This window comes from Streptomyces scopuliridis (genome assembly GCF_042790125.1).
GTDB classification, from domain to species: Bacteria; Actinomycetota; Actinomycetes; order Streptomycetales; family Streptomycetaceae; genus Streptomyces; species Streptomyces scopuliridis_A.
On sequence record NZ_JBHTZS010000028.1, the window covers coordinates 1 to 57671 of the forward strand.

A 57671-nucleotide genomic window follows, 5' to 3' on the forward strand; every position below is an offset into this window, starting at 1 on the left:
GGTACTGCAGGGGGGACCCTGTGGGAGAGTAGGACGCCGCCGAACAATCTTTGTGGGAATGCCCCGCACCTCTGGTGCGGGGCATTTCTGCGTTCATCTCCAAGTCCCCTTCCGTGTCCCCCGCGTTCCCCTCGGGATGGCGTTGTGCACCTCTGATCATCGTGTATGCTTTATCTCGTTGCTGCGCCCCAATAGCTCAGTCGGTAGAGCGTCTCCATGGTAAGGAGAAGGTCTACGGTTCGATTCCGTATTGGGGCTCAAGTAAAAGAAAGGCCCCCGCCACTCGGCGGGGGCCTTTCGCGTATATGCCGTCAGTGGGTGTGGGGCTCCGGGACGCGCATCGCGAGGATGGCCATGTCGTCGGAGGCCGGCTCGGCGGCGAAGCGCTCCACCGCGCGCAGTACGCGGGAGGCGACCGCGCCGGCCGTCAGGCCCGTACAGGTCGTCAGGACGTCTGTCAGGCCGTCGTCGCCCAGCATGCGTGCGCCCTCCCTGCGCTCTGTGACGCCGTCGGTGACGCACAGGAGGACGTCTCCGGGGTCCAGGGTCACCGTCTGCTCGTACAGCTCCAGGTCCTCCATGACGCCCAGCAGCGGCTGCGGTTCGGCGGCCGGCTCGACCGTGCCGTCCTGGCGCAGGCGCAAGGGGAGCGGATGGCCGGCGCACACCACTTTGAGGACCGCGCCGCCGTCCTCCTGGGGCCACAACTCGCCGTACAGCAGCGTGAGGAAGCGGCTGCGGGCACCCTCGTCGAGGATCGCCGCGTTCAGCCGCTCAAGGACCGCGGGGCCGCCGAAGCCCTCACGTGCCAGCAGGCGCAGGGCGTGCCGGGCCAGGCCGGTGACGGCCGCGGCTTCCGGGCCCGTACCGCAGACGTCACCGATGGCGAAGCCGTAGGCGCCGTCCCGGATGGGGAACAGATCGTAGAAGTCGCCGCCCACCTCGTTGCCTTCGCCTGCCGCGCGGTAGATGACCTCCACCTCGACCCCGGGGACCTGGGGCAGGCCCGGCGGCAGCAGGCTGCGCTGGAGGGCCTGGCTGATGGCCGTACGCTCCGAGTAGAGACGGGCGTTGTCGAGGGCGAGCGCCGCCCGGCGGGAGAGGTCTTCGGCGAGTTCCAGGATCTCCTGGCGGAAGTGGTCGTCCGAGGGCTTGCCGAGGGTCAGCATGCCGATGACGCGGTTACGGGCGACCAGCGGCAGCACGACGGTCTCGCCGCCGACCGCCGCCGCTGTCGCGAGTGTCGTGCCGATGCCGGACGAAACCGGGCTCGAACTCCGTCCCAACTCCCGCATGGAGGTGCGCAGGGCGGCCTGATGCGCCGCGTCCGCGGGGGCGGTCCAGATGCGGGCGCCGGGCGTGGGGACCGGATCCGGTGGGTCGATCTTGGAGAGCAGGGCCTTGAGCCCGTCGATGCGGTCCTCGTCCTCGTGCAGCACATAGGAGAGGTAAGGGTCCGACGACTGGTCGGCGATCGTGTAGACGGCGCACCAGGTGGCCAGGGTGGGGACGGTCATCTGTGCCATCAGGGCCAGTGTCTGATCGCGGTCCAGTGTGCCGGCGAGCAGATCGGACGCCTCGACGAGGAAGGAGAGCGAGCCGCGGCGCAGGCGTTCGAGTTCGCCGAGGCGGGCCGACTCGACGGCCAGGGCGATACGGTCCGCGGCGAACTGGAGGCGCAGCGCCTCCTCGTTGGAGTAGCGGGCCGCTCCTTCGGCGGCGACGCCCAGGGAGCCGGTGAGTCTGCCCTCGACCTTGAGCGGCACGGTCACGACCGAGCGCATACCGGTGTCGTTGAGCAGTGGGACGGCCCCGGGGACCGCCGTGAGGTCGTCGTGGACGGACGGCATCCTGGCGGAGCCGTAGCGGCCCGTGCCGGCCTCCACGGGGACGCGGGCGAAGCGCTGGCGGGCGGAGGGCAGGCCGGTGGAGGCCCGTACCTCCAACTCCGTCTCGTCGTCCGTGGCGAGGAGGAGGAACGCGGAGTCGCCGTCCAGCATGTCGCGGGCGCGTTCCACCGTGCGCTGGAGGAGTCCGTCGAGATCGTCGGGGGCGGGGGAGCCGATGAAGACCTCGAAGGGGTCCGTGCTCCGGCTCTCGGAGCCCGCGTCGGTCACGGGGGCGCGCAACGGGGTCTGGATGACGGCGCGTTCCTCGTCGCGTACGAGGAGGCAGACCGTGGACGGCTCGCCGTGGGTGTCGCGTACCCGCAGGTGGGACGCGTAGACGGGGATGACCCGGCCGTCGGCGCCGCGGATGCCGTAACTGCCCTCCCAGCGGGAGAGTTGGAGGGCCTCGACGATCCCCGTACCGATACCGGGGGTGTGCGGCCAGGCGGCGATGTCGGTGAGGAGTTTGCCGGTGATCTGTTCGGCGACGTACCCGAACAGGTGCTCCGCGTCCTCGTTCCAGTTGACGATCGTGCCGCCGCGGTCCATCTGGACGACGGCCACCCGTACGCGTTCGTCGGCGACGGGGAGCAGGCTGGTGGGGAGGACAGGGCCGGCCGAGCGGGTGCCCACCTGGCGCTGGGGCAGGTCGAGCTGGAACCAGACCTGCTTGTACGTCGGGGTGTACTCGACGCCCCAGCGCGAGGCGAGGGCGGCGCAGAGCAGCAGGCCCCGGCCGTTCTCGCGGTCCGGGTTGCCGAACGACTGGCCGGTGCCCTGGACGGGGACCTCGCGCTCGGGGTAACGGTCGGCGACCTCGACCCGGACGCCGTCCTCCGTACGGAGGCAGAGCACATCGGCGGCGGTGCCGGCGTGGATCACGGCATTGGTGACGAGTTCACTGGTGAGGACGACGGCGTCATCGACGACATCGGAGTACCCCCACCCCTGGAGCGTGTCGCGGACAAAGGCGCGGGCAGTCGCGACGGACCGCCCGACAGGGTCGAAGCTGGCAGCCGCCCGCGCGGTGATCACAGAACTCCTCGTACGCGTTTCGACGCCCGGCTCCGCCATGATCGGCCCCGCCCCTCCAAGTGCCCGGTGGTAGTACCTTCGCCACACCGCCCCCGCCGGGCGGACCGGGACGGTTGGACAGCCGGATGCCAGGTTACTTACCTTCGCTGTCCGAGCGGATGCCGGTCGCCGCTGTTTCCACCCTCCGGGGGCGGGGACGCTATGCGAAGCTGCCGAACTGTTATGGCCTGGTTCGGCCATGGTGAAACACTGGGCAGGCTTTCGGAGACAGCTCGGGCAGTACGGTCAACCCCTGCGGGAGGGACACGGTGGAGTCTGGCACGGCGGCGCGTGGCAACAGCACGCGCGCGAAAGGCGGACGGCCCCGGAGCAACGGGACCACCGAGGTGGACGCGGCGGAGCTGAACAGACTGCTGACGGCCTTGGTGGCGATGCGGGACGGCAATTTCCGTAAGCGTCTGACCGTCGCCGGTGACGATGTGATGGCGGAGATCGCCGCCGTCTTCAACGAGGTCGCCGACCGTAATCTCCATCTCACGGGCGAGCTGGCCCGCGTACGGCGCATGGTCGGGCGTGAGGGAAAGCTCACGGAGCGGCTGGAGACCGGGGCCTGTGAGGGCTCCTGGGCCGCCGCCATCGACGCGTCGAACGCGCTGGTGGACGATCTGGCGCGGCCCGTCTCCGAGGTGGGCCGGGTCCTCTCCGCGGTCGCGGAGGGCGATCTGGAGCAGCGTATGGAGCTGCGCTCGCATTCCTCCGACGGCGCGGAACGGCCGTTGCGCGGTGAGTTCCTGAAGGTGGCCCGTACGGTCAACAACCTGGTCGACCAGCTCTCGGCGTTCACCGACGAGGTGACGCGGGTGGCGCTGGAGGTCGGTACCGAGGGCAAGCTCGGCGGCCAGGCCAAAGTGCGAGGTATGTCCGGATCGTGGAAGGACCTCACGGATTCGGTCAACACGATGGCGTATCGATTGACCGCTCAGGTACGTGACATTGCTCTCGTCACGACGGCGGTCGCCAAGGGCGATCTGTCGCGCAAGGTCACGGTTCATGTGGCCGGCGAGATGCTCCAGCTGAAGAACACCGTCAACACGATGGTGGACCAGCTGTCGTCCTTCTCCTCCGAGGTCACGCGCGTGGCCAGGGAAGTGGGTACGGAGGGCGAGCTGGGCGGTCAGGCGACCGTGCCCGGGGTGGCCGGGGTGTGGAAGGACCTCACCGATTCGGTGAACACGATGGCCGGCAACCTGACCAGTCAGGTGCGGGGCATCGCGGAGGTCACCACGGCCGTCGCCAATGGCGATCTGTCGCAGAAGGTCACGGTGAGCGCGCGCGGCGAGGTGGCCCAGCTCGCCGAGACGATCAACCAGATGACGGAGACGCTGCGTACCTTCGCGGACGAAGTGACGCGCGTCGCGAGCGAGGTCGGCGCCGAGGGGCTGCTCGGCGGCCAGGCGCAGGTCCCCGGCGCGGCCGGGACCTGGAAGGACCTGACGGACTCGGTCAACAGCGTCTTCCGCAATCTGACCTCTCAGGTGCGGGACATCGCGCAGGTGACGACCGCGGTCGCGAACGGTGATCTGTCGCAGAAGGTCACCGTCGACGTCGCGGGCGAGATGCTGGAGCTCAAGAACACCGTCAACACGATGGTGGGTCAGCTGAAGTCGTTCGGTTCCGAGGTCACGCGGGTCGCCCGGGAGGTCGGCGTCGAGGGCCGGCTCGGCGGCCAGGCCGAGGTGCCGGGCGCGGCCGGGACGTGGAAGGACCTCACCGATTCGGTGAACACGGCCTTCCGTAACCTCACCGGCCAGGTGCGGGACATCGCGCAGGTGACCACGGCGGTCGCCAATGGTGATCTGACCCAGAAGGTCACGGTCAATGTGGCCGGCGAGATGCTGGAGCTGAAGAACACCGTCAACACGATGGTGGCGCAGCTGTCCTCGTTCGCGGACCAGGTCACGGTCATGGCGCGGGACGTGGGTACGGAGGGCCGGCTCGGCGGCCAGGCGCGGGTGGACGGCGTCAGCGGTACGTGGAAGGAACTCACCGACTCCGTCAACTTCATGGCCGGGAACCTCACCGATCAGGTGCGTCAGATCGCGCAGGTGACCACGGCCGTGGCGCGCGGTGATCTGTCGCAGAAGATCGATGTGGACGCCCGGGGCGAGATCCTGGAGCTGAAGAACACGATCAACACCATGGTCGACCAGCTCTCGGCCTTCGCGGACCAGGTGACCAGGGTCGCGCGTGAGGTCGGTACGGACGGCCGGCTGGGCGGCCAGGCGCAGGTGCCCGGTGTCGCCGGTGTCTGGCGGGATCTGACCGACTCCGTGAACGGCATGGCCGGGAACCTCACGGCGCAGGTCAGGAATATCGCGGGCGTCGCCACCGCGGTGGCGCGCGGCGACCTGTCGCAGAAGATCGACGTGGACGCGCGTGGCGAGATCCTGGAGCTGAAGAACACCCTCAACACGATGGTGGACCAGCTGTCCAACTTCGCCGAGCAGGTCACCAGGGTGGCCCGTGAGGTGGGCACCGAGGGCATTCTCGGCGGCCAGGCCGAGGTCCAGGGCGTCTCCGGCACCTGGAAGGACCTCACCCAGTCCGTCAACTTCATGGCGAACAACCTGACGTCGCAGGTCCGCAACATCGCCGAGGTCACCACGGCGGTCGCCAAGGGCGATCTGTCGAAGAAGATCACCGTCGATGCCAGGGGCGAGATCCTCGACCTCGTCACGACGGTCAACACGATGGTCGACCAGCTGCTGAACTTCGCCGACGAGGTGACGCGCGTCGCCCGTGAGGTGGGTACGGAGGGCATCCTCGGCGGTCAGGCCAGGGTCCGGGGAGTCACCGGAATCTGGAAGGACCTCAGCGACAACGTCAACACCATGGCCAACAACCTCACCAGTCAGGTGCGCAATATCTCGCGGGTCTCCGCCGCGGTCGCCCATGGTGATCTGACGAAGAAGGTGACGGTCGAGGCGCGCGGCGAGGTCGCCGAACTCGCCGACACCGTCAACACGATGGTGACGACGCTGTCCTCCTTCGCGGACGAGGTGACGCGGGTCGCCCGCGAGGTGGGCACCGAGGGCGAACTGGGCGGCCAGGCCAGGGTTCCGGGCGTGTCCGGTACATGGAAGGACCTCACCGAGTCCGTGAACTCGATGGCGTCCAATCTGACCGGTCAGGTGCGCCAGATCGCGACGGTCACCACCGCCATCGCCAAGGGAGATCTCACCAAGAAGATCGACATCGATGCCCGCGGTGAGATCCTGGAGTTGAAGAACACCATCAACACGATGGTCGACCAGCTCTCCTCGTTCGCCGACCAGGTGACCCGGGTGGCCCGCGAGGTGGGTACGGACGGGCAGCTGGGCGGCCAGGCCCGGGTGCGGGATGTCGACGGCACCTGGCGCGACCTGACCGAATCGGTGAACGAGATGGCCGGCAACCTGACCCGTCAGGTGCGGGCGATCGCCGCCGTCGCCACGGCGGTGACCCGCGGTGATCTCAACCTCAAGATCGATGTCGACGCGGCGGGCGAGATCCAGGTCCTTCAGGACAACATCAATACGATGATCGCCAATCTGCGGGACACCACCCTCGCCAATGAGGAACAGGACTGGCTGAAGGGCAACCTCGCCCGAATCTCCGGTCTGATGCAGGGCCGCCGCGATCTCGACGATGTGGCCTCGCTGATCATGAGCGAGCTGACCCCGGTGGTTTCGGCGCAGCACGGCGCGTTCTTCCTGGCGATGCAGACCGGTGCGGTGCCGCAGGTCGGTACGGACACCGGCAGGGACGCCTCGTACGAGCTGTGCATGCGCGGCAGTTACGGCTATTCGGCGGGGTCGATGCCGACGTCCTTCCGGCCGGGTGAGACGCTCATCGGGACGGCCGCCGAGGAGAAGCGCACCATCCAGGTCAATGTGCCGCCGGGCTATCTGAAGATCTCGTCCGGTCTGGGGGAGGCGGCGCCCGCGCATGTGATCGTGCTGCCGGTGCTCTTCGAGGGGAAGGTCCTCGGTGTGATCGAGCTGGCGTCGTTCCAGCCGTTCACCCATATCCAGCGGGACTTCCTCAACCAGATCGCCGAGATGATCGCGACGAGCGTCAACACCATCAGCGTCAACTCCAAGACCGAGGTGCTGCTGAAGCAGTCGCAGGAGCTGACCGAGCAGCTGCGGGAGCGCTCCGCCGAGCTGGAGAACCGGCAGAAGGCCCTCCAGGAGTCCAACGCGGAGCTGGAGGAGAAGGCCGAGCTGCTGGCGCAGCAGAACCGCGACATCGAGGTGAAGAACACCGAGATCGAAGAGGCCAGGCAGGTGCTGGAGGAGCGGGCCGAGCAGCTCGCCGTCTCGATGCGCTACAAGTCGGAGTTCCTGGCGAACATGTCGCACGAGCTGCGCACGCCGCTCAACTCGCTGCTCATCCTCGCCAAACTGCTCGCGGACAACGCCGAGTCGAACCTCTCGCCGAAGCAGGTGGAGTTCGCGGAGACGATCCATGGCGCGGGTTCGGATCTGCTTCAGCTGATCAACGACATCCTCGATCTGTCGAAGGTCGAGGCGGGCAAGATGGATGTCAGCCCGACCCGTATCGCGCTGGTCCAGCTGGTCGACTACGTGGAGGCCACCTTCCGGCCGCTCACGGCGGAGAAGGGGCTCGACTTCTCCGTAAGGGTCTCGCCGGAGCTGCCCGCGACGCTGCACACGGACGAACAGCGGCTGCTCCAGGTGCTGCGCAATCTGCTGTCCAACGCGGTGAAGTTCACCGACAGCGGGGCGGTGGAGCTGGTGATCCGGCCGGCCGGTACGGATGTGCCGGACGCCATCAGGGAGCAGCTCCTCGAAGCGGGTTCGCTGCGGGACGCGGACGGCGATCTGATCGCGTTCTCGGTCACCGACACCGGGATCGGGATCGCGGCGAGCAAGATGCGTGTCATCTTCGAGGCGTTCAAGCAGGCGGACGGTACGACCAGCCGGAAGTACGGCGGTACGGGGCTCGGACTGTCCATCAGCCGGGAGATCGCCCGGCTGCTCGGCGGTGAGATCCACGCGGCGAGCGAGCCGGGGCGTGGCTCGACCTTCACGCTCTATCTGCCGCTCCACCCCAGCGAGCTGCCTCCGCAGGGTTATCCGCAGCTGACGCCCGCGGGGATGCAGCAGCTGACCTCCGCGGGCCTCCCTCCGCACGGACGTCAGGCGGACGACAGCGCGGCCGAGGGGGCGGGACAGGCGCAGGGGCGGCCGGAGACGTCGTCCGCGCCCGCGGAACTGCCGGGTCCCGCCGCGCTGTTCCGGCGCCGCCGCAAGAGCCCGGGCGCCGGGCAGCGGGGTTCGCAGCCGCAGGGCGGGGCTCCGGGGACCGCGGACGGTCCGGCGACGGGGTCGCGCGGGCTGGAGGCCTGGGGCCCGGGTGTGGCCGGCGCGGGGAGTCAGGAGGCGCCTCGGGAGAGCCGTACGTTCTCGTTCGACAACGAGAAGGTGCTGATCGTCGATGACGACATCCGCAATGTCTTCGCCCTCACCAGCGTGCTGGAGCAGCACGGACTGTCGGTGCTGTACGCGGAGAACGGCCGTGAGGGCATCGAAGTCCTGGAGCAGCACGACGATGTGACGGTCGTTCTGATGGACATCATGATGCCGGAGATGGACGGTTACGCGACGACGACGGCGATCCGCAGGATGCCGCAGTTCGCCGGGCTGCCGATCATCGCGCTCACCGCGAAGGCGATGAAGGGCGACCGGGAGAAGGCCATCGACTCCGGCGCTTCCGACTATGTCACCAAGCCGGTCGACCCCGACCATCTGTTGTCGGTGATGGAGCAGTGGATGCGCGACAAGTGATCGGTGGGTGTACGAATCAGTGTGAAGTGCTGACGGACTATGCCCGGTGGCGTGTGAGGCGCCGTGATTCGGGGAACCTTCTGAACTCGCGCCGCGTTTCCGCTTCAAGCACAGTGACATAACAGTGACAGGGTGTGGCGACAGGCGGGGTGCGGCTACCATGACCGGCACAAGGACGGACGGCGTAAGGGAGTCGTCCCCTGGGGCGGCGCCCGGTGTTTCGCCGAGCTCCACGAGCAGGGGGCGCCCCATGCCGGGGCGAGGAGGGCGGGCGGCCATGGTGCAGAAGGCCAAGATCCTCCTGGTCGATGACCGGCCGGAGAATCTGCTGGCGCTGGAGGCGATCCTCTCCGCGCTCGATCAGACGCTGGTGCGGGCATCGTCAGGGGAGGAAGCGCTCAAAGCGCTGCTGACGGACGACTTCGCGGTCATTCTGCTGGATGTCCAGATGCCGGGGATGGACGGTTTCGAGACCGCCGCGCACATCAAGCGGCGGGAGCGTACGCGCGATATCCCGATCATCTTCCTGACGGCCATCAACCATGGCCCGCATCACACCTTCCGGGGGTACGCGGCGGGTGCGGTGGACTACATCTCGAAGCCGTTCGACCCCTGGGTGCTGCGCGCCAAGGTCTCGGTCTTCGTCGAGCTGTACATGAAGAACTGCCAGCTCAAGGAGCAGGCCGAACTGCTCAGGCTCCAGCTGGCCGGGGCGGGCGAGGTCAGGGAGCCGGCCGGGCTGCTGGCCGAACTGTCCGCGCGGCTCGCGGCAGTTGAGGAGCAGGCCGAAGCGCTCTCCAAACAGCTGGACGACGATTCGGCGGACGCCTCGGCCGTGGCCACCGCCGCCCATCTGGAGCGCAAACTCACCGGTCTGCGGCGGGCGCTCGACGCGCTGGAGCCGGGGACGGGCAGCGGTTCGCCGCCGCTTCCCTCGCCGAACTGACCGAGCGGCCACGTCAGTTTCCCGCCGGGTGCGGGCGACACGAACGGGTGAAGCGGTGGGCACACGTGTCCCCGGCCGTTCACACCGGTAACCTCACCATCATGGCCTCACGTACGTCCGGCAAGGGTTCCCAGGGCACGGCGGGCACCGCAAAGCCGCGGGCCGGCCGTACGACCGGTGCCGCGAAGGCGGCGCCCGCCAAGAAGACCGCGGCGAAGAAGTCCGCGCCCGCCAAGAAGGCACCGGTCAAGAAGGCGCCCGCGAAGAAGGCCGCCGCCAAGGCGGCACCCAAACCCGCGCCGAGCCCCACCGGCGGTGTGTACCGGCTCGTCCGCGCCGTCTGGCTCGGAGCGGCGCACGGCGTCGGCGCGATGTTCCGCGGCATAGGGCGCGGCGCGAAGGGGCTCGACCCGGCCCATCGCAAGGACGGGCTGGCCCTGTTGCTGCTCGGCCTCGCCCTCATCGTCGCGGCCGGCACCTGGTCGAACTTGCGCGGTCCGGTGGGCGATCTGGTCGAGATGCTCATCACCGGTGCCTTCGGCCGGCTCGATCTGCTGGTGCCGATACTGCTGGGCGCCATCGCCGTACGGCTGATCCTCTATCCCGAGAAGCCGGAGGCCAACGGACGCATCGTCATCGGACTGTCGGCGCTCGTGATCGGCGTGCTCGGGCTGGTCCATGTCGCCTGCGGCGCCCCGGGGCGCGACGAGGGCACCGAAGCGATACAGGACGCCGGCGGACTGATCGGCTGGGCCGCCTCCACACCGCTGATCTTCACCACGGGCGAGGTCCTCGCCGTACCGCTGCTTCTGCTGCTCACCATCTTCGGTCTGCTCGTCGTCACCGCCACCCCCGTCAACGCGATCCCGCAGCGGCTGCGGCTGCTCGGCACCAAGCTCGGGATCGTCCAGCCCGACCGTGAGCCGGAGCGATACGACGACTTCGACGACGAACGGTATGACGACGACGAGCGGTACGACGAGCAGTGGCGCCAGGCGCTGCCCTCCGGCGGACGCCGGCCGGCCACGCGCCGGCGCGAGGGCCCCGCGGAGTACGACCCCGACCGGGCCGAGGTCGAGGCGCTCTCCAAGCGGCGCCGGCCGCGCCGGGCCTCCGTGCAGCCGTCCATGGAGCGTCCCATGGACGCCGTGGATGTGGCCGCGGCCGCCGCGGCGGCGCTGGACGGTGCCGTGCTCAACGGGATGCCGCCCTCGCCGATCGTCGCGGATCTCACCCAGAGCGTCTCCGTGGAGCGCGGGCGGAAGCCGGGGCAGCGGCCAGGAGAGCGGCAGGAGCCGCCGGAGGAGCCGGCCGAGGACGCGGTGGAGGGCTCCGTACCCGGCTCCGCGCCGCCGCCGACGGCGCGCCGGGCCGAGCCGCCGCGCGCGGGCGCCGCGGGTGTCGCGGATCTGACCAAGCCGCCGCCCGAGCGGGACAAGCCGCTGCCGCCGCGCGCCGAACAGCTCCAGCTCCGCGGGGACATCACGTACTCGCTGCCCTCCCTCGACCTGCTGGAGCGCGGCGGACCCGGCAAGACGCGCAGCGCCGCCAATGACGCGGTCGTCGCCTCGCTCAGCAATGTCTTCAGGGAGTTCAAGGTCGACGCGGCCGTCACCGGCTTCACCCGGGGCCCGACGGTCACGCGGTACGAGGTGGAGCTGGGCCCGGCCGTGAAGGTCGAGCGGATCACCGCGCTCACCAAGAACATCGCGTACGCCGTGGCCAGCCCCGACGTACGGATCATCTCCCCGATCCCCGGCAAGTCCGCGGTCGGCATCGAGATCCCGAACACCGACCGCGAGATGGTCAACCTCGGTGACGTCCTGCGGCTCGCGGACGCGGCCGAGGACGACCATCCGATGCTCGTCGCGCTCGGCAAGGACGTCGAGGGCGGCTATGTGATGGCCAACCTCGCGAAGATGCCGCACGTACTGGTCGCCGGCGCGACCGGCTCCGGAAAGTCGTCCTGCATCAACTGCCTGATCACGTCGGTGATGGTCCGGGCGACCCCGGAGGACGTCCGGATGGTTCTCGTCGACCCCAAACGGGTCGAGCTGACCGCGTACGAGGGCATCCCGCATCTGATCACGCCGATCATCACCAACCCCAAGCGGGCGGCAGAAGCGCTCCAGTGGGTCGTACGGGAGATGGATCTGCGCTACGACGACCTCGCGGCGTACGGCTACCGGCACATCGACGACTTCAACAGGGCCGTGCGCGACGGCAAGGCCAGTGCGCCGGAGGGCAGCGAGCGCGAGCTGTCGCCGTATCCGTATCTGCTGGTGATCGTGGACGAGCTGGCGGACCTGATGATGGTCGCGCCGCGTGACGTCGAGGACTCGATCGTCCGGATCACCCAGTTGGCCCGTGCCGCCGGAATCCATCTCGTGCTGGCCACCCAGCGTCCCTCGGTCGATGTGGTCACCGGTCTGATCAAGGCGAACGTGCCCTCGCGGCTGGCCTTCGCCACGTCCTCCCTGGCGGACAGCCGGGTCATCCTCGACCAGCCGGGCGCGGAGAAGCTGATCGGCAAGGGCGACGGCCTCTTCCTCCCGATGGGGGCGAACAAGCCGACCCGTATGCAGGGCGCCTTCGTCACCGAGGATGAGGTCGCGGCGATCGTCCAGCACTGCAAGGATCAGATGGCGCCGGTCTTCCGGGACGATGTCGTGGTCGGGACGGCGAAGAAGAAGGAGATCGACGAGGACATCGGCGACGATCTCGACCTTCTCTGCCAGGCCGCCGAACTGGTGGTCTCCACACAGTTCGGCTCGACCTCCATGCTCCAGCGGAAACTGCGGGTCGGCTTCGCCAAGGCGGGCCGGCTGATGGACCTGATGGAGTCGAGGAACATCGTCGGCCCGAGCGAGGGCTCCAAGGCCCGCGATGTCCTGGTCAAGGCCGACGAACTCGATGGAGTGCTCGCCGTGATCCGCGGGGAGTCTCCCTCGTAGGGAGGGGAGTCCCCCGCGTAGGGGGGAGTCTCCCTCGTGAGGAAACGGGATCCCGAGACGAACCGAGGGCAACCGTTTCCCGTGCGCATACGTCAAGTTGGAGAGAGGAAGAGCGTCATGTTCCTCCACCACGCTGTCCGGCCATTCTGATGGCGTACAAACTGCATCCGCCCGGTTGCCCCACCCTTTCGTACCACCCATAGACTGAACGTCCAGCAGGTGGCTACACGCTCGAAAGGCGCCCCCGTGTCCATCGGCAAATCCCCCGACGGCAAGTCCCCAGATTCCCCAGACGGCAACGTTCCCGAGGATCACGTCGACCGCCCGGTCGAGGACCAGATCCCGGACGGCGCCGATTCCGACACCAACCCCCCTGCGGTGGAACGGCCTTCGATCGGCCAGGTGCTGCTGCGGGCCCGTATCGCCGCGGATCTGACGGTCGACGAGGTCAGCGGCTCCACGAGGGTACGCATCCCCATCGTGCACGCGATCGAGGAGGACGACTTCTCGCGCTGCGGCGGCGATGTCTACGCCCGCGGGCACATCCGTATGATCGCTCGCGCGGTCGGGCTCGATCCCGCGCCGCTGGTCGAGCAGTTCGACTCCGAGCACGGCGGGCGGCCGGTGCCCACGCCCGCGGCGCCGCTGTTCGAGGCCGAGCGGATCCGGCCGGAGCGTCCCCGTCCCAACTGGACCGCTGCCATGGTCGCCGCGATCGTGGCGGTGATCGGCTTCGTCGGCTTCACCGCGTTCGACGGCGGCGACGACGGCGCGAAGACCAAGCAGGTCGCCGACGGGACGAAGCCCTCGAAGAGCGCCAAGCCGAGCCCCAGCAAGTCGGCCGACCCCAAGCCCGAGCCGTCGGACAGCGCCATCGCCGCGGCTCCGCTCGACAAGGTCACGGTGAAGCTGTCGGCCATAGAGGACAAGAGCTGGATCTCCGCCAAATCGTCCAACGGCAAGCTGCTGTTCGACGGAACGCTGAAGAAGGGCGATTCCAAGACCTTCCAGGACGACGAGCAGATCGATCTGATCCTCGGGAACGCGGGCGCGATCGAGCTCTATGTGAACGGCAAGAAGGTCGAGGACGAGTTCGAGCCGGGCCAGGTTGAGCGACTCTCGTACACCCAGGGCGACCCCGAGGCCGGCTGAGCAACCCTGCACGGCGGGGGCGGGGCCAGGACAAAGTAGTCTTGAGCCCATGCCCGAACGCCGTACCGTCGCCCTTGTCACTCTTGGCTGCGCCCGTAACGAGGTGGACTCGGAGGAGCTCGCAGGCCGCTTGGCAGCGGACGGCTGGGAGCTCGTCGAGGACGCCTCGGGGGCCGATGTCGCCGTCGTCAACACCTGCGGATTCGTCGAGGCCGCGAAGAAGGATTCCGTCGACGCCCTGCTGGAAGCCAACGATCTCAAGGATCAGGGCAGAACCCAGGCCGTCGTCGCCGTCGGCTGCATGGCCGAGCGGTACGGCAAGGAGCTGGCGGAAGCCCTCCCCGAGGCCGACGGCGTGCTCGGATTCGACGACTACGCCGATATCTCCGACCGGCTCCAGACCATCCTCAACGGCGGCATCCACGCCTCGCACACGCCCCGTGACCGGCGCAAGCTGCTGCCGCTCAGCCCGGTCGAGCGCCAGGGCGCCGAGGTGGCGCTGCCCGGCCACGCGCAGGCCCCGGCCGAGGTGGCGCCGGCCCCCGAGGACCTGCCCGAAGGAGTCGCCCCGGCCTCCGGGCCGCGCGCGCCGCTGCGGCGGCGGCTGGACCGCAGCCCCGTCGCCTCCGTGAAGCTCGCCTCCGGCTGTGACCGGCGCTGCTCCTTCTGCGCCATTCCCTCGTTCCGCGGCTCCTTCATCTCCCGGCGCCCCTCCGATGTGCTGGGCGAGACGCGCTGGCTGGCCGAGCAGGGCGTCAAGGAGGTCATGCTCGTCTCCGAGAACAACACCTCGTACGGCAAGGACCTCGGCGACATCCGGCTGCTGGAGACGCTGCTGCCGGAGCTGGCGGCCGTCGACGGGATCGAGCGGGTACGGGTCAGCTACCTCCAGCCCGCCGAGATGCGGCCGGGGCTGATCGACGTCCTGACCTCGACGCCCAAGGTCGCGCCGTATTTCGATCTGTCCTTCCAGCACTCCGCGCCGGGCGTGCTGCGCGCGATGCGGCGCTTCGGGGACACCGACCGCTTCCTGGAGCTGCTGGAGACGATCCGGGGCAAGGCGCCGCAGGCCGGAGTGCGCTCCAACTTCATCGTCGGTTTCCCCGGCGAGAGCGAGGCGGACTTCGCGGAGCTGGAGCGCTTCCTGACCGGGGCGCGGCTCGACGCCATCGGTGTCTTCGGTTACTCGGACGAGGACGGTACGGAGGCCGCGACGTACGCGGACAAGCTGGACGGCGATGTGATCGCCGAGCGGCTGGCGCACCTCTCCCGGCTGGCGGAGGAGCTGACCTCCCAGCGGGCCGAGGAGCGGCTCGGCGAGAGCCTGGACGTGCTCGTCGAGTCGATCGACCCGGAGGGCGGGGAGGCGGCGGTCGGCCGCGCTGCGCACCAGGCGCCCGAGACGGACGGCCAGGTGATCTTCACGTCCAGGGAGGGCCTGCGCCCCGGTCTCATGGTCGAGGCCAAGGTGGTCGGTACCGAGGGCGTGGATCTGGTGGCCGAGTATCACGGCCTTCCGGGGGACGGCTCCCGGATTCCGGGCGAGGAGGCTGCCAGATGACCGGAGTCCCGGCGTCCGCGGCGGGCGGCGGCGCGACACCGGTGTCCGGTGGCAACGGCTCGAAGCAGGCACCCGGCGGCAAGCTGGGGGCCGCGGCGGTCAATCAGGCCAGTCTGTGGAACATCGCCAATATCCTCACGATGGTGCGGCTGGTGCTGGTGCCCGGCTTCGTACTGCTGCTGCTCCAGGACGGCGGGTTCGACCCTGTCTGGCGCGCCTGGGCCTGGGCCGCCTTCGCCGTCGCCATGATCACGGATGTCTTCGACGGCCATCTGGCGCGGACGTACAACCTGGTCACCGACTTCGGGAAGATCGCCGATCCGATAGCGGACAAGGCGATCATGGGTGCGGCTCTGATCTGTCTCTCCGCGCTCGGTGATCTGCCGTGGTGGGTGACGGGGGTCATCCTTTTCCGTGAACTCGGGATCACGCTGATGCGGTTCTGGGTGATCAGGCACGGGGTCATTCCGGCCAGTCGCGGCGGCAAGATGAAGACGCTGGCGCAGGGCGTGGCCGTGGGGATGTACGTACTCGCGCTGACCGGGCCGCTGGCCACGCTGCGGTTCTGGGTGATGGCCGTGGCCGTCGCGCTGACCGTGCTCACGGGACTGGACTACGTACGGCAGGCGGTCGTCCTGCGGCGTCAGGGGCTGGCCGCCGAGCGAGTGGCGGCGGAGTCCGCGCGGTGAGTGCCGTGGGTGCCGCGGCGGCGGGAGCCGGGGCGGCGTCCGGTGGTGGCGCGGAGGCGTGCTCAGCCGCCGGCCGGGCGGCCCGGGTGCTGGAGATCCTGGCCGAGCGCGGCGGGACACTGGCCGTCGCGGAATCCCTCACCGGCGGTCTGGTGGCCGCGGAGCTGACGGCGGTCCCCGGTGCCTCCCGGACCTTCCGCGGGTCCGTCACGGCCTACGCGACGGACCTCAAACGGGATGTTCTGGGCGTCGACGGGACCCTTCTGGAGGAGCGGGGCGCCGTGGACCCCGAGGTCGCGCTCCAGATGGCGGCCGGAGTGCGCCGCGCGCTCGGGGCCGGCTGGGGAGCGGCGACCACCGGGGTCGCGGGTCCCGATCCGCAGGACGGGCAGCCCGTCGGGACCGTGTACGTGGCGGTGGTGGGACCGGAAGGTGTGGGGAAAGTGGCCGCACCGCGGTTGAACGGCGGCCGGGCGGACATCCGTAAAGAGAGTGTACGGAGCGTGCTCGGACTGCTCCTCAGCGAACTCTCCGGGAACGGGCGGGCACAGGATACGGAACAGAACGGGGGGAATTGATGTTTGCAGCCCTGAGTGAACACGACATCGCTCCCCGCACGGCCGCGGCACTAGGCGGTACGGTGGGGCGTGAAGGATGCGGCTACGCGGTCCGAGGAGGGAGCCACCGATGATTCTGCTCCGTCGCCTGCTTGGTGACGTGCTGCGTCGGCAGCGCCAGCGCCAGGGCCGTACTCTGCGCGAAGTCTCCTCGTCCGCCCGGGTCTCGCTCGGTTACCTCTCCGAGGTGGAACGGGGGCAGAAGGAGGCTTCCTCCGAGCTGCTCTCGGCGATCTGCGACGCGCTTGACGTACGGATGTCAGAGCTCATGCGTGAAGTGAGCGACGAGCTGTCGTTGGCCGAGCTGGCCGCGTCGGCGGCGGCGAACGAGCCGGTGCCCGCGGCGGTACGTCCAATGCTCAATTCCGTCTCTGTGACGTCGGTGGCCGGAGTGCCGACGGACCGGGTGACGATCAAGGCGCCTGCGGAGGCGGTGGACGTCGTCGCCGCCTGACGAAGCTTTGAAGCTTTGACCTGGGCCCCGGTCGGCAGTGATGCCGACCGGGGCCTTCGTCTTTCCCAAATGCCCGTTTTGTTGCAGTTGTGCCATGGTGGAAGGTGCGTGGGTACCGAACTGTGAACGAGGAACTGTGAGCGGAATGGGAGGACATGCATGTCTGTCGTGAAGAGCGCCTTGCCCGAGGAGGATCTGAAGCTGGTCGGTGAGGCGCTGCAAGGCGCCCTCGTGGACCTGGTGGATCTTTCGCTGGTCGCCAAGCAGGTCCACTGGAACATCGTCGGGCCGCGCTTCCGCTCCGTACACCTGCAACTCGACGAGGTCGTCTCCACGGCCCGGAAGCATTCGGACACCGTGGCCGAGCGGGCCGCCGCGATCGGGGTGACACCGGACGGGCGGGCCGCGACGGTGGCGGCCACGAGCGCGATCCGTACGGTGCCCAACGGCTGGATCGCGGACGCGGACGTCATCCGGGTCCTGGTGGACGCACTCGGCGCGGTGATCGAGCGGATGCGTGAACGCGTCGAGGTGACGGACAAGCCGGACCCGGTGACGCAGGACGTACTGATCCAGGTGACCGCCGACCTGGAGAAACACGCCTGGATGTTCCAGGCGGAGAGCGCCTGACCGGGCCGGAACCGCCTGACCGGGCTGGAACGCCTGACGCCTGACCAGGCCGGAGCCCCCGGTCGAAGGGCGAGGGGCCGGCCGCGCCCCTGCCGCGTTGTCGCTGCGGCAGGGGCGCGACCGGAGGTGAGCGCGCACGCCGGGGAGTGCATCCGATGCGCTCTCGCGGCAAGTGATCGTGCGTGATTAGGCTCGGCCGGAGGAGGCAGCCATGCGGAGGCGATGGATCCTTCTGCCGGCGCTCGCTCTGGGCGGGGTGTGGTGGTGGGCCGTGCTGCGCATCGTGCTGGTGCCCGAGAACACCGGACTGGTGGAAGGGGCGGTGGCGGCGGGCGGCTGGGGGCTGAGCCTGCTGCCGGTGCATGTCGCGTCGGCGCGGCAGCGTCGTCCCCGGCTGTGACACATCGTCAGCTGACGGGCCGACGTGACCGCACGCGTCAACTCGTGCGTCAACACGCGCGTCATTCGGTCGGGTTCGGCTGGCAGAGCGGGCACCAGTAGGCGGGCCGGCCGTCCTGGTCGGCCGTACGGACCGAGGTGCCGCAGCGGGGGCAGGGGCGGCCCGCGCGGCCGTAGACGTACAGCCGCCGAGAGCCGCCCGGTCGGTTCCGGTTCGTTTCGAGCAGCTTCTTCGCCGCGGTCACCAGCCGTTCGGGCGAGGGGAGTTCGCCGATGGGGAGCCAGGGGTTCGCGCGAACGAGGAAGCAGGTCTCGGACTTGAAGATATTGCCGACTCCGGCGAGGTTGCGCTGATCGAGCAGCGCCTCCCCGATCGGTCGCGCCGGGTCCGACAGCAGGTTGCGCAGGGCCGTGGCGGCGTCCCAGTCCGGACCGAGCAGATCGGGGCCGAGATGGCCCACCACCCGCTCCTCTTCGCCGGTACGCAGCAGTTCGAGTACGGGGAGGCGATAGCCCACGGCGGTGCGCTCGGCCGTGCCGAGGATGGCCCGGATCTGGTGCGCCGCACCGCCGCTCCAGCGCTCACCCGGGGCGTAGACCTTCCAGGAGCCGTCCATGCGCAGATGCGAGTGGAGGGTGAGTCCGCCCTCGATACGGGTCAGCAGATGCTTGCCGCGCGGTGTGACATCGAGGACGGTCCGGCCGGTGAGATCGGCGGTCGCGAACCGGGGCACCCGCAGGTCCGAGCGGATCAGCCGGTGCCCCGCGAGCGCGCTGTGCAGACGCTGGGCGGTCTGCCAGACGGTGTCTCCCTCGGGCATGGTTTCAGGCTCGCACGTTCAGGCCCGCAGGCGCAGGCCCCGGGGGGTGGCGTGGAAGCCCGCGGACTCCAGCGCGCGCCCGAGGGGGGACGTCAGGGCAGGCGTGCCGTTCGTACGCTCCACCGTGACCGTACCGAGCGCTCCCGCGCGGGCCGCGCTCGCCAGGGCTTCCGCGGCGGCCCTGAGCGAGGGGTCCTCCGGGTCGGTGGGCCAGGACAGCAGCGTCTTGCCGCCGCGCTCCATGTAGAGGGTCAGCTCGCCGTCGACGAGAACGACCAGGGAGCCGGCCTTGCGGCCCGGCTTGTGGCCGGCGCCGTCCGGAGGATCCGGCCAGGCGAGCGCGGCCCCATAGGCGTTGGCGGGGTCGGCGGCGGCCAGCACCACGGCGCGGGGCGAGGGGTGCGCGTCGGCGCGGTCACGGGCCGTCGCCGCCGCGCGCAGCCGGTCGACGGCGCCGTCCATCGCGAACTGGGCGGCGCCCAGACCCTCCACGACATAGCCGCGACGGGCCTGGCCGCTGTCCTCGAAGGCGGACAGGACGCGGTACACCGCCGAGAAGCCGCCCGCGACCCCCTCGGCCGCGACCGCGCCCCGGGTCACCACGCCATGGCGGTCGAGGAGGGTACGGGCCAGCGCGTGGGCGCGGTGCGTGGGCTCCGGCTCCTGGGCGGGCAGCAGCGACCAGCGGCCACTGACGGTGGGCGGGCCCGTACGGGAGGCGGGGCGGGCCGCGGCCGTGAGCGTGCCGTACCGTCCCCGCGGCACCGGGCGCCGCGCGCGGTGGGCCGTGGAGCCCGCCGTACGGCCCGAGCCGAGCAGTGAGCGCAGTGGCGCCAGGGTGTCGTTCGTGAGCCGGCCCGACCAGGCCAGATCCCAGACCGCGTCGGCCAGTTGAGGATCCGTCACATCCGGGTGGGTGGTCGCCCGGACCTGGTCGGTGATCTGCCGGAAGAACAGGCCGTAGCCGCCCGAGAGCGTGGCCAGGACGGACTCGTGGAGGGCGGTCAGCTCCAGGGGGTGCGGGGGCGGGAGCAGCAGCGGCGCGGCGTCGGCGAGATAGAGCGAGACCCAGCCGTCCTTGCCGGGCAGGGCGCCCGCTCCGGCCCACAGGACCTCGCCCGTGGTGGTCAGTTCGTCCAGCAGCGCGGGGGTGTAGCCGGAGACGCGGGACGGCAGGATCAGCTTCTCCAGCGCCGACGCGGGAACGGGGGCGCCCTGCAACTGCTCCACGGCACGGGCGAGTCCGTCGATTCCGCGCAGGCTGTTGCCGTTCAGATGCTGCCACTGCGGGAGGAAGGCGGCGAGCGCGGCGGGCGCCACCGGCTCCAGCTCCTGGCGCAGCGCCGCCAGCGAGCGGCGGCGCAGCCGGCGCAGAACGGTGGCATCGCACCACTCCTGGCCGATGCCGGAAGGATGGAACTCGCCCTGTACGACCCGGGAGTTCGCGGCGAGCCGCTGGAGCGCGCCCTCCGTGACCGCCGGGCCGAGGCCGAACCGCTCGGCCGCCGCGTTCGAGGTGAACGGGCCGTGTGTACGGGCGTAGCGGGCGAGGAGATCGCCCAGGGGGTCCTTCACGGGCTCCGTGAACGCCTCCGGGACACCGACCGGCAGCGCCGTACCGAGGGCGTCCCGCAGCCGGCCCGCGTCCTCGATCGCCGCCCAGTGGTCGGCTCCGCCGATCCTGACCCTGATGGCGCGGCGGGCGGCGGCAAGATCCTCCGCCCAGGATTCCCGCGCGCCGCGTGCGGTCAACTCCGCGTCCGTGAGTGGGCCGAGGACCCGCAGCAGATCGGCGACTCCTTCGACGTCCTTGACGCGGCGGTCCTCGGTGAGCCACTGGAGCTCCCGTTCCAGCTCGGTGAGGACCTCGGGGTCGAGCAGCTCACGCAGCTCCGCCTGGCCCAGCAGCTCGGCCAGCAGCCGGGAGTCCAGGGAGAGCGCGGCGGCCCTCCGCTCCGCGAGGGGGGAGTCGCCCTCGTACAGGAACTGAGCGACATAGCCGAAGAGCAGCGACCGGGCGAAGGGGGAGGGCTCGGGGGTGGTGACCTCGATCAGCCGGACCCGACGGGACTCGATGTCGCCCATGAGTTCCGTGAGGCCCGGAACGTCGAAGACATCCTGGAGGCACTCCCGGACCGCCTCCAGCACGATCGGGAACGAGCCGAGCTCGCTCGCCACCTGGAGGAGTTGGGAGGCGCGCTGGCGCTGCTGCCACAGCGGAGTGCGTTTGCCCGGACTGCGGCGGGGAAGCAGCAGCGCCCGGGCGGCGCACTCGCGGAACCGGGAGGCGAACAGCGCGGAGCCGCCGACCTGGTCGGTGACGATCCCGCGGACCTCGCCGCCGTCGAAGGCGACATCCGCGGCGCCGAGGGGCGCCTGTTCGCTGTCGAAGGCGGTGCTGAGACGGTCCGGCTCGGCATCCAGGAGGTCCAGACCCATCAGATCGGCGTCGGGGAGCCGCAGCACGATGCCGTCGTCGGCGTGCATGACCTGCGCGTCCATGCCGTACCGCTCGGCGAGACGGGCGCCGAGGGCCAGCGCCCACGGCGCGTGCACCTGCGCGCCGAACGGGGAGTGGATCACCACGCGCCAGTCGCCCAGCTCGTCGCGGAACCGCTCGACGAGGATCGTCCGGTCGTCGGGGACATGACCGCAGGCGCGGCGCTGCTCGTCCAGATACGACAGCACATTGCCGGCGGCCCAGGCATCGAGGCCCGCGGTCAGCAGCCGCAGCCTGGCGTCCTCCTCGGAGAGGGCGCCCACCTCACGCAGGAACGCGCCCACCGCGCGGCCCAGCTCCAGCGGACGGCCCAGCTGGTCGCCCTTCCAGAACGGCAGCCGCCCCGGGGTGCCGGGGGCCGGGGTGACCAGGACCCGGTCACGGGTGATGTCCTCGATCCGCCAGGAGGTCGTGCCCAGGGTGAAGACATCGCCCACCCGGGACTCGTACACCATCTCCTCGTCCAGCTCCCCGACCCTGCCGCCGCCCTTCTTGGGGTCGGCTCCGGCGAGGAAGACACCGAAGAGCCCCCGGTCGGGGATCGTGCCCCCGGAGGTGACGGCGAGCCGCTGCGCGCCCGGACGGCCCGTGACCGTACCGGCCACGCGGTCCCACACCACGCGCGGACGCAGCTCCGCGAAGGCGTCGGAGGGATAGCGCCCGGCGAGCATGTCCAGCACGCCCGTGAACGCCGACTCGGGCAGCGACGCGAAGGGCGCGGCGCGGCGGGTCAGGGCGAGCAGATCGTCGGCCTGTCTGGTGTCCAGCGCGACCATGGCGACGAGCTGCTGGGCCAGCACGTCGAGGGGATTCGCGGGGATGCGCAGGGCCTCGATGGCGCCGGTGCGCATCCGCTCGGTGACCACGGCGGCCTGGACGAGATCGCCGCGGTACTTGGGAAAGACGACGCCCGTGGAGACCGCGCCCACCTGGTGGCCCGCGCGGCCGACCCGCTGGAGGCCCGAGGCGACCGAGGGCGGCGACTCGACCTGGATCACCAGATCCACCGCGCCCATGTCGATGCCCAGCTCCAGACTGGACGTGGCCACGACGGCGGGCAGCCGGCCCGCCTTCAGGTCCTCCTCGACCTGGGCGCGCTGCTCCTTGGAGACCGAGCCGTGGTGCGCGCGGGCCAGCAGGGCGGGCGCCCCCCTGGCCGCGCCCGACTGGCCCATCAGCTCGGCCGGGGAGTGATCCTCGGGCATCGCCCCGCCGGGGCCGGGCGCGTCCGGAACCGAGCCCGTGGCCCGTTCGTACGCGATCTCGTTCAGCCGGTTGCACAGCCGCTCCGCCAGCCGGCGGGAGTTGGCGAAGACGATCGTGGAGCGGTGCGCCTGGACGAGATCGGCGATCCGCTCCTCCACATGCGGCCAGATCGACGGCTTCTCCGCGCTGTCCGTCTCCGAGGCGGGGGAGCCGCCCAGCTCGCCCAGATCCTCGACCGGGACGACCACGGAGAGATCGAACTCCTTGCCGGAGCGCGGCTGGACGATCTCCACCCTGCGCTGCGGCGACAGATATCGCGCCACCTCCTCCACCGGACGCACCGTGGCCGACAGACCGATCCGGCGGGCGGGGCGCGGCAGCAGCTCGTCGAGCCGCTCCAGGGACAGGGCGAGATGGGCGCCGCGCTTCGTCCCCGCGACGGCGTGCACCTCGTCCAGGATCACCGTCTCGATCCCGGTGAGCGCGTCCCTGGCCGAGGACGTGAGCATCAGGAACAGCGACTCGGGGGTGGTGATCAGGATGTCCGGCGGCTTCGTGGCGATCGACCGGCGCTCGGCGGCCGGGGTGTCACCGGAGCGGATACCGACCCGGACCTCCGGCTCCGGCAGCCCGCGCCGCACGGACTCCTGCCGGATTCCCGTGAGCGGACTGCGCAGATTGCGCTCCACGTCGACGGCGAGCGCCTTGAGCGGTGATACGTACAGCACGCGGCAGCGCTTCCTCGCCTCGGCGGGCGGCGGCTGCGAAGCCAGCTGGTCCAGGGCGGCGAGAAAGGCGGCCAGCGTCTTGCCGGAGCCGGTCGGGGCCACGACCAGCACGTCCGAGCCCTCCTGGATGGCACGCCAGGCCCCCTCCTGCGCCGCCGTGGGCGCGGAGAAAGCCCCCGTGAACCAGCCGCGGGTCGCGGGGGAGAACGAGTCGAGCGCGGAGCGTGCCATGCCCTCCATCGTGCACCCCGCCACTGACAATCGCCCGGAGCTGGGCAAACGCCCCCGGGACCGGCGGCGCAGAATGGACCCATGGCACCGCGGGAGCAGGCACGGCACTGGCGCTATTCCGAACTGCCGGGCGTCGATCTGCTGCGTGCGCACTACATAGACAAGACGTTTCTGCGGCACACCCACGAGACCTTCGTCATCGCCGCGATCACGGACGGCGTCGAGGTCTTCCACCACGGCGGCGGCGACCAGTACGCCGGTCCCGGCTCGCTCGCGCTGATCAACCCGGAGACCCCGCACACCGGCCATGCCCAGGGCCCCGAGGGCTGGCGGTACGGAGCCGTCTACCCGGCCGTCGACGTCGTCGCCTCGATCGCGGCGGAGACCACCACGATCCGCGGCACCCCCGGCTTCGCCGCCCCGGTGGTGGACGACCCGTACACCACGCACCTCGTGCACCAGGTGCTGCGCGCCGCCGACGAGGGCAACGCCCTCGCCGCCGACACGCTGCTGAAGGTCGCGGTGACGCGGCTCCTGCGATTGAACGGCGGGCCGCTCCGGCAGCGCCAGGTGCGGGGCGCCGGCGCACGGATCGCGGCCCGCGCGCGTGCCGTGCTGGAGGAGCGGATGGCGGACCCGCCGTCCCTGGAACGGCTCGCGGCGGACCTCGGCACCAGCCCCTTCGCGCTGCTGCGGGCCTTCAGGAACGCCTACGGGCTGCCGCCGCACACCTGGCTCACGGACGCGCGGGTGCGCCGGGCCCGGCAACTGCTGGACGGCGGTACGACTCCGGCCGAGGCGGCCGTGGCCGTCGGGTTCACCGACCAGCCCCATCTGAACCGCCAGTTCACCCGGATCGTCGGGGTGCCGCCCGGTGCGTACCGCAGGGAGCGGACGGCCGCTTCCGAGGGCTGAGCCCGCTTCTGGATGAGGCACGGACCCGCTTCCGGATGAGGCACGGAGGCGTGAAGGCGCGGGAGCGCGGGGCGCAAGAACGTACAAGACCCGGCCCGTCCACCGCGCGTAACGTCCCCGACGTGGCAGAACAGACAGCGTCCGCGTCCGCGGACATACCGGCGCCCGGTCCCGCGCGGCGCGCCCCCGAGTCCGGCTCCACCCCGGCTCCCGCCCACCGGCCCACGTCCGACGCGGCCGTCGTGCGCGACGCCCTGGGCGTCGGCATCGCCGTCGGGCTCTCCGGCTTCGCCTTCGGGGTCACCTCGGCGGGCGCGGGCCTCACCGTCCTCCAGACCTGCGCGCTCAGCCTGCTGGTCTTCACCGGCGCCTCGCAGTTCGCGCTGGTCGGCGCACTCGCGGCGGGCGGCAATCCGCTCACCGCCGCCGCGGGCGCGTTCTTCCTCGGCGTACGCAACGCCTTCTACGGGCTCAGGCTGTCCCAGCTGCTGCGGCTGCCGGGGCCCGTACGCCCGTTCGCCGCCCAGTGGGTCATCGACGAGACCACCGCCGTCGCGCTCGCCCAGCCCACCCGGCGCGGCGCCCGTATCGGCTTCACCGTCACCGGGGTCACGCTCTACGTCCTGTGGAACCTCACCACCCTGGGCGGTGCGCTGGGCGCGGACGCCCTGGGCGACACCAACGCCTGGGGGCTCGACGCCGCAGGACCCGCCGTCTTCCTCGCCCTGCTCGCGCCGATGCTCCGTACGGCCACCGAGCGGGCGGTCGCGGGCATCGCCGTCGTCCTGGGGCTCGGTTTCCTCCCCGTGCTGCCCGCCGGTGTCCCGGTGCTCGTCGCGGCGCTGGCCGCACCCGCCGTCCTCTGGCTCCAAGTCCGCAGGCTCGGCGCCCGTCGGAAGGGATCGGACCGTTGACCATCTGGATCGCTGTCGGCGCGACCGCCGTCGGCTGCTACCTCGTCAAACTTCTGGGCCTGCTCGTGCCCGCGGGCGCGCTGGAGCGCCCTCTCGTCCAGCGGCTGTCGGCCCTGCTGCCCGTGGCCCTGCTCGCCGCGCTGACCGCTCAGCAGACCTTCAGCGCGAATGGCGCACTGGTGCTGGACGCCCGGGGCGCGGGGCTCGCCGCGGCGGCTCTCGCGCTGGTGCTGCGCGCCCCGTTCCTGGTGGTCGTGGCGGCGGCGGTGGCCGTCACGGCGGGCGTGCGGGCACTTGGCGGCTGAAGCCCGGCGGAGTGCCGGCCGCACTCTCCGGCCGCACTCTCCGGGGGCGCGATACTGGTGGCATGCGGTTGACGATTTTCTGGGAGCGCATGGCGGACCACTTCGGGGCGGCCTACGCCGACTCCTTCGCCCGTGACCATGTGATGGCGGAGCTTGGCGGTCGTACGGTGCACGAGGCGCTGGAAGCCGGCTGGGAGGCGAAGGACGTCTGGCGCGGGGTCTGCGTCGCCATGGGGATTCCGCCCGAGAAGCGCTGACGCGCGGGCCGGGGGCCGTCCCAGGGAGCGTGGGGCGGCCCGGAGCGACGCGGAGACTTCGTAGGCGATGTGATTTCGTCCGGCTGCGGGGTCGGTTGTCCGAGCGGTAGGCGACACTTGCCCAGTGGCACCGACCGACAACTCCGCACCGGACCTCCCCTCGCCGATCCCTCCGCCGGATCCCGGACCGGACACGCCTCCCGGGGCGTCTTCGACGGCTCCTTCGGCGGCCCCTTCACTGACGGCTCCCGCGGGCTCTTCCACGAGCTCCCCGGGTGCGCCGGTGCCCCCTGCGGGCAGTGACGACCAGCGGCGTCAGATGCCCCGCTGGCTGCCGCGTGCCATGGTCCTCGCGCTGGCGCTCATAGCCTGCTTCCAGCTCGGCAGCTGGGCGTTCCACCAGCTCATCGGCCTGCTGATCAATATGCTGATCGCGTTCTTCCTGGCGCTGGCGGTCGAGCCCGCCGTGAGCCGGATGGCGGACCGCGGGATGCGGCGTGGACTCGCCACTTTCCTGGTCTTCTTCGCGGTCCTGATCGTCAGTGCCGGCTTCGTGGTGATGCTCGGCTCCATGCTGGCGAGCCAGATCATCGAAATGGTCGATTCCTTCCCCCAGTACCTCGACTCGGTGATCAACTGGATCAACGACACCTTCCACACGGAGCTGTCCCGGGTCGCCGTCCAGGACAGCCTGCTGCACTCCGACTGGCTCCAGCGGTATGTCCAGAACAGCGCGACGGGTGTCCTGGACATCTCCACCACCGTGCTGGGCGGGCTGTTCCGGCTGCTGACGGTCTTCCTGTTCTCGTTCTACTTCGCGGCCGACGGGCCCCGGCTGCGGCGCGCGCTCTGCTCCGTACTCCCGCCGGCCCGGCAGGCCGAAGTACTGCGCGCCTGGGAGATCGCCGTCGTCAAGACCGGTGGCTACCTCTACTCGCGCGGGCTGATGGCCCTCATCTCAGGTGCGGCGCATTACGTCCTGCTGGAGATCCTCCGGGTGCCGTACGCGCCGGCGCTGGCGATCTGGGTGGGGCTCGTCTCCCAGTTCATCCCGACGATCGGCACCTATCTGGCGGGCGCCCTGCCGATGCTGATCGCCTTCACCGTGGACCCCTGGTACGCGCTCTGGGTGCTCGGATTCGTGGTGTTCTACCAGCAGTTCGAGAACTACATGCTCCAGCCGAAGCTGACCGCCAAGACCGTCGACATCCACCCGGCCGTGGCCTTCGGGTCGGTCATCGCGGGTACGGCGCTGCTGGGCGCGGTCGGCGCCCTGATAGCGATCCCGGCGGTCGCCACGCTCCAGGCGTTCCTCGGGGCGTATGTGAAGCGGTACGACGTGATGGACGATCCGCGCGTACACGGCCGCAGAACGCGCGACAACGTGCCGCTGCTGCGCCAGATACGCCGCGTACTGCGCACGGACACTCGTACGGACACAGGCATGCGCACGGAGGCACGCACAGAGGCGCGGACAGACACGAGCACGGACACGAGCACGGACACGAGCACGGACACGAGCACGCGCACGGACACAGACAGGGACGACGGGCAGTCGTCGCAGCCGTAGGAGGACGGCGGACGACCACCGCGCCGGCGGGTCAGAGATAGGACGGCCCGGTCACCCGGTGCCGGAAGGTGCGCCACAGCCATGCCTGTGCGGCGACCAGCAGCGGGGTGATCACCAGCAGTACGGGCACGAGCAGCGCGAGCGTCGCCCTGTCCGCGGCCGACTCGTACAGCGGCAGCGGGCGCCCGGCGAGCAGGGGCAGCGCCGCCATCAGTACGGCGGTCAGCGCCAGGGACTGCGCGGGACGCGTACGCCCCATCAGCCGCCGGGCCCGTTCGTAGGGCGCCCCGGTCAGCCGTACGGCGGCGAAGCCCAGCCCGTGTACGGCGAAACACGCGGCCACCGCGAGAGCCGTGAGCACCGCCGCCGGGCCCGGCGCCGGTGTCCCGGGACTTCCGGAGAACAGCGCCATGAGCAGCCATCCCCAGGACAGCGCGACCGTCCAACTCCCGCACACCACCACGCCGTCGCACAGCGCGCGCCATACGGAAGAACCGCCGGGCGCACGCCCGCGCAGCCACAGGCCCGAGTCCCGTAGGACCCACCCGATGAGCAGCGGTACGACCACCACGAACTGGCCGCTCAGCACCACCCCCTCCAACTCGGGGAAGCAGCCGATGAGCACTCCTGCGGTGGCCACCAGCCAAACCTCGTTGCCGAGGAAGAAGGGGGCGAAGGACGCGATGACAAGGCGTCGTTCGGACTCGTCGCGACCGAGATACGGCAGCATCATGCCGGTCCCGATGTCCGCGCCGCCGAGGACGAAGTAGCCGGCGACGAAGAAGCCGAGCAGAGCGATGGCAAGGGTCTCCACAGCGGCTCCTCAGTAGCGTGTGGCGGGCAGGGGGCCGGCCGCGCCCGGCTCGTTCCCGTCCGTACGGTCATCACCCGCGGTGCGTTCGTCATGGCCGAGCCCGGACTCCACGGGACCGAGCCGGGCATGGCGCCAGAGCAGCCGCGCGTTGACGACGGCCAGCAGGACGAAGAGCGTGGTGAACGCGATCAGGGAGGTACGCATCGCGGTGGGGGACAGCTCCGAGACCGCGTCCCGCGTCCGCAGCACCCCGTACACCACCCAGGGCTGCCGGCCCGCCTCACGGAAGACCCAGCCGCTGATCATCGCGAGATAGGGCAGCGGTACGGACGCCATCAGCACCAGATGCCAGAGCCGGAAGCGCAAGACCACTTTCCGGAAGCAGCCGAGCACCGCACCGGCCACGCAGAGGTACATCATCAACGCGAAGGCGATCAGCATCACCAGCGCGCCGCCGCGCGTCCACACCTCGGAGGGTACATAGTCCCCGGGCCCGAACCGGGCGGCCAAGTCTGTCTGCAACTGCGCGATTTCGGCCGTCTTCTGTTGGAACACAGCCGATTTCATGGGTTGCAGCTCGGCGAGCGACGCCAGTTGCACACCGCCGAACCCCGCGGTCACCACCAGCGCGGGAAGGGAGACGAACACCCCGATCCGCAGGCTGCGCCCGAAGAACTCCCACTCCGGCGTGCGCCGGAAGAGGTGGTACGCGCTGACGCCCGCCATGAAGAAGCCGGCGGTCAGTAGCGACCCGGCCAGAATGTGGCCGAAGGCGAGCAGCGCGCTCGGGTTGGTGAGCAGGGCGCCCACATCGTCGAGGACCGCCTGACCGTCCTCCATCCGGTGCCCCACCGGATGGTTGAGGAAGCCGTTGGCGACCAGGATCCAGTACGCCGACAGATAGGCCGTCAGCGTGACCACCCAGATCAGCGCCAGATGGACCCATGTGCCGAACCGGTTCCAGCCGAAGATCCACAGCCCGAGGAAGGTGGACTCGACGAAGAAGGCGACGATCGTCTCGACGGCCAGCGAGGCGCCGAGGACATTCCCCACGTCATGGGTGAGCCCGCTCCAGCTCAGTCCGAACTGGAACTCCATCACGATGCCGGTGACGATCCCGACCGCGTAGTTGATGACGTACAGCTGACCCCAGAAGCGCACCATCCGCGCGTGCAGCGGACGTCCGCTGATCGCGGCCCGTGTCTGGACGCACGCGACGATCGTCGCCAGGCCCAGGGTCAGGGTGACGAACAGAAAGTGCCCACCCGCGGTGAGGGCGAACTGGAGCCGTGCGAGATCGAGGGTTTCCGTGGACACGGAACCACTCGCGCCGGTGAGGAGATCTGCCACGCCCGACAGCATGGGCGTACGGCTCGCGGCGCCGCGTCGGCCCCCGGAGGACACCTGGCATACCCCAGGAGTCGCGGGTGAACCGGGCGGCGTACGCCGGAAGTTGCGGGCCCGGCCGCTTACCGGCTCCTGGGCCGTCCTACCCCGGTAGGGGGCCCGCCATGATGGCTACGCGAGCCAGCCCGGGGTGATCATCCCCGACTCGTACGCGAGGATCACCAACTGCGCCCTGTCCCGCACCGACAGCTTGGTCATGATCCGGCTGACATGGGTCTTGGCGGTGGCCGGCGAGAGCACCAGCCGCTGCGCGATCTCCTGATTGGACAGCCCCGCCCCCACCAGGCCCATCACCTCGATCTCCCGCTCGGTCAGGGCGTTCAGCCGGGGGCTCGGGTCGGGCTTCTTGCTCCGTCCCGCGAATTCGGCGATCAGCCGGCGTGTGACGGCCGGGGCGATCAGCGCGTCGCCGCGCGCCACCACCCGTACGCCATGCAGCAGTTCCATCGGCTCGGTGTCCTTGACCAGGAAGCCGGAGGCGCCGGCGCGCAGCGCCCCATAGACGTAGTCGTCGATGTCGAAGGTGGTGAGGATGACCACCCGTACCCCGTCCAGGCGCGGGTCGCCGAGGATACGGCGCGTGGCCTCCAGACCGTCGAGTCCCGGCATCCGGATGTCCATCAGGACCACATCGGGGCGCATGTCCCGCGCGAGGGCGATGGCCTGCTCGCCGTCGGACGCCTCGCCCACCACCTCCATGTCGTCCTCGGAGTCGAGGATGGAGCGGAAGCCGGCCCGTACGAGCGTCTGGTCGTCGGCGAGCACCACGCGGATCATTGAGTCCCCCTTACTTCAGTGACAGCCTCAGCTCAGTGTCGGCTTCAGCGGCAGCCGGGCCTCCACCCGGAAGCCGTCGGCCGTGTTCCCGGCGGTCAGTTCGCCGCCGAACGCCTTCGCGCGCTCGGCCATGCCACGGATACCGCTGCCCGAGAGGCCCGGCCTGGAGCCCGCTCCCGGCAGCGCGTTCGGGCGCAGTGCGGCCCCCTCGTCCGCGCCCTGGCCGTCGTCGTCGATCCGCAGCCGTATGTCCGTGGCGCCGTACGAGATGGTCACCAGCGCGCTGCGGGCGTCCGCGTGCCGGGTCACGTTCGTGAGCGATTCCTGCACGATCCGGTACGCGGCCAGGTCGACCGGCGGCGGCAGCGGGCGGGAGTCGCCCTCCGTACGGACGCGGACGTCGACGCCCGTCGAGCGGGCCCGCTCGACCAGTTCGGCCAGCCGGTCGAGGCCGGACGCCGGCGCGGTCGGCGCCGCCTCGTCGGCCCGGCGCAGCACACCGAGCGTGTCGCGCAGTTCGCGCAGGGCCTCCTTGCTGGTGGCCTTGACCGCTTTGAGCGCCTCTTCCGCGGCGGCGAGCGCGACCGGATGCTCCGGCTTCTTGCTCAGCCGGTGGAGCGTCGCGCTCGACTGGACATTGATCAGCGAAATGCTGTGGCCCAGGATGTCGTGGAGTTCGCGGGCGATCCGCAGCCGTTCCTCGGTGGCGCTCTGCCGCGCCCGCGCCTCCTGCTCGCGTTCGGCTGCCAGGGCCCGCTGCTCGGCCTCGTGGAGATAGGCGAGCCGGGTGCGCTGGGCGCGGCCGATCGCGACGAGGCTGATCAGCCAGCCGGCGAGCATGGCGACGGAGACATCGTCGATCTGGCGGTGACCGGAGTTCATGACGACCTCGCCGAAGCCCACGGTGAGCAGGGTGACGGCCGCGAGAGCGACCGAGACGGTGAAGTGTCCTTCGGCGGACAGCGTGTACAGCGCGAGCGCGAACACAGCCAGCGCCGGGCCGTCGGTCACGCTCACCGGGTAGTAGATTCCGCAGGCCAGCAGCGTGATCACGGCAACGGTCACCGGGCTGCGCCGCCGGAAGTACAGGGCTCCGCAGCCGATGCCGATCAGCGCCCAGCTGATCGCCGCGCGGACGGGAGGCTCGCTCCCGGACGCCATCCGGACCAGCGTCGAGACGATCACGACGGCGGTGACGAGATGCGTCATCGCGACATCGGCGGCGCGCGAGGACAGCCGGCCGCCGCGGACGGACGAGGGGAGCACCATGCGAGGAAGGATAGGCGCGGCCGGGCGCCCCGGCCGGTGGTGTACCGGCCGGGACTTCGGACTTACCGTCCGGCTCCCGGAGGGGCCGGAGGCTCAGAGCAGGTCGGCGTACTGGTTCCAGCCGCCGCTGCCGATCTTCACCCGGGCCTTCAGGGGCGCGGACGCCTTGCCGGTGCCCGCGTAGAAGTACAGCTCGCCCGCCGAGTTCGAGGCCAGCAGGTCGGCGACGCCGTCGCCGTTGAGGTCGCCGGGGGCCGCGATGTTCTTGTACTGGCTCCAGCCCGCGCCGCCGATCTGCGCCTTCGCGCCGAACGGTGAACCGGCCTTGCCCGTACCCGCGTACAGATACAGGCCGCTGGAGCTGCGCGCGAGGAGATCGGCGCGGCCGTCGCCGGTGAGGTCACCCGCGCCGACGATCTTGTTGAACTGCGACCAGCCGCTGCCGCCGATCTGGACGCGGCCCTTCAGCGACATGCCCGTACCACTGCCCGCGTAGAAGTAGAGGGCGGTGGAACTGCGGGCCAGCAGATCGCTCTTGCCGTCGCCATTGAGATCCCCGGGGCCGATGACCAGGTTGTACGACTTCGAGCCGCCCGCGATCTCCGGGTCGGACGAGGCGTAGGCACCGGCGTTGTACAGATGGCCGTCGTACGTGCTGTGCTCGATCAGGTCCGAGCTTCCGTTCGCGCGCAGCGACACCGCGTGGGTCAGCCGGACCAGCGAACGGTCCCAGCCGTCGCCTATCAGGTACTTCGAGGTGAGCCGGCCGGTGCCGGTGGTGCCGTAGTAGTAGAGCGTGCCGCCGGAGGTACGGGCGAAGACGCCGGCCTTGCCGAAGTGCGGCCGGTTGCCCGCGCCCGCGAACTGGGTCGCCAGGCCCCAGCCCGTGCCGACCTGCTCCCGGGCGGCGAACGTGCCGTTGCCGTTGCCCTCGTAGAAATAGAGGGTTCCGTCGTACGCGCGGGCCACCAGGTCCGGGGTGCCGTTTCCGCTGTAGTCCGTGCCGCCGACCAGCTGGTTGTACTGGCTCCAGCCGGCGCCGCCGATCTGGATCCGGTCCTTGAACGGATAGCCGGTACTGCTGCCGTTGCCGGGGTAGACGTACAGCCCGGTGGCGTTGCGCGCGAGGAGATCGGCCAGACCGTCGCCGTTGACATCGTCCACGCCGACCAGCTGGTCGAACTGGCTCCAGCCGGCGCCGCCCACCTGGATCCCGGCCTTGAAGCCCTTGCCGGTGCCGGGGAAGAGGAACAGCCCCGAGGAGCCGCGGGCCAGCAGGTCCGGCGTGCCGTCACCGGTCAGATCGCCGGGGACGACCAGCTTGTCGTACGCCTGCCAGCCCGTGCTGAGCGTGGTGTACGAGGTCATGCCGCCGTAGAGGGTGGAGTTCGCCCCGCTGTGCAGCCGCAGCGAGCCGGTGGGCGTCACGGTGAGCAGGTCGGCCTTGCCGTCGCCGGTGAGGTCGCCGGGCAGCAGCAGGTCCTTGACCTGGGAGTCGTCCGCGGAGATCACGGCCGCGCCGTCGGAGCCCCAGTCGGCCCAGACCTCGCCGTAGTCGGTGCGGTACACCAGATCGCCATAGCCGTCGCCGTCCATGTCGCCGCGCTGCGCGGGGGTGCCCGCCGCGGTCCGCCCGGCGGCGAGACGGCGGTCCTGGCCCTTGGCGGCGTCCGCGCCGTCGCGGCCCGGGAGGCTGAAGGCCGGCCGGGTGGACGGCGGAACAGGAAGGGTGACGGCGCCGTGCGGTCCGGTGCCCGGCGCATCGGCCGCCGAGGCCGTGGTGACCATCAGCGAACCGCTCACCAGCAGCCCGGCGCAGCCGAGCACGGCCGAGCGGGCGATCCTGCGGGGCCACTCGGCCCCGGGTCTTGCGTGGACGGACATCCTGCCTCCAGTGAGGTGTGAAGGGGCCCGGGGATCAGCGGCGGCACACGCCGGGCACGGCGGTGCGCGGGTCGCGTGGCGTCAGATGGTGTCGCACCACTGGAATCGTCGTTGGAGTGCCGTCGGCCCATGGCACGACGGGAACCGCCCCCACGGTGATGGAACTGCCCCCCCACAGCGATGACGCCCTCCCCAGGTCGTGAGGTAGGTGTATCCGGCCGCGGGTTCTGTCGGCAAGTCAGTTGTGAAGTCCCGGTGGATATTTTGTTAACCAAGGCAGGGAAAGGGGTGAATTGTCGTGCGGGATCGGGTCCGTGGGCGGCGGTCTTGTGGGGCCGGTCGCCTGCTTGACGGGTGTGCCGCGTGGTGCGCTTGACAGCAAAATCGAACATCCATTCTGATGGATGACTGCCGGTGGTTCCCGGGACCGGTCGGCAGGTGCGGTGCGGTGGGCTGTCCGCAGGTGGGCTGTCCGCGGAGGCGGGCCGGTGCGGTGGACCGGCGGAGTTTTCCACAGGCCGGGAGGGCGTCGGGACGCGTTGTCAGTGGCAGGGGATAGCGTCTTTGACGTGAAGCGATCGACTCAAGCAAATCGGGTGGAACCCATGGCAGGAACCGACCGCGAGAAGGCGCTCGACGCCGCTCTCGCACAGATTGAACGGCAATTCGGGAAGGGCGCGGTGATGCGCCTCGGCGAGCGGCCGAACGAACCCATCGAGGTCATCCCCACCGGGTCGACCGCGCTCGACGTCGCGCTCGGCGTCGGCGGCCTGCCGCGCGGCCGTGTGGTGGAGGTGTACGGGCCCGAGTCCTCCGGTAAGACGACCCTGACGCTGCACGCGGTGGCGAACGCGCAGAAGGCCGGCGGCGCGGTGGCCTTCGTGGACGCCGAGCACGCCCTCGACCCCGAGTACGCGAAGAAGCTCGGCGTCGACATCGACAGTCTGATCCTGTCCCAGCCGGACAACGGCGAGCAGGCGCTCGAAATCGTGGACATGCTGGTCCGCTCCGGCGCGCTCGACCTCATCGTCATCGACTCCGTCGCCGCCCTGGTGCCGCGCGCGGAGATCGAGGGCGAGATGGGCGACTCGCACGTCGGTCTGCAGGCGCGGCTGATGAGCCAGGCCCTCCGGAAGATCACCAGTGCGCTCAACCAGTCCAAGACCACCGCGATCTTCATCAACCAGCTCCGCGAGAAGATCGGCGTGATGTTCGGCTCGCCGGAGACCACGACGGGTGGCCGCGCGCTCAAGTTCTACGCCTCGGTGCGTCTCGACATCCGTCGTATCGAGACCCTGAAGGACGGCACGGACGCCGTCGGTAACCGCACCCGCGTCAAGGTCGTCAAGAACAAGGTCGCGCCGCCCTTCAAGCAGGCGGAGTTCGACATCCTCTACGGCCAGGGCATCAGCCGCGAGGGCGGCCTGATCGACATGGGCGTGGAGCACGGCTTCGTACGGAAGGCCGGCGCCTGGTACACGTACGAGGGCGACCAGCTCGGCCAGGGCAAGGAGAACGCGCGCAACTTCCTCAAGGACAACCCCGATCTCGCCAATGAGATCGAGAAGAAGATCCTGGAGAAGCTGGGTGTCGGCGTGCGGCCGGACGCGGCGGCGGCCGAGTCCGCGGCGGCCGCGGCGGGTGCTCCGGCGTCCGCGGAGGACCCGGCGAAGTCCGTGCCCGCTCCTGCCTCCAAGGCCAAGTCGGCCAAGGCGGCCGCGGCCAAGAGTTAGCTCGTCCCGTGCCTTATGCGAAGAGGCGGCGGACGGAAAGGCCGGGCGACAGCTCCGACCCGTCGAGGGCCGGGCAGGAGCTGTCGCCCCAGGATCCGGCGGAGCGGGCGCGGGCGATCTGTCTGCGCCTGCTCACCGGGACGCCCCGTACCCGCAAACAGCTGGCGGACGCGCTGGCCAAGCGGGAGATCCCGGAGGACGTGGCGCGGGAGGTGCTCTCCCGCTTCGAGGATGTGGGGCTGATCGACGACGCGGCGTTCGCGGACGCCTGGGTGGAGTCCCGGCACCACGGCCGGGGCCTGGCCCGGCGTGCGCTCGCCCGTGAGCTGCGTACGAAAGGGGTGGACGCCACCCTGATCGACGAGGCGGTCGGGCAGCTGGACTCCGACCAGGAGGAGGCGACCGCCCGCGAGCTGGTCGCCCGCAAGCTCCGCGCCACCCGAGGTATGGAACGTGACAGAAGGCTGCGCAGGCTCGCGGGCATGCTGGCCCGCAAGGGCTATCCGGAAGGCATGGCGCTCAGGGTGGTCCGACAGGCGCTGGAGGAGGAAGGGGAGGACACCGAGGGGCTGGACGAGAACTTCCACTAGGCCGGGTCCGGCCGGCCAGACCGCAGACGCCGGGCCGTACGACGGGGGCAGGTCTGGGGGAGTGGGGCCGGGCGGGTGCTCCGGATCCGTCCGATCGATGTGACGGCGGCCAGGCGACGATCAAGCCCGGAGGCGAGGCCCGGAGTCCAGGCCCGCCCGTTTTACGCCGTGTCCCCGGCCTCCGCGCCGTCCCCGGCCGTGACAACCGGCAGGCCCGCCGCCTTCCATGCCTGGAATCCCCCGACGAGGTCGGTCGCGCGGTGCAGTCCCAACTGCCGCAGGGACACCGCCGCGAGGCTCGACGCGTACCCCTCGTTGCAGATCACCACCACCCGCAGATCGTGGCTCGTGGCCTCCCGCGCGCGATGACTGCCCTGGGGGTCGAGTCGCCACTCCAGCTCGTTGCGCTCGACGACCAGTGCCCCCGGGATCAGTCCGTCGCGCTCGCGCAGCGCCGCGTACCGGATGTCCACGAGCAGCGCGCCGTCCGCGGCGGCCCCGGCCGCTTCCCTCGGTCCTATTCGGTCCAGGTCCGCACGGACCCGTTCCAGCAGCTCATCGATCCCCACGCGCTCGATCGCCAAACGCTCGGTCATGGCCTGGTCCGTCACGGCCCGCTCCGTCACTGCCACTCCTCGGGGCGCTCGACCTGCTCAAGGCGGAGCACGGCGCCCGTGCGGCTGTAGCGCCGCATCAGCGGCAGCGGCGGATAGTAGGCGTGTACGGAGATGGCGTGCTCGGCCCCGGACTCATTGCGCACCTCGTGCACATGGTGCCTGCCGAACGCCCGGCCCTCCCCGGCCGTCAACTGCCGCTCGCGGTCGACGCCTTCGGCCAGTTCCAGGGTCTTCCACCCCTCGGTGGGCAGTCGGGCCGCGAGCGAGTCCTCCTTGAGGGTGCCCGACGCCGTGGCGAACGCGCCGTGCGAGCCGCCATGGTCGTGCCAGCCGGTTCCCGTGCCCGGCGGCCAGCCGATCAGCCATGCCTCGCTGCCCGCGGGACCGTTGAGCCGGATCCACGTACGGCCCTCGGGGTCCAGCGGGAGCGAGGAGACCAGCTCGGCGTCGGCCGCGCTCCTGCGGACGAAGTCGAGCAGCTCGGCGGGGGTCGGCCCGGCGGCCGAGGGCGTTGCGGCACCACCACCGGCGTCGGCGGTGCCGGATGCGGGGGTACGTACGGGGAGAGACATGGTGACCGTCCTGGGATGTTCGCGAAGAGGTGCCGTCGCGGCGCCGCGCGACGAGCGTGTGAAGGCAGAGGGGCGAATCAGCAGGACGGGCGACACACGCAGCCCGCATAGCGGACCAAGTCCATATGGACTCTCCGCCACAGGCGCACATCGGTGTCGGTCACGTCCCGGAGTACACCATGCGAGCCCGCGACGGTCAATCGATGTTCGCAGTGTGGGCAGGATGTGTGGTCAGGGGGCTTCCGCAGGAACCTCCGTCGGTGCGGAAGGACTGCCTCCGCGCGCCGCGTCCGCCGCCGCGTAGAGAGCGGCGGGGCGCACCCCACCGAAGGCCGCCACCAGATGCCCGTCCGGCCGCACCAGCAGCACCGTGTGCGCGGAGGCTCCCGGGTACGCCTCCGTGACCAGCAGCTCGGCCCGTACCGGCAGGGCGGTCACCGCCGCCGCCAGCCGCGGCATCACCCCCGCCGTCAGCCAGTGCCGCCGGTCCCACACCCCGGTGCCCGGCGCGACCAGTACCACCAGGTGCAGGCCACGGCCGAGCCGGTCCCCGAGCCGGGAGATCGTACCGTCGGGCGCGGTCACCCGTACGTCCTCGGCGGGGGCGCCGGGGGGCGTACCCACGGCCGTCTGCGCCTCGGCGTGCGGAGGCGCGAGGGGGGAGTGCGGATAGGCGGGCGGTGCCCCCAATGGTCCGTGCCCGAGATGCCCGTCGGCGAGCAGGGTGTCGTGCCCGCGTGTGGCGCCCGGCATATACGTACGCAGTCCGCCGCCGCCCCGCAGTATCGGCAGCGACTGGTCGGCCGCGCGCAACCGGGCGGCGACGGCCGTACGCCGCTCGGCCTGGTAGCTGTCCAGCAGGGTCTCCGACGCCCCGTGGTGCCAGTCCTCGGCGATCTTCCAGGCGAGATTGCTGACGTCCCGCAGCCCTTCGTCGAGGCCCTGCGTGCCCACCGCGCCCAGCAGATGGGCGGCGTCCCCGGCGAGGAAGGCCCGTCCGGCGCGCCAGCGCCTGGCCAGCCGGTGGTGCAGGGTGTAGACGCCCGTGTCGAGCAGTTCGTACGGCGGTGTCTCGCCGCACCAGCCGGCCAGGGTGTCCCGTAACCGCGTCACCAGCGCGTCGGGCGTCACCAACTCGCCCCGGGAGGGCAGCAGCCAGTCGAGCCGCCACACACCGTCCGCCAGCGGCCTGGCGGACACCTCCTCGCCGCTGCCGGACCAGGGCGGCTGCCGGTGCAGCAGCGCCTCGCCCGGCCAGGGCAGCTCGGCGCGGAGCGCGGCGACGGCATGCCGCTCCACCGCCGTACGCCCGGGAAACCGGATGCCGAGCAGCTTGCGGACCGTGGACCTCGCGCCGTCGCACCCCACCAGATGGCTGCCGCGCCACCAGGTCGCGTCGGGACCGCGGGTGTGCACGGTGACTCCGCGGGCGTCCTGCTCCAGCGAGTCGAGCCGGTTGCCGGTGACCACGCGCACCAGTTCCTGACCGGCGATGGCGCTCCGCAGCCCGCGCGAGAGGGCGTGCTGGGGGATGTGCAGGGGCGCGGGGGCGTCCTCGCCGAGCGGCAGCTCCCGCATGAGCTGCTTGCGCCGCATCAGACGCCAGCCGGTCCACCGCGCGCCCTCATCACCGAGGGTGGCACAGCCCAGCCGCGCCATCAGGGCGGCGGTGTCGGGCCGCAGTATGGCGGTACGGGCCGGACGCGGATCGTCCGTGCCGGTCCCCTCGTCCAGGACGACGGAGGGGACACCCTGCGCGGCGAGGGCCAGTGAGAGCGCGAGACCGACGGGGCCCGCGCCGGCGACGATCACCGGGTCCACGGCGCGACCCCTCCGGCCCGTGCGGTCATACGGTCAAGGGCGGTAGGAGCCCGGTGCGTGATCACAGAACGTATGCAACCGACTGGGGGTCCTTGCGTCAAGCGACGGTCTGGGCGGCGCGTACGCCGTCCAGACCCGCCAGTCCCGTCCGACTCAGGTGCCGCTGCCGTCCCCGGGGCCGGCCGGGGCGCTGACCTGTTGTGGCCCATCCGCGCCGAGCACCGCGCCCGTGCTCTTCTTGCCCCGGCGCAGCCGCTGCTCCAGCCAGCTGGCGAAGGTGGTGAGGATGAAGTTCAGCACGATGTAGATCAGCGCGATGACGACGAGCGTGGCGATGGTGTTGGCACCGTAGTTCGCGGTGATCGTGCGGTTCTGCGAGAGCAGCTCGGACAGACCAAGGATCGCGCCGCCCAGCGCGGTGTCCTTGACGATCACGACGAGCTGGCTGACCAGGGCCGGCAGCATCGCCGTCACGGCCTGCGGCAGCAGCACGTACGCCATGGTCTGGCCCTTGCGCATACCGATCGCCTTCGCGGCGTCGGTCTGGCCGTTGGGCAGCGTGAGAATGCCGGCGCGGACGATCTCGGCGATGACCGAGGCGTTGTAGAGCACCAGGCCCGTCACCACGGCGTACAGCGGCCGCATGTCGGACGAGACATTGGTGAACTGCGCGTACGCCGTGGCGGCGAACACCATCATCAGCAGGACGGGGATGGAGCGGAAGAACTCGACGACCGCGCCGACCGGTACCCGTACCCAGGAGTGGTCCGAGAGCCGGCCGATACCGAGCAGCGCGCCGAACGGCAGGGCTATCACGATGGCCAGCGCCGCCGCCTTGAGGGTCTCACCGAGCCCCGGCAGCAGATAGGTCGTCCACACCTCGGCGTCCGTGACGAACGGGCTCCACTTCTCGGACGCCAGCTGGTTCTTGTCGGCCATCTGCACCAGCACCCACCAGGCGGCGAGCGCGAAGACGACCAGGAACACGATTGTGTAGAGGATGTTGCGCCGCTTGGCGCGCGCACCGGGGGTGTCGTACAGAACGGACGTGGCACTCATCGCTTCACCGCCACTCGCTTGCTGACCCAGCCCAGAAGCAGACCGGTCGGGAGGGTGAGAACGACGAACCCGAAGGCGAACATCGCGAACACCGCGAAGAGCGCGCTGGTTTCGTTCTCGATCATTGTCTTCATCAGCGCCGACGCCTCCGCGACACCTATCGCCGCGGCGACCGTGGTGTTCTTGGTCAGCGCGATCAGCACGTTGGCCAGCGGCGCCACGACGGAGCGGAACGCCTGGGGGAGCACGATCAGCCACAGCACCTGGAAGAAGCTCAGCCCCAGGGCGCGGGCGGCTTCGGCCTGGCCCACGGGCACGGTGTTGATACCGGAGCGCAGGGCCTCGCAGACGAAGGTGCTCGTGTAGGCGATCAGCCCCAGTACGGCCAGCCGGAAACCGATGGACTCGAAGTCCCCGCCGCCGAGCGTGATCTGGAGAGTCTGGCCGAGCCCCAGCGAACAGGCGACGAGGACGACGGTCAGCGGGGTGTTACGGATCAGATTGACGTAGGCGGTACCGAAGGCACGCATCAGCGGCACGGGACTGACACGCATCCCGGCCAGCAGCGTTCCCCATATGAGAGAACCAACTGCGGAGTAGAGGGTGAGCTGCACCGTCACCCAGAAGGCGCCGAGCAGGTCGTACTGCCCGGAATCAAGAAAGTCGAACACGATGCCCCGCGCTCTCCCCTGGTTGGCTGGTCGGTACGCGCCGCCGGACCGGCCGGCGGCGCGTCACTGCTGTCTCAGCTGCCTTCGGTGATCTTCGGGGCAGGCTCGTTCTTGTAGTTGGCCGGACCGAAGTTGGCCTGCACGGCCTTCTCCCAGGAGCCGTCCGACTCCATCTTGGTCAGCGCGGCGTTGATCTTCTTCTGAAGGTCGGCGTCGCCCTTCTTGAGGCCGATGCCGTAGGGCTCGTCGCTGAGCTTGAGGCCCGCCAGCTTGAACTTGCCCTGGTGCTCCTGCTGCGAGGCGTAACCCGCGAGGATGGAGTCGTCCGTGGTCAGGGCGTCGACAGCCTTGTTCTCCAGGCCGGTCAGGCACTCGGAGTAGCCGCCGACGTTCTGGAGGTCGGCCTTCGGCGCGAAGTCGTTCTTGACGTTCTGCGCCGAGGTGGAGCCGGTCACCGAACAGAGCTTCTTGGAGTTCAGGTCGGCGGCCTTGGTGATGGAGCTGTCGTCCGAGCGGACCAGCAGGTCCTGGTGGGCGAGGAAGTACGGGCCGGCGAAGTCGACCTTCTTCTTGCGCTCGTCGTTGATCGTGTAGCTGGCGGCGACGAACTTCACGTCTCCGTTGGAGATCAGGTTCTCGCGCTCGGCGCTGGGCGCCTCTTTCCAGATGATGTTCTTGGCGTCGTAGCCCAGTTCCTTGGCGACGTAGGTCGCGACATCGACGTCGAAGCCCGCGAACGTACCGTCCGGCTTCTTCAGGCCGAGGCCCGGCTGGTCGAACTTGATACCGATGGTGATCTTGTCGCCGCCACCGTTGCCGCTGTCAGCGCTGTCGCCGCCGCAGGCGGTGGCGGTCAGGGAGAGGACGACAACGGCGGCTGCCGCCGCGCTTGCCTTGCGAAGCTTCATGCGTGAACTTCCCTCGGGTGAGACGTGAACGAACCGGATCCGCCGCACTCGGCGGAGCCGTAAAGAAGAGCCGTGATGAGCCGTGTGATCGATCCGGACGAAAGGTCCCGGGCGAAAGAACCCGGTGAGAGATCCGTGTCCAGAGTGGTGATCAGTGATGCAGGATCTTCGACAGGAAGTCCTTGGCGCGGTCGCTGCGCGGGTTGCTGAAGAACTCGTCGGGCGTGGCCTGCTCGACGATCCGGCCGTCCGCCATGAAGACGACCCGGTTCGCCGCGGAGCGCGCGAAACCCATCTCATGGGTGACGACGACCATCGTCATTCCGTCGCGCGCCAACTGCTGCATGACCTCAAGTACTTCATTGATCATCTCGGGGTCCAGCGCGGAGGTCGGCTCGTCGAAGAGCATGACCTTCGGGCCCATCGCCAGCGCCCGTGCGATGGCGACACGCTGCTGCTGGCCGCCCGAGAGCTGGGCCGGGTACTTGTCGGCCTGCGAGCCGACGCCGACACGGTCCAGCAGCGCGCGCGCCTTCTCCTCGGCCGCCGCCTTGTCCGTCTTGCGGACCTTGATCTGGCCCAGCGTGACGTTCTCCAGCACCGTCTTGTGTGCGAAGAGGTTGAACGACTGGAAGACCATGCCGACATCGGCGCGCAGCCGGGCGAGCTCCCTGCCCTCCTCCGGCAGCGGCTTGCCGTCGATCGTGATCGCGCCCGAATCGATCGACTCCAGGCGGTTGATGGTGCGGCACAGTGTGGACTTGCCGGACCCGGAGGGCCCGATGACGACCACGACCTCGCCACGGGCGATGGTCAGGTCGATGTCCTGGAGCACATGCAGCGCGCCGAAGTGCTTGTTCACGTTGCTCAGTACGACCAGGTCGCCCGTCGCAGGCACGGCGTCCTCGGCGCCCTTGGTCACTGACACTCCGCTCATCGGCTTTTTGCTCCGTCCTCCTCGGTTGGGAGGACCTTAGTCACGCACTGCGATCAGCGTCATTACATCTGAGCGGAAATTGAGCATAACGATCCGGCCGCAACCGGACACTCCGCGTGAAGAGGGCGGTGGGGGGAGTACCGGGTGGGTAACGGAAACCTTGGCGTAACGGGAAGACCCTTGACTGAACCGTGCGCAATCGGCGTGGATGCCTGGTACGTACTAACAGCGCATGAACATGAAACGGCGCGACGTGTCAGCTCGACCGACGTCGCGATCCGAACCACGACCGTGAAGGGGGCCCGTGAGACTGCTGCTCGTGGAGGACGACGACCATGTGGCCGCCGCCCTGTCGGCCGTGCTCGCCAAGCACGGATTCCAGGTCGTACACGCCCGCAGCGGTGAGGAGGCGCTCCAGGCGGTGCTGCCCGCGGCCAACGTGGGCAAGGTGCCGTTCTCGGTCGTCCTGCTCGACCTCGGACTGCCCGACCAGGACGGCTACCAGGTCTGCGGCAAGATCCGGCGGATCACCTCGACGCCGGTGATCATGGTGACCGCGCGGGCCGATGTCCGCTCCCGGATCCATGGCCTCAACCTCGGCGCCGACGACTATGTGGTCAAGCCGTACGACACCGGTGAACTGCTCGCCCGTATCCATGCCGTCAGCCGGCGCACCGCGAGCGGGGACGATTCGGCCCCTGCCTCCGAGGGCGTCCAGCGGCTCGGGTGCCTCAGCCTCGAACTGCCCACCCGCCGGGTGAGCGTGGACGGTACGGCCGTCCAGCTGACCCGCAAGGAGTTCGATCTGCTGGCCCTGCTCGCCCAGCGCCCCGGCGTGGTGTTCGGCCGCGAACAGATCATCAGCGAGGTCTGGCGCACCAGTTGGGAAGGCACGGGCCGCACGCTGGAGGTCCATGTGGCCTCCCTGCGCGGCAAGCTCGGCATGCCGGCGCTGATCGAGACCGTACGGGGTGTCGGCTACCGCCTGGTCGTCCCCGGCGCACACCAGGGGCCGTAACGCCCCGTGCGCACCCGACTACTGCCGCTGCTCATCATCCTCATGGCGGGCGTACTCCTCGCCCTGGGCTTCCCGCTGGCCGTGAGTCTCGCCGCCGCCGAGCAGCAGCGCGTCGTCGTCGACCGGATCGACGACACCGCGCGGGTCGCAGCCCTCGCCCAGTTCGTCTCCGAGAGCCGCTCGGGCGTCCAGGAACGGCGCGCGATGCTGGAGGCCGAACTGACCAGGTACTACGAGGTGTACGGGGTCAGGGCCGGCGTCTTCTACCGGGACAACGGCGTCATGGCCCGCGCCCCGGAGGGCTGGAGCGTCCCCGCCGAAGGCCCGGCCCGGCAGTCCTTCGAGGAGGCCCTGCTCGGCCGGCGCAGCGGCGACCCCGAGCAGGTCTGGCCCTGGCAGAACGGCCGGCTGATCGTCGACTCGCCCGTCGTACGGGACGGGGACGTCGTCGCCGTGGTGGTGACCGACTCACCGACCGGCCAGATGCGTTCGCGCATCCTCCACGGCTGGCTGATCATCGCGGCGGGCGAGGTGGCGGCCATGCTGCTCGCCGTCGGGGCCGCGATCCGGCTGACCGGCTGGGTGCTCCGTCCGGTACGGGTACTGGACGCGGCCACCCACGACATCGCCACCGGCCGGATGAACTCCCGGGTCGCGGCGGCCGGCGGACCACCCGAGCTGCGCCGGCTGGCCAGTTCCTTCAACGAGATGGCCGACAACGTCGAGGACGTGCTGGAACAGCAGCGCGCCTTCGTCGCGGACGCCTCGCACCAGCTGCGCAATCCGCTCGCCGCCCTGCTGCTCCGTATCGAACTGCTCGGTCTCGAACTGCCCGAGGGGAACGAGGAGATCGCCTCCGTACGGACGGAGGGCAAGCGCCTCGCACAGGTCCTCGACGATCTGCTGGACCTGGCGCTGGCCGAGCACGCCGCCGCCGATCTGCGGCTCACCGACATAGGTGAGGTGGCGGCCGAGCGGGTCGCCGCCTGGCGGGCCCTCGCCGAGGAGAAGGGCGTCAGGCTCACCGAGCACCGCGCCGCGGTGACCGCCTGGGCCGACCCCATCGCGCTCTCCAGCGCCCTGGACGCGGTGATCGACAACGCCCTCAAGTTCACTCCGGCCGGCGAAGTGGTCACGGTCACGGTGGCCCGCAACGGCACGACCTCGAAGATCGTCATCAACGACGGCGGTCCCGGTCTCACGGATGACGAACTCGCCAGGATCGGGGACCGCTTCTGGCGCAGCAACCGCCACCAGAACATCAAGGGATCGGGTCTCGGCCTGTCGATCACCCGGGCCCTGCTCGCGGCCGGTGGCGGTTCTATCGCCTACGCACACGGCGAACCGCACGGACTCCGGGTGACCCTCAGCGTCCCGAGATCATCCCCGACGGCCTGAGCGGACGGCCTGAGCGGACGGGCCGGCACCGGGTGAGCTGAGCAACCCGGGCAGGACCTACGGCTTCTCCGACTGGTAGTACCGCTTGGCGCCCTCGTGCAGCGGCAGCGGGTCCGTATAGATCGCGGTCCGCAGATCCACCAGCTGCGCGGGATGCACCTCGTCGCCTATCCGGTCCCGGCTGTTGATCACCGTACGGGTGAAGCCCTCCGTCAGCCCGGCGCTCATCCGGTCCGTGGTCACCAGCAAATTCGCCACCGCGACCGTCGGTACGGCCGTGCCGCTCTGCGCCGTTCCGTAGGCGTCGGCGGGTATCACCGCGGAGCGGTAGTAGCGGGACGCTGCCTCGCCCGAGGAGTGCAGCCGGTCGACCAGCGTGGACTCCAGCGGCACCAGCCGTATGTCGAAGCGCTCCGACAGGTCCTGCACCGCGCCGGTGGGCAGCCCGCCCGACCAGAAGAAGGCGTCCAGCTCACGCCGTTCGAGCAGGCCCGGCATCGTGTCGATCCCGACTGAGAACGGGACGACGTCCTTCCGCGGGTCGAGATCCGCGGCGGCCAGCAGCCGGTCGGCCAGCAGCCGGACCCCCGAACCCTCCTGCCCCACCCCCACCTTCTTGCCGCGCAGATCAGCGGTGGAGCGGATGTCCGAGTCCTTCGCGACGACCAGCTGCACATAGTCGTCGTACAGCCGCGCGCAGCCGCGCAGCCGGTCCGCGCCCGGCTTGCCGTCCTTCTGGTACTTGGCGACGGCGTCGGCCGTGGCGATGGTGAAATCCGCCTCGCCCGTCGCCACCCGCGCGATGTTCTGCTGCGAGCCCTCGCTCGTCCTGAGCTGTATCGACACATCCGGCAGATCGCGGGCGAGATCCTGCTTCAGGAGCGTTCCGTACCGCTGGTAGACCCCGCTCGTCACGCCCGTGCTGAACGTGACCGAGCCGCTCGGCGAGGACGTCCCGATCGGGAGCAGCCACCACAGCAGCAGCCCGAGCAGCACCAGCACCGCGGCGGCGCCCTGGAAGGCGCGGCCGCGGCTGATACGGGACGTCAGGCCGAACATGTCACCGATCCTGTCAGGTCACTCCCCGTAATGGCCAGGCCTTGTCTTCTGCTCGCCACGGGCCTCGCCGGGGAATCCCCGGGCAGCCGTCCCGGGTGACCCCTTACCCTGGTGGGCGAGATGAGCGCGAAGACTTACGAGGTACGCACCTACGGGTGCCAGATGAATGTCCACGACTCCGAGCGGCTGTCGGGCCTGCTGGAGGGAGCCGGATACGTCCGCGCGCCCGAAGGGTCCGACGGGGACGCGGACGTCGTCGTCTTCAACACCTGCGCGGTGCGGGAGAACGCCGACAACAAGCTGTACGGCAACCTCGGCCGGCTCGCGCCGATGAAGACCAAGCGGCCGGGCATGCAGATCGCCGTCGGCGGCTGTCTGGCGCAGAAGGACCGCGACACCATCGTCACGCGCGCCCCCTGGGTCGACGTCGTGTTCGGCACGCACAACATCGGCAAGCTGCCGGTGCTCCTGGAGCGCGCGCGGGTCCAGGAAGAGGCCCAGGTCGAGATCGCCGAGTCGCTGGAGGCCTTCCCCTCCACGCTGCCGACCCGCCGCGAGTCCGCCTATGCCGCGTGGGTCTCCATCTCCGTCGGCTGCAACAACACCTGCACCTTCTGCATCGTCCCCGCGCTGCGCGGCAAGGAGAAGGACCGCCGTCCCGGCGACATCCTGGCCGAGATCGAGGCACTGGTCGCCGAGGGCGTCTCCGAGATCACGCTGCTGGGCCAGAACGTCAACGCGTACGGATCCGACATCGGCGACCGCGAGGCGTTCTCCAAGCTGCTGCGGGCCTGTGGCGCGATCGAGGGCCTGGAACGGGTCCGCTTCACCTCACCGCACCCACGCGACTTCACGGACGATGTGATCGCGGCGATGGCCGAGACGCCGAACGTGATGCCGCAGCTCCATATGCCGCTCCAGTCCGGCTCGGACACGATCCTCAAGGCGATGCGCCGCTCGTACCGGCAGGATCGGTATCTCGGCATCATCGACAAGGTGCGCGCCGCCATCCCGCACGCCGCCATCTCCACCGACATCATCGTGGGCTTCCCCGGCGAGACCGAGGAGGACTTCGAGCAGACCATGCGGGTCGTGCGCGAGGCGCGCTTCGCGCAGGCGTTCACCTTCCAGTACTCCAAGCGCCCCGGGACCCCGGCCGCCGAGATGGACGGCCAGATCCCCAAGGCCGTCGTCCAGGAGCGCTACATGCGGCTGTCCGCCCTCCAGGAGGAGATCTCCTGGGAGGAGAACAAGACGCAGGTCGGCAGGACGCTGGAGGTCATGGTCGCCGAGGGCGAGGGGCGCAAGGACGGCGCCACCCACCGGCTCTCCGGACGCGCCCCCGACAACCGCCTCGTCCACTTCACCAAGCCGGACGAGGAAGTGCGCCCCGGCGATGTGGTCACCGTCGAGATCACCTACGCCGCGCCGCACCATCTGCTCGCCGAGGGACCGACGCGGACGGTACGCCGTACCCGCGCCGGAGACGCCTGGGACCGCCGGAACGCGACCGAGGCGGCGAAGCCCGCGGGCGTGCTGCTGGGGCTGCCCACGGTCGGGGTGCCGGCCCCGCTGCCGGCGGTGACGGGCGGCTGCTCCGTCGAGTGACGGAGCATCACCCCGCGGGCGAACGGGACTTCGGACCCACTCGTCTAGGCTGCGGATCATGCTCGTAGCCGCCGCCGTGTGTCCCAGTCCGCCCCTGCTCGTACCCGCCGTGGCCGCCGGAGCCGCTCCGGAGCTCGATGCCGTACGCGCCGCGTGTGCCGATGCCCTCGGGGTGCTGGCCGCCGCCAGGCCGGAGCGGCTGATCGTCGTCGGACCGGCCGGGCGGGACCGCCGGGGGGAGTACCCCTCGGGGACCGCCGGGTCCTTCCGCGGCTTCGGCGTGGACCTCGATGTCGTCCTGGGCGAGAGCCCGGCCGCGGCGCGGGCCGGGGCCGGTGAAAGCCCGGAGCGGGAGCTCCCGGCGTCCCTGGCGGTCGCCGCCTGGCTCCTCGGACATGCCCACTGGGCCGCCACCCCCGTCAGCGGGGTGGGCGTGGGGGAACCTCTCGACACCGAGCGGTGCCTGCGGACGGGCCAGGAGATCGCGGCGCGGGCCGGCCGGGTGGCGCTCCTGGTGATGGGCGACGCCAGCGCCTGCCGCTCCCTGAAGGCGCCGGGATATCTGGACGAACGGGCGGCCGGGTTCGACGAGGCAGCGGCCCGAGCCCTCGGCACGGCGGACGTGGCGGCGCTGAAAGCGCTGGACGCGGAGCTGGCTCACGAACTCAAGGCGGCGGGCCGGGCGCCCTGGCAGGTGCTCGCGGGCGCCGCGGAGGGGGCCGGCCTGGCCGGCGAGCTGCTGTACGAGGGCGCGCCCTACGGCGTGGGGTATCTCGTCGCGGCCTGGTCCTGACACCGCCTCGTGGCCCGGCAGCGGCCTGTCAGGGCACACAGAGCGACGGCCGTGAAGCGCTGCGAAGCGCCCCACGGCCGTTCAGGCCGGTGTGTCCGGCCACTCTGTGCCGAGGATCAGGACAGAACAGCGGTGATCAGGAAGCGGCCGGTGGCGGCGGGGTAGTGCCGTCATCCTTGTGAGCGAGCTTGCCCAGGGCGTCCTTGGCTTTGCCCGTCCCGCTGTCGATCTTGTCGCTGTACTTGCCCTTGGTCTTCTGATCGACCGTGCGAGCGGCCTTCTCCAGCCCGTGCTCGATCTTGTCCCCGTGCTGCTGCGCGAGGTCAGCGACCTTGTTCTTGGCCGGACCGATCTTGGCCTTCAATGAATCCAGGAAGCTCATGGGCCACCTTCCCTCGGAGAGACAACAGCCTACTTGCAGCCTACTTGCGGGTGCTCTTCCCGGCCTCATTGTCCGCCGCGGCCTCCGCCGACTGCTGCTTCGGGATCTCCACGCCCTCGGCCGCCGCCGTCTCGGACCCGGCGCTCTCGGCAGGCTCGGCCGTCGCCGTTCCGGTCTCACCGGATCCGGCCTCCGCCGCCACGTCAGTGCTGTCCGCGGCGGGATCGGCCGTCGGAGTGGTGGCCGGTGCCTCGGCGGTTGACGCCTCGGACGCGGCTACCGACTTCCGGCGAAACCGTGAAAAAACACCCATAACTTCTCCATACATTACTCGTGGGGGCGAAATTCCGCGCCGCCCGGAGCGTCCCATTGCGCCGCCCAGGGCCACCGGCCTGAAAACCGGCGGCCGGAACCTCGCAACAGGAAACGAAGCCGACCGTGTGCCGTCACGTAACTCATTCGGGTAGCGGCCTGTGTGTTTGCGAGACTGGGGCAGTGAGAAGCGCAGCTACCGCACCGCGGGTCATCGCCGTCGTCGGTCCCACCGCGGCCGGCAAGTCCGATCTGGGCGTCCATCTCGCCCGGCAACTCGACGGTGAGGTCGTCAATGCCGACTCCATGCAGCTCTACCGGGGGATGGATATCGGGACCGCCAAGCTGACGACCGAGGAACGCGCCGGCGTCCCGCATCACCTCCTGGACATCTGGGACGTCACCGAGGCCGCCAGCGTCGCCGAGTACCAGCGGCTCGCCAGGGCGGAGATCGACCGGCTGCTCGCCGCGGGCCGTACCCCCGTCCTCGTCGGCGGCTCCGGACTGTACGTACGCGGCGCCATCGACGCCCTCGAATTCCCCGGCACCGACCCCGAGGTGCGCTCCCGGCTGGAGGGCGAGCTCACCCTGCGCGGGTCCGGGGCCCTGCACGCCCGGCTGTCCGCCGCCGACCCCCGGGCCGGCCGCGCGATCCTGCCCAGCAACGGCCGCCGGATCGTCCGGGCGCTGGAAGTGATCGAGATCACCGGCAAGCCCTTCACCGCCAATCTGCCGGGTCACGACTCGGTCTACGACACCGTGCAGATCGGCGTCGATGTCGCACGCCCCGAGCTGGACGAGCGGATCGCCCGGCGCGTGGACCGCATGTGGGACGCCGGGCTGGTGGACGAGGTGCGGGGCCTGGAGGCCCGGGGCCTGCGCGAGGGACGTACCGCCTCGCGCGCGCTCGGCTACCAGCAGGTGCTCGCGGCGCTCGCGGGGGAGTGCACGGACGACGAGGCGCGCGCCGAGACCGTACGCGCCACCAAACGCTTCGCGCGCCGGCAGGACTCCTGGTTCCGCCGCGACGCGCGGGTCCACTGGCTGAGCGGCGGTTCGGAGCACCGGGAGGAACTGCCGCACCGGGCGCTGGCGTTGGTCGAACGAGCGGTCACAGCCTGATCACGTGATGGCATCGGGACGCTCCGTGCGCCCTTGCGGTCCCTCCGGGCGTGCCATCATCGAGCATCGATCGACCATCGGGCATCGATCGACCAGTGAAGTCCGATTGGGGAGGGCGCGTGGCGATGGAGGCCGGCCCTCGCGACAGAGAACCCACGGCACCGGACATCCCGGACGCCTCCCCGGGGCTGAGCCCCGACGGGCCGGAGGACGAGACCACGACCCCCGAGGTCGAGGTCGAGCTGCGTCCCCAGCGCCGGATGCGGATCTGGCAGCTGGCCCCGATCGTGGGGCTCGCCGCGATCGGCTCGCTGATGTTCGCCTTCCCCCTCGCCTTCGGTACCGGGGACGGCGGCGCGGTCGTCGCCATGCTGGGGCTGCTGATCAGCTGCTGCGCCGCGGGCTGGGGCATGATGGCCGCCCGCCGGGTCGGCCACACCTGGCCGGGGCTGCCGACCCGCACCTCCGGCGAGCGCCCCGACTGGCGGGTCATCGCCCTGTACGTCTCCGTGGCCGCGGCCCTGGTCGCCCTCGCCGTCTGGCGGGTCGCCCGGCTGCGCTGACCGCGCGCTGGTGTTGTCGGACCCTGCTCGTACGATGGATGCCGTGAGCACCTCCCCGACCGCGCCGGTCGCCTTCCTCAAGGGACACGGGACCGAGAACGACTTCGTGATCGTCCCCGACCCGGACAACGCCATCGACCTGCCCGCCCGCGCCGTCGCCGCCCTGTGCGACCGCAGGGCCGGTATCGGCGGCGACGGGCTGCTGCATGTCGTACGGTCGGCCGCGCACCCCGAGGCGCGCGCCATGGCCGGCGAGGCGGAGTGGTTCATGGACTACCGCAACGCCGACGGATCCATCGCCGAGATGTGCGGCAACGGCGTGCGGGTCTTCGCCCGCTATCTCCAGCGTGCCGGCCATGTGACGGCGGGCGATCTGGTGGTGGCCACGCGCGGCGGGGTGAAGCGGGTGCACCTCGCCAAGAGCGCGGACCACGCGCCGACCGGCGCCGAGGACGGCGACATCACGGTCCGTATGGGGCGGGCCGTGCTCCCCGGCGACGGGGCGACCGTGGCCGTCGGCGGCCGGGAGTGGCCCGCACGGAACGTCAACATGGGCAATCCGCACGCGGTCGCGTTCGTGGACGATCTGGCGCACGCCGGGAATCTGTTCTCCGAGCCGCCGGTCAGCCCCGCGTCCGTCTACCCGGACGGAGTGAACGTCGAATTCGTCGTCGACCGCGGCCCTCGCCATGTCGCCATGCGCGTCCATGAGCGCGGCTCCGGCGAGACCCGCTCGTGCGGTACGGGCGCCTGCGCCGTGGCCGTCGCCACGGCCCGCAGGGACGGCACCGACCCCGCCGTGACCGGAGTCCCCGTCACCTACACCGTGGATCTGCCGGGCGGACGGCTCGTCATCACGGAGCACCCGGACGGCGAGATCGACATGACCGGACCCGCCGTCATCGTCGCGGAGGGGTACCTCGATCCGGCCTGGTTCGAAACGGCCTCCTCAACACGCCCTGAAGCTCGCTCGAATGGGTGATCCGTTTCACGCCGGGCGAGAGCGGGACTGCTCCACGTGGTGGGCTCGGTAGCATCAAGCACCGGCCCGGAGGGCGCCCTTGCTCTTCACCGCCGGTCGAAGCTGCCGGAGGTGCCCATGAGTGCAGAGGCCACCAACCCTGGTGCCCAGATCAGTCGCAGACGCGGCCTTCCCCGGATCGACCTCCGCAGAATCGGCCGGGCCGCGTTACTCGGTCCCACGTCCAGGGGCAGGCTGCCCGACGCCATGGGCCATGTCGCGGACGCCCACCGCGCGCACCATCCGGACGCGGACCTCGGCGTGCTGCACAAGGCGTATGTGCTCGCCGAGGCCTCGCACCGCGGGCAGTTCCGCAAGAGCGGCGAGCCGTACATCACCCATCCGCTGGCCGTGACCCTGATCCTTGCCGAACTGGGCGCCGAGACCACGACCTTGACGGCCTCTCTCCTCCACGACACCGTGGAGGACACCGAAGTGACCCTCGATCAGGTACGCGCGGAGTTCGGTGACGAGGTCTGCTATCTGGTCGACGGGGTCACCAAACTGGAGAAGGTCGACTACGGCGCCGCCGCCGAGCCCGAGACCTTCCGCAAGATGCTCGTCGCCACTGGCAACGATGTCCGGGTGATGTCGATCAAGCTCGCGGACCGGCTGCACAACATGCGGACCCTCGGTGTGATGCGCCCCGAGAAGCAGGCCCGTATCGCCAAAGTCACCCGGGACGTGCTCATCCCGCTCGCCGAACGCCTCGGTGTGCAGGCGCTCAAGACCGAGCTGGAGGACCTGGTCTTCGCGATCCTCCACCCCGAGGAGTACGCGCACACCCGCGCCCTGATCGCCGACAACGCCACCGCGGGGGACGCCCTCGCGGCGATCTCCGAGGACGTCAGGAGGGTGCTGCGCGAGGCGGGCATCGCCGCCGAAGTCCTCGTACGGCCGCGGCACTTCGTCTCCGTGCACCGGTCCGGGCTGAAACGCGGCGAACTGCGCGGCACGGACTTCGGCCGGCTGCTGGTGCTCGTCGGTGAGGACGCCGACTGTTACGCGGTCCTGGGCGAGCTGCACACCTGTTTCACCCCGGTCGTCTCCGAGTTCAAGGACTTCATCGCCGCGCCCAAGTTCAACCTGTACCAGTCGCTGCACACCGCGGTCGCAGGTCCCGACGGGGCGGTCGCCGAAGTACTCATCCGTACGCACCAGATGCACAAGGTCGCCGAGGCCGGGGTCGTCGCCCTCGGCAATCCGTACGCGTCCGTCGAGAACGCGGGTGCGCAGGACGGTACGGCGCAGGAGACCGCCGGGGAGCCGCAGGACGGTGAGCGCGCCGACCCGACCAGACCCGGCTGGCTCTCCCGGCTCCTGGAGTGGCAGCAGGCGGCGCCCGACCCGGACACCTTCTGGACGACGCTCCGCGCGGACCTCGCGCAGGACCGGGAGATCACCGTCTTCGGCGCCGAGGGCGGCATGCTCGGACTGCCGGCCGGGGCGACCTGCGTGGACGCCGCGTACGCGCAGTACGGCGAGGCCGCGCACGGCTGCCTCGGGGCGCGCGTCAACGGCCGGCTGGCGACGCTCAGCACGGTCCTGAGCGACGGCGACACGGTCCAGTTGCTGCTGGACGGCGACGCGGTCTCGGGACCCTCTCCGGAGTGGCTGAGCCACGCCCGTACGGCCGCCGCCAGGATCGCGATCACGGGGTGGCTCACGGCGCACCCGGAAACGGTCGGACTCCCCGCCGCCGCCCCCCGCGCGGCCGTCGCCGTCAGCGCGGGCCGGCGGGAGGCCGCCAACGCCGTGGTGGATCTGCCGGGCGCGACGGTCCGGCTGGCGGGCTGCTGTACGCCCGTACCGCCGGACGAGGTCACCGGCTTCGCGGTCCGCGGCGGCGTGGTCACCGTCCACCGGCAGGAGTGCCGGGCGGTGGAACGGATGCGGGCCCTCGACCGCGCCCCCGTCGCGGTGAGCTGGGGAGACGCCCCGGAGTGCCGGGTCACGCTGTACGCCGAGTCCTTCGGGCGTCCGCGGCTGCTCGCCGATCTCACGGAAGCGATCGCCACGGCGGGCGCCGCGATCGTCGCGGCCACCGTGGAGCCGCCCAGCGAGCAGCGCGTACGGCACACGTACACGCTGGAGCTGCCGGACGCGGCGGGCCTGCCCGCTCTGATGCGGGCGATGCGCGACGTACCGGGGGTGTACGACGTCAGCCGCGCCCAGCATCGGGCGGACCGCCTGACCGCTCCGCAGGGAGGCCGCCTGGGCGCTGTCTGACGTCCTCGTCAACCGCGTGCCGCCCGGCATCCGGCCCGTGTCCGCGCTCTGACCTGCCCCTTTCGGGTGGGTGCGGAGCGCGCCGTCGCGGTGCGCCGGGGAGCCGCTGGTAGCCGTGGATCATGCTCCTCACCAACCGCCGACTGCGCGCCGCCCTGCTGGCCGCCGCCTCGGTCACTCTCGTCGCCGCGACCCTGCCCGCCCCCGAGCCGCTCGGCATCGGCGATCCGCTCTTCCCGCAGCTCGGCAACCCCGGCTACGACGTGCTCACCTATGACCTCGACTTCACCTACGGCGGCGACAACCGCAAGCCGCTGGACGCCGTCACCAAGATCGACGCACAGGCGACCCAGCGGCTGCAACGGATCAACCTCGACTTCACCCACGGAAAGGTCCGCTCGGTCGAGGTGAACGGCGCCGCGGCACGCTTCGCGACCGCCGGCGAGGATCTGGTGATCACACCGGCCGCGGCGGTCGGGGACGGCTCGCGGATGCGGATCACCGTCAATCACACCAGCGACCCGACGGGCGACCGCGGCGGCTGGGTACGGACCACCGACGGACTGGCGATGACCAACCAGGCCGACGCCGCGCACCGTGTCTTCCCCAGCAACGACCACCCCGCCGACAAGGCCTACTTCACCATCCGGATCACCGCGCCGAAGCGGCTGACGGCCGTGGCCAACGGCGTACAGGAAGGCAAGGTACTCCGGGGCGCGACCACCACCTGGACCTACCGCACCCATCACCCCATGGCCACCGAACTCGCCCAGGTCTCCATCGGCGACTCGGCCGTGGTGCGCCGAAAGGGGCCCGGCGGGCTGCCCCTGCGGGACGTCGTGCCGGCCGCGGACCGGCAGAAGCTGGAGCCCTGGCTCAGGAAGACACCGGACCAGATCGGCTGGATGGAGCGGCAGGTCGGCCCGTACCCCTTCGAGACCTACGGTGTGCTGATCGCGGACGCCAGCACCGGCTTCGAACTGGAGACACAGACCCTCTCGCTCTTCGAGCGGGCCCTGTTCACCGGGTCCGGATACCCGGAGTGGTACGTCGACTCGGTCATGGTCCATGAGCTGGCACACCAGTGGTTCGGCGACAGCGTCTCCCCCCGCAGGTGGGCCGACCTCTGGCTGAACGAGGGGCACGCCACCTGGTACGAGATGCGCTACGCGCGGGAGCACGCCGGCAAGTCGATGGAGACCCGGATGCGGGAGGCGTACCGGCAGTCCGACGGCTGGCGGGCGGTGGGCGGCCCCCCGGCGAAGCCGAAGCCGCCGGTCGAGGGGCAGCCGATCAGCCTGTTCAGGCCGGTGGTGTACGACGGCAGCGCGCTGGTGCTCTACGCGCTGCGGCACGAGATCGGCGAGACGGCGTTCGCGCGCCTGGAGCGGGACTGGGTACGGATCCACCGGGACGGGACGGCGACCACGACGGACTTCATCGAGCTGGCGTCGTCCGTCGCGGGGCGTGACCTCTCCGCCTTCTTCACGGCGTGGCTGTACCGGCAGAAGACCCCGCCGATGCCCGGCCACCCCGACTGGCGCTCCGAAACACCGGCCGGCAACCAGAACGCCCCGCGGAACCGGTACGCCGCACCGCACCGGATGCCCCACGGCACCGGGCACACCGCCCCGGAACAGAGCGTGAAACCCGAGTGACGGCCGGACCGAACCGTGCCACCATCGACGTGTCGGCAACGTGGCCGGGAATCATTTCCCGTCGTCACACGTTGTGACTGAGGTAACGGACATCTCTTCGACGTAAGGATCCAATGACCTCCTCTTCCTCCCCTTCCCAGGACGCGCAGCGCTTCGCGGACCCCCGCACGGAAAGCCTTCGGGCCGATGCCCTGATGGAAGAGGACGTCGCCTGGAGCCTGGAGATCGACGGAGAGCGGGACGGCGATCAGTTCGACCGCTCCGAGCGCGCCGCGCTGCGGCGTGTGGTGGGTCTCTCCACCGAGCTGGAAGACGTCACCGAGGTCGAGTACCGGCAGCTGCGTCTGGAGCGCGTGGTGCTGGTCGGCGTATGGACCTCGGGCACCGTGCAGGACGCCGAGAACTCGCTCGCGGAGCTGGCGGCGCTCGCCGAGACGGCGGGCGCGCTGGTGCTCGACGGTGTGATCCAGCGCCGTGACAAGCCCGATCCGGCCACGTACATCGGCTCCGGCAAGGCCCAGGAGCTGCGGGACATCGTGCTGGAGAGCGGCGCCGACACCGTCGTCTGCGACGGTGAGCTGAGCCCCGGCCAGCTGATCCATCTCGAAGATGTCGTCAAGGTCAAGGTCGTCGACCGTACGGCCCTGATCCTGGACATCTTCGCCCAGCACGCCAAGTCCCGTGAGGGCAAGGCGCAGGTCGCGCTGGCGCAGATGCAGTACATGCTGCCGCGGCTGCGTGGCTGGGGTCAGTCGCTGTCCCGTCAGATGGGTGGCGGCGGCGGTGGCGGCATGGCCACCCGCGGTCCCGGTGAGACCAAGATCGAGACGGACCGGCGGCGTATCCGCGAGAAGATGGCGAAGATGCGCCGGGAGATCGCGGACATGAAGACCGGCCGCGAGATCAAGCGGCAGGAGCGGCGGCGCAACAAGGTGCCGTCGGTCGCGATCGCCGGATACACCAACGCGGGCAAGTCCTCGCTGCTCAACCGGCTCACCGGCGCGGGCGTGCTGGTGGAGAACGCGCTGTTCGCCACCCTCGACCCGACCGTGCGCCGGGCCGAGACCCCGAGCGGCCGGATCTACACCCTGGCCGACACGGTCGGGTTCGTCCGGCATCTGCCGCATCATCTCGTCGAGGCGTTCCGCTCCACGATGGAAGAGGTCGGTGACTCCGATCTGATCGTGCATGTGGTGGACGGTTCGCATCCCGCGCCGGAGGAGCAGCTGGCCGCCGTGCGCGAGGTGATCCGCGATGTGGGCGCGGTGGACGTGCGCGAGATCGTGGTGATCAACAAGTCCGACGCGGCCGATCCGCTGGTGCTCCAGCGGCTGCTGCGCGCGGAGCGGTACGCGATCGCCGTCTCGGCACGCACCGGCCAGGGGATCGGCGAGCTGCTCGCGCTCATCGACGAGGAGCTGCCCCGGCCCGAGGTCGAGGTCGAGGTGCTGCTGCCGTACACCGCGGGCGCGCTGGTCTCCCGGGTCCATGCCGAGGGCGAGGTGCTCTCCGAGGAACACACCCCGGAGGGCACGGTGCTCAAGGCGCGTGTCCACGAGGAGCTGGCCGCCGCGCTCGCTCCGTATGTGCCGGTGGGCCGCTGACCGTAGGACCTCCGGAGTCCGCACAGGACGAAGACCCCACAGGACGAAGAGCCCACAGGACGAAGACCGCACGACGAAGGCCCGCCCCTCCGTGAGGAGGAGGCGGGCCTTCATGCGCCACCCACGCCGTCCGCCGCTACTGACCTGCGAACGGGTCGCTCATGGCGGTGGAGATCTTCTCGTCACCGCCGGCCCCATGACGGGCCGGCGCGTCACTGAC

The 57671-nt window shown here is 70.5% G+C and carries 46 protein-coding genes, 1 tRNA gene and 1 pseudogene (1 of these 48 running past the window's edge); 28 read left to right on the plus strand and 20 right to left on the minus strand.

Going from position 1 to position 57671, the window contains the following annotated elements:
• The first annotated feature begins 185 nt into the window (after nt 1–185).
• A tRNA-Thr gene (locus ACFRKB_RS30775) sits at nt 186–258 on the plus strand.
• Nucleotides 259–311: 53 nt separating this feature from the next.
• Here ACFRKB_RS30775 and ACFRKB_RS30780 read toward each other — a convergent pair.
• Nucleotides 312–2963: a SpoIIE family protein phosphatase gene (locus ACFRKB_RS30780; RefSeq protein ID WP_383109890.1), complete on the minus strand. Its 2652-nt coding sequence runs from the start codon at nt 2961–2963 to the stop codon at nt 312–314.
• A 269-nt stretch (nt 2964–3232) separates the two neighbouring features.
• Here ACFRKB_RS30780 and ACFRKB_RS30785 point away from each other — a divergent pair, with 269 nt between their 5' ends.
• From ACFRKB_RS30785 to ACFRKB_RS30830, 10 genes are all read left to right on the plus strand, one after another.
• On the plus strand, nt 3233–8776 hold the full coding sequence (locus tag ACFRKB_RS30785; RefSeq protein ID WP_383109891.1) for a HAMP domain-containing protein: 5544 nt from the start codon (nt 3233–3235) through the stop codon (nt 8774–8776).
• A 277-nt stretch (nt 8777–9053) separates the two neighbouring features.
• Nucleotides 9054–9722 carry a response regulator gene (locus tag ACFRKB_RS30790; RefSeq protein ID WP_030350075.1) on the plus strand — a complete coding sequence of 223 codons (669 nt, stop codon included), beginning with the start codon at nt 9054–9056 and terminating at the stop codon, nt 9720–9722.
• A 101-nt stretch (nt 9723–9823) separates the two neighbouring features.
• Nucleotides 9824–12676 (plus strand): DNA translocase FtsK, encoded by a 2853-nt coding sequence (locus ACFRKB_RS30795; RefSeq protein ID WP_383109892.1) that lies wholly within the window; start codon nt 9824–9826, stop codon nt 12674–12676.
• 339 nt (nt 12677–13015) lie between these two features.
• Nucleotides 13016–13828, plus strand: a complete 813-nt coding sequence (locus ACFRKB_RS30800; protein ID WP_383109946.1) for a helix-turn-helix domain-containing protein — start codon at nt 13016–13018, stop codon at nt 13826–13828.
• A gap of 49 nt (nt 13829–13877) precedes the next feature.
• Nucleotides 13878–15389 (plus strand): 30S ribosomal protein S12 methylthiotransferase RimO, encoded by a 1512-nt coding sequence (gene rimO / locus ACFRKB_RS30805; protein WP_383109893.1) that lies wholly within the window; start codon nt 13878–13880, stop codon nt 15387–15389.
• Nucleotides 15386–16078 (plus strand): CDP-diacylglycerol--glycerol-3-phosphate 3-phosphatidyltransferase, encoded by a 693-nt coding sequence (gene pgsA, locus ACFRKB_RS30810; RefSeq protein ID WP_383109894.1) that lies wholly within the window; start codon nt 15386–15388, stop codon nt 16076–16078. The genes rimO and pgsA overlap by 4 nt, the downstream gene beginning before the upstream one ends.
• An 86-nt stretch (nt 16079–16164) precedes the next feature.
• On the plus strand, nt 16165–16656 hold the full coding sequence (locus ACFRKB_RS30815; protein ID WP_376587168.1) for a CinA family protein: 492 nt from the start codon (nt 16165–16167) through the stop codon (nt 16654–16656).
• Between the two features lie 109 nt (nt 16657–16765).
• Nucleotides 16766–17149 (plus strand): helix-turn-helix domain-containing protein, encoded by a 384-nt coding sequence (locus ACFRKB_RS30820; protein ID WP_383044603.1) that lies wholly within the window; start codon nt 16766–16768, stop codon nt 17147–17149.
• A 159-nt stretch (nt 17150–17308) separates the two neighbouring features.
• Entirely contained in the window at nt 17309–17779 is a 471-nt protein-coding gene (locus ACFRKB_RS30825; RefSeq protein WP_383109895.1) for a Dps family protein, read from the plus strand.
• Between the two features lie 211 nt (nt 17780–17990).
• On the plus strand, nt 17991–18179 hold the full coding sequence (locus ACFRKB_RS30830) for a hypothetical protein (RefSeq protein WP_383109896.1): 189 nt from the start codon (nt 17991–17993) through the stop codon (nt 18177–18179).
• Nucleotides 18180–18240: 61 nt separating this feature from the next.
• Here the strand turns inward: ACFRKB_RS30830 and ACFRKB_RS30835 are convergent, their stop codons facing one another.
• Both ACFRKB_RS30835 and ACFRKB_RS30840 read right to left on the minus strand, forming a co-directional pair.
• Entirely contained in the window at nt 18241–18999 is a 759-nt protein-coding gene (locus tag ACFRKB_RS30835; RefSeq protein ID WP_383109897.1) for an Fpg/Nei family DNA glycosylase, read from the minus strand.
• An 18-nt stretch (nt 19000–19017) separates the two neighbouring features.
• Complete coding sequence (locus ACFRKB_RS30840) at nt 19018–23664, minus strand: ATP-dependent helicase (RefSeq protein WP_383109898.1); 4647 nt, start codon at nt 23662–23664, stop codon at nt 19018–19020.
• Nucleotides 23665–23745: 81 nt separating this feature from the next.
• Here ACFRKB_RS30840 and ACFRKB_RS30845 point away from each other — a divergent pair, with 81 nt between their 5' ends.
• The 5 genes from ACFRKB_RS30845 (at nt 23746) to ACFRKB_RS30865 (ending at nt 27625) form a co-directional block, all read left to right on the plus strand.
• The gene (locus tag ACFRKB_RS30845) at nt 23746–24579 is read left to right on the plus strand and encodes an AraC family transcriptional regulator (protein ID WP_383109899.1); all 834 of its coding nucleotides are present in this window, start codon (nt 23746–23748) and stop codon (nt 24577–24579) included.
• A 122-nt stretch (nt 24580–24701) separates the two neighbouring features.
• The gene (locus tag ACFRKB_RS30850) at nt 24702–25493 is read left to right on the plus strand and encodes an AzlC family ABC transporter permease (RefSeq protein WP_383109900.1); all 792 of its coding nucleotides are present in this window, start codon (nt 24702–24704) and stop codon (nt 25491–25493) included.
• The gene (locus ACFRKB_RS30855; RefSeq protein ID WP_383109901.1) at nt 25490–25798 is read left to right on the plus strand and encodes an AzlD domain-containing protein; all 309 of its coding nucleotides are present in this window, start codon (nt 25490–25492) and stop codon (nt 25796–25798) included. The genes ACFRKB_RS30850 and ACFRKB_RS30855 overlap by 4 nt, the downstream gene beginning before the upstream one ends.
• A 62-nt stretch (nt 25799–25860) precedes the next feature.
• Nucleotides 25861–26055 carry a DUF3046 domain-containing protein gene (locus tag ACFRKB_RS30860; RefSeq protein WP_030350089.1) on the plus strand — a complete coding sequence of 65 codons (195 nt, stop codon included), beginning with the start codon at nt 25861–25863 and terminating at the stop codon, nt 26053–26055.
• Nucleotides 26056–26374: 319 nt separating this feature from the next.
• On the plus strand, nt 26375–27625 hold the full coding sequence (locus ACFRKB_RS30865) for an AI-2E family transporter (RefSeq protein WP_383109947.1): 1251 nt from the start codon (nt 26375–26377) through the stop codon (nt 27623–27625).
• A 31-nt stretch (nt 27626–27656) separates the two neighbouring features.
• On the opposite strand, the gene ACFRKB_RS30870 is transcribed toward ACFRKB_RS30865, so the two are convergent.
• From ACFRKB_RS30870 to ACFRKB_RS30890, 5 genes are all read right to left on the minus strand, one after another.
• Complete coding sequence (locus tag ACFRKB_RS30870) at nt 27657–28439, minus strand: cytochrome d ubiquinol oxidase subunit II (RefSeq protein ID WP_383109902.1); 783 nt, start codon at nt 28437–28439, stop codon at nt 27657–27659.
• 9 nt (nt 28440–28448) lie between these two features.
• Nucleotides 28449–29789 carry a cytochrome ubiquinol oxidase subunit I gene (locus ACFRKB_RS30875; RefSeq protein WP_383109903.1) on the minus strand — a complete coding sequence of 447 codons (1341 nt, stop codon included), beginning with the start codon at nt 29787–29789 and terminating at the stop codon, nt 28449–28451.
• Between the two features lie 168 nt (nt 29790–29957).
• Nucleotides 29958–30623, minus strand: coding sequence for a response regulator (locus tag ACFRKB_RS30880; RefSeq protein WP_383109904.1), 666 nt, complete (start codon nt 30621–30623; stop codon nt 29958–29960).
• Nucleotides 30624–30650: 27 nt separating this feature from the next.
• Entirely contained in the window at nt 30651–31892 is a 1242-nt protein-coding gene (locus ACFRKB_RS30885) for a sensor histidine kinase (protein ID WP_383109905.1), read from the minus strand.
• 93 nt (nt 31893–31985) lie between these two features.
• Nucleotides 31986–33776 carry an FG-GAP repeat domain-containing protein gene (locus ACFRKB_RS30890; protein WP_383109906.1) on the minus strand — a complete coding sequence of 597 codons (1791 nt, stop codon included), beginning with the start codon at nt 33774–33776 and terminating at the stop codon, nt 31986–31988.
• A 605-nt stretch (nt 33777–34381) separates the two neighbouring features.
• On the opposite strand from ACFRKB_RS30890, the gene recA reads away from it, so the two are divergent.
• On the plus strand, nt 34382–35509 hold the full coding sequence (recA, locus tag ACFRKB_RS30895; protein ID WP_383109907.1) for a recombinase RecA: 1128 nt from the start codon (nt 34382–34384) through the stop codon (nt 35507–35509).
• Nucleotides 35413–36099, plus strand: a pseudogene (gene recX / locus ACFRKB_RS30900) (recombination regulator RecX); the annotation flags it as partial. The gene recA and the pseudogene recX, both read left to right, overlap by 97 nt.
• A 161-nt stretch (nt 36100–36260) precedes the next feature.
• Here recX and ACFRKB_RS30905 read toward each other — a convergent pair.
• The 8 genes from ACFRKB_RS30905 to ACFRKB_RS30940 all read right to left on the minus strand — a co-directional run bounded on the left by ACFRKB_RS30905 (nt 36261) and on the right by ACFRKB_RS30940 (nt 42684).
• Nucleotides 36261–36695, minus strand: coding sequence for a rhodanese-like domain-containing protein (locus ACFRKB_RS30905; protein ID WP_383109948.1), 435 nt, complete (start codon nt 36693–36695; stop codon nt 36261–36263).
• A 26-nt stretch (nt 36696–36721) separates the two neighbouring features.
• On the minus strand, nt 36722–37288 hold the full coding sequence (locus tag ACFRKB_RS30910; protein WP_383109908.1) for a cupin domain-containing protein: 567 nt from the start codon (nt 37286–37288) through the stop codon (nt 36722–36724).
• Nucleotides 37289–37365: 77 nt separating this feature from the next.
• Entirely contained in the window at nt 37366–37413 is a 48-nt protein-coding gene (locus ACFRKB_RS30915; protein ID WP_309506048.1) for a hypothetical protein, read from the minus strand.
• A gap of 106 nt (nt 37414–37519) precedes the next feature.
• On the minus strand, nt 37520–39109 hold the full coding sequence (locus tag ACFRKB_RS30920; RefSeq protein ID WP_383109909.1) for an FAD-dependent monooxygenase: 1590 nt from the start codon (nt 39107–39109) through the stop codon (nt 37520–37522).
• Nucleotides 39110–39262: 153 nt separating this feature from the next.
• Nucleotides 39263–40168 carry an amino acid ABC transporter permease gene (locus tag ACFRKB_RS30925; protein WP_383109910.1) on the minus strand — a complete coding sequence of 302 codons (906 nt, stop codon included), beginning with the start codon at nt 40166–40168 and terminating at the stop codon, nt 39263–39265.
• Nucleotides 40165–40839 (minus strand): amino acid ABC transporter permease, encoded by a 675-nt coding sequence (locus tag ACFRKB_RS30930; RefSeq protein ID WP_383109911.1) that lies wholly within the window; start codon nt 40837–40839, stop codon nt 40165–40167. The genes ACFRKB_RS30925 and ACFRKB_RS30930 overlap by 4 nt, the downstream gene beginning before the upstream one ends.
• Before the next feature lie 74 nt (nt 40840–40913).
• Nucleotides 40914–41747 carry a glutamate ABC transporter substrate-binding protein gene (locus ACFRKB_RS30935; protein WP_383109912.1) on the minus strand — a complete coding sequence of 278 codons (834 nt, stop codon included), beginning with the start codon at nt 41745–41747 and terminating at the stop codon, nt 40914–40916.
• 151 nt (nt 41748–41898) lie between these two features.
• On the minus strand, nt 41899–42684 hold the full coding sequence (locus tag ACFRKB_RS30940) for an amino acid ABC transporter ATP-binding protein (protein WP_383109913.1): 786 nt from the start codon (nt 42682–42684) through the stop codon (nt 41899–41901).
• A gap of 304 nt (nt 42685–42988) precedes the next feature.
• On the opposite strand from ACFRKB_RS30940, the gene ACFRKB_RS30945 reads away from it, so the two are divergent.
• Nucleotides 42989–43702: a response regulator transcription factor gene (locus ACFRKB_RS30945; RefSeq protein WP_383109914.1), complete on the plus strand. Its 714-nt coding sequence runs from the start codon at nt 42989–42991 to the stop codon at nt 43700–43702.
• A gap of 6 nt (nt 43703–43708) precedes the next feature.
• On the plus strand, nt 43709–45100 hold the full coding sequence (locus ACFRKB_RS30950) for a sensor histidine kinase (protein WP_383109915.1): 1392 nt from the start codon (nt 43709–43711) through the stop codon (nt 45098–45100).
• Nucleotides 45101–45157: 57 nt separating this feature from the next.
• On the opposite strand, the gene ACFRKB_RS30955 is transcribed toward ACFRKB_RS30950, so the two are convergent.
• Nucleotides 45158–46159 carry a TAXI family TRAP transporter solute-binding subunit gene (locus ACFRKB_RS30955; protein WP_383109916.1) on the minus strand — a complete coding sequence of 334 codons (1002 nt, stop codon included), beginning with the start codon at nt 46157–46159 and terminating at the stop codon, nt 45158–45160.
• 120 nt (nt 46160–46279) lie between these two features.
• Here ACFRKB_RS30955 and miaB point away from each other — a divergent pair, with 120 nt between their 5' ends.
• Both miaB and ACFRKB_RS30965 read left to right on the plus strand, forming a co-directional pair.
• A complete protein-coding gene (miaB, locus tag ACFRKB_RS30960) occupies nt 46280–47767 on the plus strand; it encodes a tRNA (N6-isopentenyl adenosine(37)-C2)-methylthiotransferase MiaB (RefSeq protein WP_383109917.1) in 1488 nt (495 codons plus the stop codon).
• 58 nt (nt 47768–47825) lie between these two features.
• The gene (locus ACFRKB_RS30965) at nt 47826–48560 is read left to right on the plus strand and encodes a class III extradiol dioxygenase subunit B-like domain-containing protein (RefSeq protein ID WP_383109918.1); all 735 of its coding nucleotides are present in this window, start codon (nt 47826–47828) and stop codon (nt 48558–48560) included.
• A gap of 136 nt (nt 48561–48696) precedes the next feature.
• On the opposite strand, the gene ACFRKB_RS30970 is transcribed toward ACFRKB_RS30965, so the two are convergent.
• Both ACFRKB_RS30970 and ACFRKB_RS30975 read right to left on the minus strand, forming a co-directional pair.
• The gene (locus ACFRKB_RS30970; RefSeq protein WP_365974169.1) at nt 48697–48942 is read right to left on the minus strand and encodes an antitoxin; all 246 of its coding nucleotides are present in this window, start codon (nt 48940–48942) and stop codon (nt 48697–48699) included.
• A 40-nt stretch (nt 48943–48982) separates the two neighbouring features.
• Nucleotides 48983–49255: a hypothetical protein gene (locus tag ACFRKB_RS30975; protein ID WP_383109919.1), complete on the minus strand. Its 273-nt coding sequence runs from the start codon at nt 49253–49255 to the stop codon at nt 48983–48985.
• 182 nt (nt 49256–49437) lie between these two features.
• On the opposite strand from ACFRKB_RS30975, the gene miaA reads away from it, so the two are divergent.
• The 6 genes from miaA to hflX all read left to right on the plus strand — a co-directional run bounded on the left by miaA (nt 49438) and on the right by hflX (nt 57451).
• Complete coding sequence (gene miaA / locus ACFRKB_RS30980) at nt 49438–50376, plus strand: tRNA (adenosine(37)-N6)-dimethylallyltransferase MiaA (protein WP_383109920.1); 939 nt, start codon at nt 49438–49440, stop codon at nt 50374–50376.
• A gap of 125 nt (nt 50377–50501) precedes the next feature.
• Nucleotides 50502–50939 carry a hypothetical protein gene (locus ACFRKB_RS30985; protein WP_383109949.1) on the plus strand — a complete coding sequence of 146 codons (438 nt, stop codon included), beginning with the start codon at nt 50502–50504 and terminating at the stop codon, nt 50937–50939.
• A gap of 34 nt (nt 50940–50973) precedes the next feature.
• Nucleotides 50974–51921 (plus strand): diaminopimelate epimerase, encoded by a 948-nt coding sequence (dapF, locus tag ACFRKB_RS30990; protein WP_383109921.1) that lies wholly within the window; start codon nt 50974–50976, stop codon nt 51919–51921.
• A gap of 117 nt (nt 51922–52038) precedes the next feature.
• Nucleotides 52039–54189: a RelA/SpoT family protein gene (locus tag ACFRKB_RS30995; protein ID WP_383109922.1), complete on the plus strand. Its 2151-nt coding sequence runs from the start codon at nt 52039–52041 to the stop codon at nt 54187–54189.
• A gap of 122 nt (nt 54190–54311) precedes the next feature.
• Entirely contained in the window at nt 54312–55847 is a 1536-nt protein-coding gene (locus ACFRKB_RS31000) for a M1 family metallopeptidase (protein ID WP_383109923.1), read from the plus strand.
• 113 nt (nt 55848–55960) lie between these two features.
• Nucleotides 55961–57451: a GTPase HflX gene (gene hflX, locus ACFRKB_RS31005; protein ID WP_383109924.1), complete on the plus strand. Its 1491-nt coding sequence runs from the start codon at nt 55961–55963 to the stop codon at nt 57449–57451.
• 212 nt (nt 57452–57663) lie between these two features.
• On the opposite strand, the gene ACFRKB_RS31010 is transcribed toward hflX, so the two are convergent.
• A protein-coding gene (locus ACFRKB_RS31010) for a trypsin-like serine peptidase (protein ID WP_383109925.1) crosses the window boundary here: on the minus strand, nt 57664–57671 show its 3' end. It continues 1219 nt past the right edge of the window; the window shows 8 of its 1227 coding nt (coding positions 1220–1227); the start codon falls outside the window, past its right edge; it ends in the stop codon at nt 57664–57666.

Coding starts and splice junctions, on each gene's coding strand:
- ACFRKB_RS30780 (WP_383109890.1), bottom strand. CDS start 2,963: ATGGCGGAGCCGGGCGTCGAAACGCGTACGAGGAGTTCTGTGATCACC.
- ACFRKB_RS30790 (WP_030350075.1), top strand. CDS start 9,054: ATGGTGCAGAAGGCCAAGATCCTCCTGGTCGATGACCGGCCGGAGAAT.
- ACFRKB_RS30795 (WP_383109892.1), top strand. CDS start 9,824: ATGGCCTCACGTACGTCCGGCAAGGGTTCCCAGGGCACGGCGGGCACC.
- rimO (WP_383109893.1), top strand. CDS start 13,878: ATGCCCGAACGCCGTACCGTCGCCCTTGTCACTCTTGGCTGCGCCCGT.
- pgsA (WP_383109894.1), top strand. CDS start 15,386: ATGACCGGAGTCCCGGCGTCCGCGGCGGGCGGCGGCGCGACACCGGTG.
- ACFRKB_RS30820 (WP_383044603.1), top strand. CDS start 16,766: ATGATTCTGCTCCGTCGCCTGCTTGGTGACGTGCTGCGTCGGCAGCGC.
- ACFRKB_RS30825 (WP_383109895.1), top strand. CDS start 17,309: ATGTCTGTCGTGAAGAGCGCCTTGCCCGAGGAGGATCTGAAGCTGGTC.
- ACFRKB_RS30830 (WP_383109896.1), top strand. CDS start 17,991: ATGCGGAGGCGATGGATCCTTCTGCCGGCGCTCGCTCTGGGCGGGGTG.
- ACFRKB_RS30835 (WP_383109897.1), bottom strand. CDS start 18,999: ATGCCCGAGGGAGACACCGTCTGGCAGACCGCCCAGCGTCTGCACAGC.
- ACFRKB_RS30840 (WP_383109898.1), bottom strand. CDS start 23,664: ATGGCACGCTCCGCGCTCGACTCGTTCTCCCCCGCGACCCGCGGCTGG.
- ACFRKB_RS30845 (WP_383109899.1), top strand. CDS start 23,746: ATGGCACCGCGGGAGCAGGCACGGCACTGGCGCTATTCCGAACTGCCG.
- ACFRKB_RS30860 (WP_030350089.1), top strand. CDS start 25,861: ATGCGGTTGACGATTTTCTGGGAGCGCATGGCGGACCACTTCGGGGCG.
- ACFRKB_RS30865 (WP_383109947.1), top strand. CDS start 26,375: ATGCCCCGCTGGCTGCCGCGTGCCATGGTCCTCGCGCTGGCGCTCATA.
- ACFRKB_RS30880 (WP_383109904.1), bottom strand. CDS start 30,623: ATGATCCGCGTGGTGCTCGCCGACGACCAGACGCTCGTACGGGCCGGC.
- ACFRKB_RS30885 (WP_383109905.1), bottom strand. CDS start 31,892: ATGGTGCTCCCCTCGTCCGTCCGCGGCGGCCGGCTGTCCTCGCGCGCC.
- ACFRKB_RS30890 (WP_383109906.1), bottom strand. CDS start 33,776: ATGTCCGTCCACGCAAGACCCGGGGCCGAGTGGCCCCGCAGGATCGCC.
- recA (WP_383109907.1), top strand. CDS start 34,382: ATGGCAGGAACCGACCGCGAGAAGGCGCTCGACGCCGCTCTCGCACAG.
- ACFRKB_RS30905 (WP_383109948.1), bottom strand. CDS start 36,695: ATGACCGAGCGTTTGGCGATCGAGCGCGTGGGGATCGATGAGCTGCTG.
- ACFRKB_RS30910 (WP_383109908.1), bottom strand. CDS start 37,288: ATGTCTCTCCCCGTACGTACCCCCGCATCCGGCACCGCCGACGCCGGT.
- ACFRKB_RS30925 (WP_383109910.1), bottom strand. CDS start 40,168: ATGAGTGCCACGTCCGTTCTGTACGACACCCCCGGTGCGCGCGCCAAG.
- ACFRKB_RS30935 (WP_383109912.1), bottom strand. CDS start 41,747: ATGAAGCTTCGCAAGGCAAGCGCGGCGGCAGCCGCCGTTGTCGTCCTC.
- ACFRKB_RS30940 (WP_383109913.1), bottom strand. CDS start 42,684: ATGAGCGGAGTGTCAGTGACCAAGGGCGCCGAGGACGCCGTGCCTGCG.
- ACFRKB_RS30955 (WP_383109916.1), bottom strand. CDS start 46,159: ATGTTCGGCCTGACGTCCCGTATCAGCCGCGGCCGCGCCTTCCAGGGC.
- miaB (WP_383109917.1), top strand. CDS start 46,280: ATGAGCGCGAAGACTTACGAGGTACGCACCTACGGGTGCCAGATGAAT.
- ACFRKB_RS30965 (WP_383109918.1), top strand. CDS start 47,826: ATGCTCGTAGCCGCCGCCGTGTGTCCCAGTCCGCCCCTGCTCGTACCC.
- ACFRKB_RS30970 (WP_365974169.1), bottom strand. CDS start 48,942: ATGAGCTTCCTGGATTCATTGAAGGCCAAGATCGGTCCGGCCAAGAAC.
- ACFRKB_RS30975 (WP_383109919.1), bottom strand. CDS start 49,255: ATGGGTGTTTTTTCACGGTTTCGCCGGAAGTCGGTAGCCGCGTCCGAG.
- ACFRKB_RS30985 (WP_383109949.1), top strand. CDS start 50,502: ATGGAGGCCGGCCCTCGCGACAGAGAACCCACGGCACCGGACATCCCG.
- dapF (WP_383109921.1), top strand. CDS start 50,974: ATGGATGCCGTGAGCACCTCCCCGACCGCGCCGGTCGCCTTCCTCAAG.
- ACFRKB_RS30995 (WP_383109922.1), top strand. CDS start 52,039: ATGAGTGCAGAGGCCACCAACCCTGGTGCCCAGATCAGTCGCAGACGC.
- ACFRKB_RS31000 (WP_383109923.1), top strand. CDS start 54,312: ATGCTCCTCACCAACCGCCGACTGCGCGCCGCCCTGCTGGCCGCCGCC.
- hflX (WP_383109924.1), top strand. CDS start 55,961: ATGACCTCCTCTTCCTCCCCTTCCCAGGACGCGCAGCGCTTCGCGGAC.